50 protein-coding genes and 3 pseudogenes (2 of these 53 only partly in view) are annotated in these 56,308 nt (G+C 62.0%); 25 read left to right on the top strand and 28 right to left on the bottom strand.

Annotation, left to right across the window (positions count from 1 at the left end; translation table 11 throughout):
* The 5 genes and pseudogenes from M5G17_RS17095 to M5G17_RS17075 form a co-directional block, all read left to right on the top strand.
* Positions 1–1,044: the 3' portion of an ATP-binding protein gene (locus M5G17_RS17095; RefSeq protein WP_273894094.1), read on the top strand. 714 nt of this gene lie to the left of the window's left edge; 1,044 of the gene's 1,758 nt are visible here — the last part of the coding sequence; its start codon lies off the left edge, out of view; the stop codon is at positions 1,042–1,044.
* Positions 1,038–2,372, top strand: coding sequence for a sigma-54-dependent transcriptional regulator (locus tag M5G17_RS17090; RefSeq protein WP_273894093.1), 1,335 nt, complete (start codon positions 1,038–1,040; stop codon positions 2,370–2,372). Before M5G17_RS17095 ends, M5G17_RS17090 begins: the two co-directional genes overlap by 7 nt.
* 185 nt (positions 2,373–2,557) lie before the next feature.
* Entirely contained in the window at positions 2,558–3,877 is a 1,320-nt protein-coding gene (locus M5G17_RS17085) for an MFS transporter (protein WP_273894092.1), read from the top strand.
* 305 nt (positions 3,878–4,182) lie between these two features.
* Positions 4,183–4,428, top strand: a pseudogene (locus M5G17_RS17080) (hypothetical protein); the annotation flags it as partial.
* Positions 4,429–4,545: 117 nt separating this feature from the next.
* Positions 4,546–5,157: a flavin reductase family protein gene (locus tag M5G17_RS17075; protein ID WP_273894091.1), complete on the top strand. Its 612-nt coding sequence runs from the start codon at positions 4,546–4,548 to the stop codon at positions 5,155–5,157.
* Between the two features lies 1 nt (position 5,158).
* Here the strand turns inward: M5G17_RS17075 and M5G17_RS17070 are convergent, their stop codons facing one another.
* Both M5G17_RS17070 and M5G17_RS17065 read right to left on the bottom strand, forming a co-directional pair.
* A complete protein-coding gene (locus M5G17_RS17070; protein WP_273894090.1) occupies positions 5,159–5,389 on the bottom strand; it encodes a hypothetical protein in 231 nt (76 codons plus the stop codon).
* Between the two features lie 39 nt (positions 5,390–5,428).
* Positions 5,429–5,737: an antibiotic biosynthesis monooxygenase family protein gene (locus tag M5G17_RS17065; protein ID WP_273894089.1), complete on the bottom strand. Its 309-nt coding sequence runs from the start codon at positions 5,735–5,737 to the stop codon at positions 5,429–5,431.
* A 202-nt stretch (positions 5,738–5,939) separates the two neighbouring features.
* Between M5G17_RS17065 and M5G17_RS17060 the strand changes: the two genes are divergently transcribed.
* The gene (locus tag M5G17_RS17060; protein WP_273894088.1) at positions 5,940–6,869 is read left to right on the top strand and encodes an AraC family transcriptional regulator; all 930 of its coding nucleotides are present in this window, start codon (positions 5,940–5,942) and stop codon (positions 6,867–6,869) included.
* Here M5G17_RS17060 and M5G17_RS17055 read toward each other — a convergent pair.
* Positions 6,866–8,299, bottom strand: a complete 1,434-nt coding sequence (locus M5G17_RS17055) for an aldehyde dehydrogenase family protein (RefSeq protein ID WP_273894087.1) — start codon at positions 8,297–8,299, stop codon at positions 6,866–6,868. The genes M5G17_RS17060 and M5G17_RS17055 overlap by 4 nt on opposite strands.
* Entirely contained in the window at positions 8,296–9,933 is a 1,638-nt protein-coding gene (locus M5G17_RS17050; RefSeq protein WP_273894086.1) for a 5-guanidino-2-oxopentanoate decarboxylase, read from the bottom strand. Before M5G17_RS17050 ends, M5G17_RS17055 begins: the two co-directional genes overlap by 4 nt.
* Positions 9,934–10,046: 113 nt before the next feature.
* Between M5G17_RS17050 and M5G17_RS17045 the strand changes: the two genes are divergently transcribed.
* Positions 10,047–10,928: a LysR substrate-binding domain-containing protein gene (locus tag M5G17_RS17045; protein ID WP_273894085.1), complete on the top strand. Its 882-nt coding sequence runs from the start codon at positions 10,047–10,049 to the stop codon at positions 10,926–10,928.
* Here the strand turns inward: M5G17_RS17045 and M5G17_RS17040 are convergent.
* Both M5G17_RS17040 and M5G17_RS17035 read right to left on the bottom strand, forming a co-directional pair.
* Positions 10,922–11,536, bottom strand: coding sequence for an NAD(P)-dependent oxidoreductase (locus tag M5G17_RS17040; protein ID WP_273894084.1), 615 nt, complete (start codon positions 11,534–11,536; stop codon positions 10,922–10,924). The two genes, M5G17_RS17045 and M5G17_RS17040, sit on opposite strands and share 7 nt — an antisense overlap.
* A gap of 30 nt (positions 11,537–11,566) precedes the next feature.
* Entirely contained in the window at positions 11,567–12,448 is an 882-nt protein-coding gene (locus M5G17_RS17035; protein ID WP_273894083.1) for an MBL fold metallo-hydrolase, read from the bottom strand.
* Positions 12,449–12,552: 104 nt separating this feature from the next.
* Between M5G17_RS17035 and M5G17_RS17030 the strand changes: the two genes are divergently transcribed.
* Together M5G17_RS17030 and M5G17_RS17025 are read left to right on the top strand one after the other, a co-directional pair.
* Positions 12,553–13,461, top strand: coding sequence for a LysR family transcriptional regulator (locus M5G17_RS17030; RefSeq protein ID WP_273894082.1), 909 nt, complete (start codon positions 12,553–12,555; stop codon positions 13,459–13,461).
* Positions 13,462–13,533: 72 nt separating this feature from the next.
* Positions 13,534–13,707 carry a hypothetical protein gene (locus M5G17_RS17025; RefSeq protein WP_273894081.1) on the top strand — a complete coding sequence of 58 codons (174 nt, stop codon included), beginning with the start codon at positions 13,534–13,536 and terminating at the stop codon, positions 13,705–13,707.
* Here M5G17_RS17025 and M5G17_RS17020 read toward each other — a convergent pair.
* On the bottom strand, positions 13,700–14,578 hold the full coding sequence (locus M5G17_RS17020; protein ID WP_273894080.1) for a helix-turn-helix domain-containing protein: 879 nt from the start codon (positions 14,576–14,578) through the stop codon (positions 13,700–13,702). The genes M5G17_RS17025 and M5G17_RS17020 overlap by 8 nt on opposite strands.
* A 168-nt stretch (positions 14,579–14,746) precedes the next feature.
* Between M5G17_RS17020 and pobA the strand changes: the two genes are divergently transcribed.
* Positions 14,747–15,931 (top strand): 4-hydroxybenzoate 3-monooxygenase, encoded by a 1,185-nt coding sequence (pobA, locus tag M5G17_RS17015; protein WP_273894079.1) that lies wholly within the window; start codon positions 14,747–14,749, stop codon positions 15,929–15,931.
* Positions 15,932–16,025: 94 nt separating this feature from the next.
* Here pobA and M5G17_RS17010 read toward each other — a convergent pair whose 3' ends face one another.
* The gene (locus tag M5G17_RS17010; protein ID WP_273894078.1) at positions 16,026–16,658 is read right to left on the bottom strand and encodes a TetR family transcriptional regulator; all 633 of its coding nucleotides are present in this window, start codon (positions 16,656–16,658) and stop codon (positions 16,026–16,028) included.
* Positions 16,659–16,917: 259 nt separating this feature from the next.
* On the opposite strand from M5G17_RS17010, the gene M5G17_RS17005 reads away from it, so the two are divergent.
* From M5G17_RS17005 to M5G17_RS16990, 4 genes are all read left to right on the top strand, one after another.
* Entirely contained in the window at positions 16,918–18,069 is a 1,152-nt protein-coding gene (locus tag M5G17_RS17005; RefSeq protein WP_273894077.1) for an efflux RND transporter periplasmic adaptor subunit, read from the top strand.
* A 3-nt stretch (positions 18,070–18,072) separates the two neighbouring features.
* Positions 18,073–21,225: an efflux RND transporter permease subunit gene (locus M5G17_RS17000; RefSeq protein ID WP_273894076.1), complete on the top strand. Its 3,153-nt coding sequence runs from the start codon at positions 18,073–18,075 to the stop codon at positions 21,223–21,225.
* Positions 21,222–22,676 carry an AdeC/AdeK/OprM family multidrug efflux complex outer membrane factor gene (locus M5G17_RS16995; protein ID WP_273894075.1) on the top strand — a complete coding sequence of 485 codons (1,455 nt, stop codon included), beginning with the start codon at positions 21,222–21,224 and terminating at the stop codon, positions 22,674–22,676. The genes M5G17_RS17000 and M5G17_RS16995 overlap by 4 nt, the downstream gene beginning before the upstream one ends.
* Before the next feature lie 293 nt (positions 22,677–22,969).
* A complete protein-coding gene (locus M5G17_RS16990) occupies positions 22,970–24,175 on the top strand; it encodes an OprD family porin (RefSeq protein WP_420793383.1) in 1,206 nt (401 codons plus the stop codon).
* Positions 24,176–24,241: 66 nt separating this feature from the next.
* Here M5G17_RS16990 and M5G17_RS16985 read toward each other — a convergent pair whose 3' ends face one another.
* The gene (locus M5G17_RS16985) at positions 24,242–25,147 is read right to left on the bottom strand and encodes a TauD/TfdA dioxygenase family protein (protein ID WP_273894073.1); all 906 of its coding nucleotides are present in this window, start codon (positions 25,145–25,147) and stop codon (positions 24,242–24,244) included.
* Between the two features lie 181 nt (positions 25,148–25,328).
* Between M5G17_RS16985 and M5G17_RS16980 the strand changes: the two genes are divergently transcribed.
* On the top strand, positions 25,329–26,255 hold the full coding sequence (locus M5G17_RS16980; RefSeq protein WP_273894072.1) for a LysR family transcriptional regulator: 927 nt from the start codon (positions 25,329–25,331) through the stop codon (positions 26,253–26,255).
* Here M5G17_RS16980 and M5G17_RS16975 read toward each other — a convergent pair.
* Positions 26,212–27,258, bottom strand: a complete 1,047-nt coding sequence (locus tag M5G17_RS16975; RefSeq protein ID WP_273894071.1) for an ABC transporter substrate-binding protein — start codon at positions 27,256–27,258, stop codon at positions 26,212–26,214. The two genes, M5G17_RS16980 and M5G17_RS16975, sit on opposite strands and share 44 nt — an antisense overlap.
* A 278-nt stretch (positions 27,259–27,536) precedes the next feature.
* Here M5G17_RS16975 and M5G17_RS16970 point away from each other — a divergent pair, with 278 nt between their 5' ends.
* The 3 genes and pseudogenes from M5G17_RS16970 to M5G17_RS16960 all read left to right on the top strand — a co-directional run bounded on the left by M5G17_RS16970 (position 27,537) and on the right by M5G17_RS16960 (position 31,563).
* Positions 27,537–29,132, top strand: coding sequence for an ABC transporter permease (locus M5G17_RS16970; protein WP_273894070.1), 1,596 nt, complete (start codon positions 27,537–27,539; stop codon positions 29,130–29,132).
* Complete coding sequence (locus M5G17_RS16965; RefSeq protein ID WP_273894069.1) at positions 29,129–29,953, top strand: ABC transporter ATP-binding protein; 825 nt, start codon at positions 29,129–29,131, stop codon at positions 29,951–29,953. Before M5G17_RS16970 ends, M5G17_RS16965 begins: the two co-directional genes overlap by 4 nt.
* 9 nt (positions 29,954–29,962) lie before the next feature.
* A pseudogene (locus M5G17_RS16960) lies at positions 29,963–31,563 on the top strand (arylsulfatase).
* On the opposite strand, the gene M5G17_RS16955 reads toward M5G17_RS16960, so the two are convergent.
* Positions 31,535–32,224, bottom strand: a complete 690-nt coding sequence (locus M5G17_RS16955; RefSeq protein WP_273894068.1) for a Crp/Fnr family transcriptional regulator — start codon at positions 32,222–32,224, stop codon at positions 31,535–31,537. The pseudogene M5G17_RS16960 and the gene M5G17_RS16955 overlap by 29 nt on opposite strands.
* A gap of 88 nt (positions 32,225–32,312) precedes the next feature.
* Between M5G17_RS16955 and M5G17_RS16950 the strand changes: the two genes are divergently transcribed.
* On the top strand, positions 32,313–32,837 hold the full coding sequence (locus M5G17_RS16950) for an Mpo1 family 2-hydroxy fatty acid dioxygenase (protein WP_273894067.1): 525 nt from the start codon (positions 32,313–32,315) through the stop codon (positions 32,835–32,837).
* A gap of 82 nt (positions 32,838–32,919) precedes the next feature.
* On the opposite strand, the gene pcaC is transcribed toward M5G17_RS16950, so the two are convergent.
* The 9 genes from pcaC to pcaR all read right to left on the bottom strand — a co-directional run bounded on the left by pcaC (position 32,920) and on the right by pcaR (position 42,481).
* Positions 32,920–33,312 carry a 4-carboxymuconolactone decarboxylase gene (gene pcaC / locus M5G17_RS16945; RefSeq protein ID WP_273894066.1) on the bottom strand — a complete coding sequence of 131 codons (393 nt, stop codon included), beginning with the start codon at positions 33,310–33,312 and terminating at the stop codon, positions 32,920–32,922.
* Between the two features lie 3 nt (positions 33,313–33,315).
* Positions 33,316–34,113, bottom strand: a complete 798-nt coding sequence (gene pcaD / locus M5G17_RS16940) for a 3-oxoadipate enol-lactonase (RefSeq protein ID WP_273894065.1) — start codon at positions 34,111–34,113, stop codon at positions 33,316–33,318.
* An 11-nt stretch (positions 34,114–34,124) separates the two neighbouring features.
* Positions 34,125–35,489, bottom strand: coding sequence for a 3-carboxy-cis,cis-muconate cycloisomerase (locus M5G17_RS16935; RefSeq protein WP_273894064.1), 1,365 nt, complete (start codon positions 35,487–35,489; stop codon positions 34,125–34,127).
* Positions 35,490–35,508: 19 nt separating this feature from the next.
* The gene (locus M5G17_RS16930; protein WP_273894063.1) at positions 35,509–36,798 is read right to left on the bottom strand and encodes an MFS family transporter; all 1,290 of its coding nucleotides are present in this window, start codon (positions 36,796–36,798) and stop codon (positions 35,509–35,511) included.
* A 120-nt stretch (positions 36,799–36,918) separates the two neighbouring features.
* Entirely contained in the window at positions 36,919–38,124 is a 1,206-nt protein-coding gene (gene pcaF, locus M5G17_RS16925) for a 3-oxoadipyl-CoA thiolase (protein WP_273894132.1), read from the bottom strand.
* Positions 38,121–38,900, bottom strand: coding sequence for a CoA-transferase subunit beta (locus tag M5G17_RS16920; protein WP_273894062.1), 780 nt, complete (start codon positions 38,898–38,900; stop codon positions 38,121–38,123). Before M5G17_RS16920 ends, pcaF begins: the two co-directional genes overlap by 4 nt.
* Entirely contained in the window at positions 38,897–39,757 is an 861-nt protein-coding gene (locus M5G17_RS16915; protein WP_273894061.1) for a CoA transferase subunit A, read from the bottom strand. The genes M5G17_RS16920 and M5G17_RS16915 overlap by 4 nt, the downstream gene beginning before the upstream one ends.
* Positions 39,758–39,981: 224 nt before the next feature.
* Complete coding sequence (gene pcaK / locus M5G17_RS16910) at positions 39,982–41,328, bottom strand: 4-hydroxybenzoate transporter PcaK (protein WP_273894060.1); 1,347 nt, start codon at positions 41,326–41,328, stop codon at positions 39,982–39,984.
* 277 nt (positions 41,329–41,605) lie between these two features.
* A complete protein-coding gene (gene pcaR / locus M5G17_RS16905; RefSeq protein WP_273894059.1) occupies positions 41,606–42,481 on the bottom strand; it encodes a pca regulon transcriptional regulator PcaR in 876 nt (291 codons plus the stop codon).
* A gap of 608 nt (positions 42,482–43,089) precedes the next feature.
* On the opposite strand from pcaR, the gene M5G17_RS16900 reads away from it, so the two are divergent.
* Together M5G17_RS16900 and M5G17_RS16895 are read left to right on the top strand one after the other, a co-directional pair.
* Entirely contained in the window at positions 43,090–43,290 is a 201-nt protein-coding gene (locus M5G17_RS16900) for a hypothetical protein (RefSeq protein ID WP_273894058.1), read from the top strand.
* A 304-nt stretch (positions 43,291–43,594) separates the two neighbouring features.
* Entirely contained in the window at positions 43,595–45,067 is a 1,473-nt protein-coding gene (locus M5G17_RS16895; protein WP_273894057.1) for an inorganic phosphate transporter, read from the top strand.
* A gap of 52 nt (positions 45,068–45,119) precedes the next feature.
* Here the strand turns inward: M5G17_RS16895 and M5G17_RS16890 are convergent, their stop codons facing one another.
* A complete protein-coding gene (locus M5G17_RS16890; RefSeq protein WP_273894056.1) occupies positions 45,120–46,598 on the bottom strand; it encodes a helicase HerA-like domain-containing protein in 1,479 nt (492 codons plus the stop codon).
* A gap of 169 nt (positions 46,599–46,767) precedes the next feature.
* On the opposite strand from M5G17_RS16890, the pseudogene M5G17_RS27680 reads away from it, so the two are divergent.
* A pseudogene (locus M5G17_RS27680) lies at positions 46,768–47,790 on the top strand (HAMP domain-containing protein); the annotation flags it as partial.
* A gap of 93 nt (positions 47,791–47,883) precedes the next feature.
* Positions 47,884–48,648 carry a methyl-accepting chemotaxis protein gene (locus M5G17_RS27675; protein ID WP_420793382.1) on the top strand — a complete coding sequence of 255 codons (765 nt, stop codon included), beginning with the start codon at positions 47,884–47,886 and terminating at the stop codon, positions 48,646–48,648.
* Between the two features lie 122 nt (positions 48,649–48,770).
* Here the strand turns inward: M5G17_RS27675 and M5G17_RS16880 are convergent, their stop codons facing one another.
* Positions 48,771–48,944: a hypothetical protein gene (locus M5G17_RS16880; RefSeq protein ID WP_273894054.1), complete on the bottom strand. Its 174-nt coding sequence runs from the start codon at positions 48,942–48,944 to the stop codon at positions 48,771–48,773.
* A 23-nt stretch (positions 48,945–48,967) separates the two neighbouring features.
* Complete coding sequence (purU, locus tag M5G17_RS16875; RefSeq protein WP_130266103.1) at positions 48,968–49,819, bottom strand: formyltetrahydrofolate deformylase; 852 nt, start codon at positions 49,817–49,819, stop codon at positions 48,968–48,970.
* 316 nt (positions 49,820–50,135) lie between these two features.
* On the opposite strand from purU, the gene mvaT reads away from it, so the two are divergent.
* Positions 50,136–50,513, top strand: coding sequence for a histone-like nucleoid-structuring protein MvaT (gene mvaT, locus M5G17_RS16870; protein ID WP_273894053.1), 378 nt, complete (start codon positions 50,136–50,138; stop codon positions 50,511–50,513).
* 77 nt (positions 50,514–50,590) lie between these two features.
* On the opposite strand, the gene sbcB is transcribed toward mvaT, so the two are convergent.
* The 3 genes from sbcB to M5G17_RS16855 all read right to left on the bottom strand — a co-directional run bounded on the left by sbcB (position 50,591) and on the right by M5G17_RS16855 (position 52,954).
* Complete coding sequence (gene sbcB / locus M5G17_RS16865) at positions 50,591–52,021, bottom strand: exodeoxyribonuclease I (protein WP_273894052.1); 1,431 nt, start codon at positions 52,019–52,021, stop codon at positions 50,591–50,593.
* 61 nt (positions 52,022–52,082) lie between these two features.
* Entirely contained in the window at positions 52,083–52,442 is a 360-nt protein-coding gene (locus tag M5G17_RS16860; protein ID WP_273894051.1) for a PilZ domain-containing protein, read from the bottom strand.
* A 125-nt stretch (positions 52,443–52,567) separates the two neighbouring features.
* Complete coding sequence (locus tag M5G17_RS16855) at positions 52,568–52,954, bottom strand: tetratricopeptide repeat protein (RefSeq protein WP_273894050.1); 387 nt, start codon at positions 52,952–52,954, stop codon at positions 52,568–52,570.
* A 216-nt stretch (positions 52,955–53,170) separates the two neighbouring features.
* Between M5G17_RS16855 and pyk the strand changes: the two genes are divergently transcribed.
* Complete coding sequence (pyk, locus tag M5G17_RS16850) at positions 53,171–54,622, top strand: pyruvate kinase (protein ID WP_273894049.1); 1,452 nt, start codon at positions 53,171–53,173, stop codon at positions 54,620–54,622.
* A gap of 66 nt (positions 54,623–54,688) precedes the next feature.
* Here the strand turns inward: pyk and M5G17_RS16845 are convergent, their stop codons facing one another.
* Positions 54,689–55,627: an iron-sulfur-binding ferredoxin reductase gene (locus M5G17_RS16845; protein ID WP_273894048.1), complete on the bottom strand. Its 939-nt coding sequence runs from the start codon at positions 55,625–55,627 to the stop codon at positions 54,689–54,691.
* Positions 55,620–56,308, bottom strand: the 3' portion of a protein-coding gene (locus tag M5G17_RS16840; protein WP_273894047.1) for a GGDEF domain-containing protein. It continues 424 nt past the right edge of the window; 689 of the gene's 1,113 nt are visible here — the last part of the coding sequence; its start codon lies off the right edge, out of view; it ends in the stop codon at positions 55,620–55,622. The genes M5G17_RS16845 and M5G17_RS16840 overlap by 8 nt, the downstream gene beginning before the upstream one ends.

Raw genomic sequence — 56,308 nt, 5'->3', positions numbered from 1 at the left:
GACAAGCAACCGCTGGTGCCGCTGCAGCACCATGTGCTCAGCAGCTTCGACAGCAACAGCCATCTGACGCGCGTGCAGGGCCCGGAAGGCTCCACCGACTACCTGTGGGAGAGCCTGCCGCTGGAAGCCGAAGGCTGGACCCTGCACCTGCTGCGCAAGCCGCAGGTCAGCGAAGACGGACGCAACGCTGCGCTGGCCGCCGCCGCGGTATGGCTAAGCGTGGTTTTCGCCCTGCTGTTCATCAGCCAGCGCCTGCGCCTGGCGCGCTTGCGCCAGCGCAGCCGCGAAGAGCTCGAACGCCTGGTCCAGGCCCGCACCCGCGACCTGCGCACCGCCCAGGAAGGCCTGGTGCAATCGGCCAAGCTGGCGGCGCTGGGGCAGATGTCGGCGGCCCTGGCCCACGAAATCAACCAGCCGCTGACCACCCAGCGCATGCAACTGGCAACCCTGCGCCTGTTGCTCGACAACCAGCGCCTGGACGAAGCACGCCAGGCCCTGGAACCGCTGGAACAGATGCTTACGCGCATGGCGGCGCTCACCGGGCACCTGAAGACCTTCGCCCGCAACAGCCCCAGCGGCCTGCGCGAACGCCTGGACCTGGCCACCGTGGTCGACCAGGCGCTGCAGTTGCTCGATGCGCGCATCCGCGCCGAGGACGTCAGCGTCGCCCTGTACCTGGCCCGTCCGGCCTGGGTGCGCGGCGATGCGATCCGCCTTGAGCAAGTGCTGATCAACCTGCTGCGCAATGCCCTGGATGCCATGGCGCAAAAGAGCTACAAACGCCTGGAGGTACGCATCGATGCCGAACAGGACCACTGGCGCCTGAGCGTGCTCGACAGCGGCGGCGGTATTGCTGCCGAACATCTTGCCTGCGTCTTCGATCCATTCTTCACTACCAAGCCGGTGGGCGAAGGTTTGGGCCTGGGCCTGGCGATTTCCTATGGCATCATTCACGAGGCCGGTGGTCGCCTGCAGGTCGACAACCAACCCGGCGGCGCCCGTTTCAGCCTGACCTTGCCTATGGACCCGGAACCCGCATGTTGAACAGCGTGATGGTCGTCGACGATGAAATCAGCATCCGCACTGCCGTGGAGCAGTGGCTGAGCCTGTCCGGCTTCCAGGTGCAGTTGTTCAGCCGCGCCGAAGACTGCCTCCAGCAACTGCCCGGGCACTTTCCCGGGGTGATTCTCAGCGACGTGCGCATGCCCGGCATGGACGGCCTGCAATTGCTCGAACAACTGCAGGCCAGCGATGCCGACCTGCCGGTGATCCTGCTGACCGGCCATGGCGACGTGCCGATGGCGGTCGAGGCCATGCGTAATGGTGCCTACGATTTTCTCGAAAAACCCTTCAGCCCCGAGGCCCTGCTCGGCAGCCTGCGCCGTGCCCTGGAAAAACGCCAGCTGGTACTGGAGAACCGCCGCCTGTACGAACAGGCCGACTTGAAGGTACGCCTTGAGGCCAGTTTGCTGGGCATGTCCCAGGGCATGCAGCAACTGCGCAAGCAGGTGCTGGACCTGGCCAACCTGCCAGTCAATGTGCTGATTCGTGGCGAAACCGGCAGCGGCAAGGAGCAGGTCGCGCGCTGCCTGCATGACTTCGGCCCGCGCGCCGGCAAGCCGTTCGTCGCGCTCAACTGCGCGGCGATCCCCGAGCAACTGTTCGAAGCCGAGTTGTTCGGCCATGAAAGCGGCGCCTTCACCGGCGCTCAGGGCAAGCGCATCGGCAAACTTGAATACGCCAATGGCGGTACGGTGTTTCTCGACGAAATCGAAAGCATGCCACTGGCCCAGCAGGCCAAACTGCTGCGGGTGGTGCAGGAGCAGAAACTCGAACGCCTGGGCGCCAACCAGAGCATCAGCGTCGACTTGCGGATCATTGCCGCAACCAAGCCCGACCTGCTCGAGGAAGCCCGGGCCGGGCGCTTTCGCGAAGATCTGGCCTATCGCCTGAACGTCGCTGAATTGCGCCTGGCACCGTTGCGCGAGCGGCGCGAAGACATCCCACTGCTGTTCAACCATTTTGCCCGCCTGGCCGCCGAGCGCGTCGGCCGTACTGCACCGATGCTCAATGGTACGCAACTGGGCAGGCTGCTCGGCCATGACTGGCCGGGCAATGTTCGCGAACTGGCCAACGCCGCAGAACGTCATGCCCTGGGGCTAGGCGAGCCGGAACCGGCGCAAATCGAAACAGGGCAATCGCTGGCAGCCCAGCAGGAGGCCTTCGAGGCCCAATGCCTGCGCGCCGCCTTGAGCCGGCACAAGGGTGAGATCAAGGCGGTAATGGAAGAGCTGCAACTACCGCGGCGCACCCTCAACGAGAAGATGCAGCGCCACGGCCTACTACGCGAGGATTTTCTCGGGCCCGCTTGATCGAAGCAGTTGACCACCATAAGCGGACTTTCGCCTACCCACCCATATGGATAGGCGGTTTTCCGCTCACCCTATCCATTCGACCCTTCTAGACCGGGCCTCCAGCACCTGGCACAGCTTCTGCTATAGCCCTGGCAGGCTGCGTTTCGGCGCGCTCCACAAAAACAACTATGAAGGTCCCTTCGATGGATAACTCCACCACCCTGCCAGCCGGGGCGGCCGTTGCGCCCGCCGCGGACAAAACCACCCGAAGCCGCCTGAAGTCGATTTTCAGCGGTTCGATCGGCAATATGGTCGAATGGTACGACTGGTACGTCTACGCCGCATTCTCGCTGTACTTCGCCAAAGCCTTCTTCCCCGCTGGCGACACCACTGCCCAACTGCTCAATACCGCCGCGATCTTCGCCGTGGGCTTTTTGATGCGCCCGATCGGCGGCTGGCTGATGGGCATCTACGCCGACCGCAAGGGCCGCAAGGCCGCACTGATGGCCTCGGTCCTGCTAATGTGCGCAGGCTCGCTGGTCATCGCCCTGACCCCGGGCTATGAAACCATCGGCGTTGCAGCACCGGTGCTGTTGGTCATCGCCCGGCTGATGCAAGGCCTGTCGGTGGGTGGCGAATACGGCACCTCGGCCACCTACCTGAGCGAGATGGCCACCAAGGAACGTCGTGGCTTCTTCTCCAGCTTCCAGTATGTGACGCTGATTTCCGGCCAGCTCATCGCCCTGGCGGTGCTGATCATCCTGCAGCAGACCCTGACCACCGAGCAGCTGTATGCCTGGGGCTGGCGCGTACCCTTCGTGATCGGCGCGCTGTGCGCAGTGGTTGCCCTGTACCTGCGTCGCGGCATGGAAGAAACCGCCTCCTTCACCAAGAAGGAAAAGTCCAAGGAAAGCCTGATGCGCACCCTGATGCGCCATCCCAAAGAGCTGGCCACCGTGGTCGGCTTGACCATGGGCGGCACCCTGGCCTTCTACACCTACACCACCTACATGCAGAAGTACCTGGTAAACACGGTAGGCATGAGCATCAGTGACTCGACCACCATCTCGGCGGCGACCCTGTTCCTGTTCATGTGCCTGCAGCCGGTCATCGGCAGCCTCTCCGACAAGATCGGCCGGCGTCCGATCCTGATCGCCTTCGGCGTGCTCGGCACCCTGTGCACAGTACCGATCCTCACCACCCTGCACACCATCCAGACCTGGTGGGGCGCGTTCTTCCTGATCATGGCGGCGCTGATCATCGTCAGCGGCTATACCTCGATCAACGCAGTGGTCAAAGCCGAGCTGTTCCCCACCGAAATCCGTGCCTTGGGCGTTGGCCTGCCGTACGCCCTGACCGTGTCGATCTTCGGCGGTACTGCGGAGTACGTTGCGCTGTGGTTCAAGAGCATCGGCATGGAAACAGGCTATTACTGGTACGTGACTGCCTGTATCGCCTGCTCGCTGCTGGTGTATGTGTTCATGAAGGACACCCGCAAACATTCGCGGATTACCACGGACTGACGTCTAGCCACAGGCAATAAGAAGGGGGCATCCGCCAGCGGATTGCCCCCTTTTTTGTTTATGGCGCTTTAACGCGCAATTAATTTTTGCTCTTCATTGTTCAACTATCCAATCGCGGGGCAAGCCCGCTCCCACAGAAGTCTGTGTAGGAGCGGGCTTGCCCCGGGATAGAGGCTAAACTGTTGCCATACATATCGATATATTTGATTTTTAAGTGCGAATTTTTGCGCTTTTTAATCAAATTAATCGGAGTAGCATTCAATCCATAGAAACAAACACCCCCTCACCACCTCGGAGCAACAACCATGAAAAGCAAACTGATCCTGACCCTGGCCTTCTCGGTACTGGCTGCCAACGCTTTCGCCGAAGACGGCTTCGACCGCACCAACAGCCACAACTTCAGCGCCGTGCAAACCCAGTCGGCCACTTATGCAGAAGACGGTTTTGATCGTACCGGTGGTGCCAAATTTGCCGAAGATGGCTTCGATCGCACTGGTGGCGCGAAATTCGCCGAAGACGGTTTCGATCGCACCCAGGCCCATCGCATCAGCTAAGCCCTGATGCAACGCAGTCAGCCCGGCTTCGGCCGGGCTTAGTTGTTTTCAGCACGGCAAAGCCTTGGCACACTAGAGGCTTACTCACGAAGGACGGCTTTCGGGCCAGCGCAGATGTATTACTACGAACCGGCAAAAGGCCACGGCCTACCCCATGATCCGTTCAATGCCATCGTCGGCCCACGCCCGATAGGCTGGATTTCCTCCCAGGACGCCGAAGGTCGCTTGAACCTTGCGCCCTACAGCTTCTTCAACGCCTTCAACTACATTCCGCCGATCATCGGTTTCTCAAGCGTCGGGCGCAAAGACAGCCTGAACAACATCGAGCAGACCGGTGAGTTCGCCTGGAACCTGGCCACCCGGCCACTCGCCGAAGCCATGAACCAGAGCTGCGCCGCCGTCGCTCCACAGGTCGACGAGTTTGCCCTGAGCGGGCTGACTCCGGTGGCATCAAAGGTAATTGCCGTGCCGCGGGTACAAGAGAGCCCGGTGTCGTTCGAGTGCAAGGTGACGCAGATTATCCAGCTGCAACGCGCCGACCAGGCCCTGGTGCCCAGTTGGTTAATTATGGGTGAAGTGGTGGCCGTGCATATCGCCGAGCATCTGCTCAAGGATGGCATTTACGATACCGCCGCCGGCCAGCCGATCCTGCGTGGCGGCGGCCCGGCGGACTACTTTGAACTGGGTAACCTGTTCAAGATGGCCCGCCCGCAGGTCAACGGCTGAGTTACCAGACCAGCTCGGCGTCGTCATCGACGCCCTGCAGGCGCTCAAGCTCGACACAGGCCGCTTCATCAGCAGCCAGGGCAGTGTTGAAGGTCTGCCCTGCAAGAACCTTGTGAAAGCGCGGTGCCCCGGAGGCGCCCAGGCCTTTGACGGCGATGGCGGCGTGATAACCGTCCTCGCCGCGTACCGCCGCCGATACTGCTTCGAACTGGGAAAATTCTTTACGTGCCATGTGCTTTGAAATCCACATCAATTGCCTGAAGCCGCCATTCTAACCTGCGCAAGGCTCGCCGAAGGTATGCAGGTCGAGGCTGTCGACCACTCGCGCCTGCACCAGCTCGCCGAATAGCTCAAGGGTCGGTGAAGCGAAGTAACCACTCATCGCTTGCTGATCGCGCCAAAAACCACTGAGTAGCCACAGGTCGGCGTCGGCCTGGGAGCGCTGGAGGCTGAAATTCAGACAACCAGGCGCTTGGCGCGACGGTTCCAGCAGGTGACGCAAGCGCTCGCCCAACTCCTCTGAACGACCGCTGCTGGCCCGGATAAATGCAAGGTGGGTGACCGAATGTGCCGAGGTCATGTGCGTTCTCCATGTGCAGCCAGATGAAAATGCCAGGTTGCACAGGTTAGGCCACGTACCCGTGCGACGGTTAGGCGATTCCTGCCGAGCGCTTGCCTGATCCTGCGTTCGCTGCAGGATCAGGCAAGCGCTCGGCAGCTTTCGACTAGCGCCCTGACTTGCACAAACCTATCCTGCAGGCGTTCTCTGAGGAATTATTCCGATGCCTGCAATCGACCCCGACCGCCTGATCCTCGACCCGGCCCTGGAGCACCAGCGCCAGGAGCTGGCCGAACTTATCCATCGTCATGCGCCACGCCAGGCGGGTGACGAGTCGGTGGTCGAGGACCTGTTTCTGGCGCGCTACGAAGAAAGCGTACGCTCGCTGCCGGCCCTGGCCAAACCTGCGCTGTGCATCCTGGCCCATGGCAGCAAGGAAGTGAGCCTGGGCGATGAGCGTTACATGTATGACCCGTTGCATTACATGGTGGTCTCGGTGGCATTGCCGATCAGCGGCGTGCTGCTGGAAGCCAGCCCGGCAAACCCCAGCCTGGGCCTGCGCCTGAACATTGACCCGGCGCAGATCAACAACCTGCTGGCCGATGCCGGCCCTCTGGGCGTACCGGCGCTGCCGTCGGGCCGCGGCCTGTATGTGGAGCGTACCGACCCGCTGCTGCTCGATGCGCTGTTGCGGTTGATTCGCCTGCTGGATTCGCCCAAGGACATCCCGATCCTTGCACCGCTGATCCAGCGCGAGATCCTCTACCGGCTGCTGCGTGGGCCACAGGGTTATCGGCTCTATGAAATTGCCATGGCCAACAGCCAGACCCACCGGGTGTGCCAGGCCATCGAATGGCTCAATCAACATTTCCATCGACCGCTGCGCATCGATGAACTGGCGCGGGAGGTCAACCTGAGCACCTCGACCTTGCATCACCGCTTCAAGGCACTGACCTCCATGAGCCCGTTGCAGTACCAGAAGCAGCTGCGCCTGCAGGAAGCGCGACGGCTGATGCTCAATGACGGGCTGGAAGCGGCGGTGGCCGGTTATCGGGTGGGCTATGAAAGCCCCTCGCAGTTCAGCCGGGAATACAGCCGGTTGTATGGGGCTCCTCCGGTAAGGGACTTGGCCAAATTGCGCAATGCGCTTTAGATTGCCCTGACCACGTGTTTGATCTCCTGAAACGCACTCAACCCCCAAGGTCCCAGCTCCCGCCCCAGGCTGCTTTGCTTGTATCCACCCCAAGCGGTCTGCGGGAAGATCACCTGCGGCGCGTTGATCCATACCAGCCCCGCCTGCAGCCCATTGGCGACCCGCTCAGCCGCCTGCAAGTCACGGCTGAGCACACTGGCCACCAGGCCGAATTCGGTGTCGTTGGCCAGCGCCAGCGCCTCGGCTTCAGTGGCAAACGAACGCACGCACAACACCGGGCCAAAGATCTCCTCGCGCCACAAGGCGCTGTCCAGCGGCACCTCGGTGAACACTGTAGGGCTGACGAAATAACCACAAGGCAGATCCGCCGGCCGTGAACCACCACAAAGCAACTGCGCCCCCGCTTGCACACCCGCGGTGATGTGCGCCTGGACCCGCTGGTACTGGGCCTGATTGACCAGTGGGCCCATTTCGCTTGCACCACTGAACGGCTCACCGACACGAATCGCCTCAGTGCGAGCCTTCAGCGCATCGATAAAGGCCGGGTACAGGGTTTCGGCTACCAGCACCCGGCTGGTGGCCGAGCACATTTGCCCGGCATTGAAAAAACCACCCAGGCAGGCCAGCTCCACCGCAAGCGCCAGGTCGGCTTCTTCGAGCACCAACAAGGACGACTTGCCGCCCAGTTCCAGGCTCACGCCCTTGATCGTCTCCGCCGCCCGCTGCATGACCTGCACCCCCACCGCATTGCTGCCGGTGAAGGAAATCTTGGCGATACGCGGATCACCCGCCAACGGTGCACCCACTGCTAGCCCAGTACCACAAACCAGGTTGAACACCCCTTCCGGCAGCCCTGTTTCGGCGATGATCGCTGCCAGTTCCAGCTCGGCCAGCGGCGTGACTTCCGAAGGTTTGAGCACCACACAGCAACCTGCCGCCAAGGCTGGCGCCAGCTTCCAGGCGGTGGTGACCATGGGGAAGTTCCACGGCACGATCAGACCGACCACGCCGCACGCTTCACGACGCACCCGGGCGACAAAGTCTTCGCTGGGCAGCGCCACCGAGCGGTCGCGTCCAAGGTTGTCCGCAAGCTCCGCGTAATAGCCGAAAGTGGCGACAACATCATCGACATCGATATGGGCTTCAGCCAGCGGCTTGCCGTTGTTGCTGGCTTGCAACTGCACCAGGCGCTCGCGGCGTGCTTCAACGCCCTCGGCAATGGCCCGCAGAAGGGCCGCACGGGTCGGCCCGCTGGACGCGGACCACTCAATAAACGCCGCCTGGGCCGCCAGCGTTGCCCGCTCGACCGCCGCGGCATCGCCACCGGCCACTTCGGCCAGCACCTGCTCATTGCTCGGGTTGATCACTGTCAGTGTCTGGGAGCCATGCTGCCAGACGCCTTCGATGTAGAGACCAGGCAGCTTGATCATGCTGGCACCGCCTGCATCCAGGTGGCCTGGTCGATTTCGATCAGGCTCGGGCCCTTGCGATCGCAGGCCTGGCGCAAGGCTTCGCGCAGTTGGGCGACGTCACCCACTGACTCGGCACTGCAGCCCAGGGCCTTGGCGACACCGATAAAATCAGGGGTGTAGATATCGACGCCGACCGGTTCGATGGCGCGGTTGACCATGTAGCGCTTGATCTCTTCATAACCCTGGTTATTCCACAGCAGCACGATCAGCGGTACCTGCGCCTCACGGGCACTGGCCAGCTCCGGCAGGGTGAACTGCAGGCCGCCATCGCCGATCAGGCACACCACCGGTGCGCGCTCGGCCGCCGCCTGCGCGCTGCCCAACCAGGCGCCCATGGCCGCTGGCAGTGCGTACCCCAGGGTGCCATAGCCGGTCGAGGCGTTGAACCAGCGCCGCGGTTGGTCCATGTCCAGGGTCAGGTTGCCGGTGTACACCGGTTGCGTCGAATCCCCGACCAGCACTGCGCCGGGCAGGGTTTCGAGAATAGTGTTGAGCATGCGCGTCTGGCTGCGCATCGGCAGGTCGCGCTCGCTTTCCAGCACTTCACGCAGGCGTGCGGCACGCGCCGCGCCCCACTCGCTGCTGCGCACAGGTGCCGGTTGTTCGGCCAGGGCGACCAGCAAGGCCTGGGTAGCAAGGGTCGAATCAGCGACCAGGGCGACCTTCGGCGGGTAGTTGCGTACGGTCTGGTCGGGGTCGATATCGATGCGCAGCAGCTCGCCCGGGATCTCGAAGCCGCCCTTGAAGGTCACGTCGTAGTCGGTCTCGGCAAGCTCGGTGCCTATCGCCAGCACCACATCGGCCTCGGCGACCAGGGCGCGAGTGGCCAGCAACGATTGGGTCGAGCCGATCTGCAACGGGTGGCTGGCCGGCAATACGCCCTTGGCGTTGATGGTCAGCGCTACCGGTGCCTGCAGGTACTCAGCCAGGCGGGTCAGCGCGGCGCTGGCATCGATGGCACCGCCACCGGCCAAAATCAGTGGGCGACGCGCTGCCGCCAGCATCCCGGCCATTTGCGCAACGGGCGCAGGCGCAGCGCCGGCGCGAGCGATACGCACCGGCGCACTGGCCAGCAGGTGGTCAGCCTCTTGCACCAGTACATCCAGCGGAATCTCGATATGCACCGGGCGCGGACGGGCGCCATCAAACACTGCAAAAGCACGGGCCAGTACCGACGGCAGGTCATCAGCGCTCATCAAGGTGTGGGAGAACGCCGCCACCCCAGCCACCAGATTGCCTTGCGCTGGCAGCTCATGCAGCTTGCCGCGCCCGCCGCCAAGCTGGTCGCGTGACTGCACGCTGGAAATCACCAGCATCGGAATCGAATCGGCGTAGGCCTGGCCCATGGCGGTGGTGATATTGGTCATGCCTGGGCCGGTGATGATGAAGCACACGCCCGGCTTGCCACGGGTACGCGCATAGCCGTCAGCCATGAAGCCTGCGCCTTGCTCGTGGCGCGGGGTGATGTGGCGGATGCTTGAACGCGCCAGGCCGCGATAGAGCTCCACGGTATGCACGCCGGGAATCCCGAAGACATGGTCAACACCATAGTCTTCAAGGAGTTTTACCAGTACTTCGCCGCAAGTTACCATGATCATATGCCTGTAGTTGTTCGGGAAACGGCCTTTATTGGACCGCCCGACGGCTACCTGCACAATGCAAAAAAGCTCATACTAGCCATGTCCTCAGATCATGGCTAAAGCCGATGAAACGCCTGCCTCCCCTGCCTGCCCTGCACACCTTTCTGATCACGGCCCAGTGCTGCAACTTCACCCGCGCTGCGCAACAGTTGCATATCACCCAAGGGGCAGTAAGCCGGCAGATCGCCGGGCTGGAAGAACACCTGGGCTACCCGCTGTTCCTGCGCCAGGCTCGAGGCCTGAGCCTGACCCGCGAAGGCCAGGACTGGCTGCCACGAGTGCAGCAGGTATTCGCCTTGCTCGAAGAAGGGGTGCGCCAGGTCGGCGCACGCAGTACCACATTGCAGCTCAAGGCGCCGACCTGCGTGATGCGCTGGCTGCTGCCGCGCCTGATGGAGTGGCAAGCGCTGCGCCCGGACGCGCCGGTGGAGCTGACCACCACGGTGCAGCATGGGGTGGATTTTCGTCACGAAGTATTCGATGCCGCGGTGGTCTATGGCGCTCGGCCCAACCATGGCCTGCCGACCCTGAAACTGTTCGATGAACAACTGACGCCGGTGTGTGCGCCGCAACTGCTCAGCGGCGCCCTGCCCTTGCAGCAGGTCGCCGACCTTGACCAGCACATGCTCCTGCATCCGACCCGCGACCAACGCGACTGGAACGCCTGGCTCAGCGCCGCCGGGGCGAGCCTGCCCCGCCAGGGCAAGGGCCAGCATTTCGAAACCCTGGACATGGCCATGTCGATGGCCTCCCAGGGAACCGGGGTAGCCATCGGCGACCGGGCGCTGATCGGCGATGACCTCAAGTGCGGTCGGTTGGTCACCCCGTTTGCACTCAAGGTCAGCACCGGCCAGGCCTATTACCTGGTGCGACCCCAAGGGGCGGCTTCAGCGGCTATGACGGAACTGCTCGCCTGGTTGTGCGAGCAGGCCCAGGCCCCTCAATAACCCACAGTGAAGCGCTGGCGCGAGTGCGCCGGCTTTTCCACTTCATCGAGCATGGCAATGGCGTAGTCGGCAAAGCTGATCCAGCTCTTGCCGTCGGCGCCGATCAACAGGTGGTCCTTGCCCAGCGTGTAAGCGCCGCTGCGGGCACCTTCGACAAATTCTGCCGAGGGTGACAGGAAGGTCCAATCCAGGTCCTGTTCCTGACGCAAGGTATCAAGGTAGTGACCACCGGCGGTTGCCTCGGCCTTGTAGGCCTCGGGGAAATCTGGGCTGTCGATGACCTTATGCCCCGACGGCAGCAGCAAGCTACCGGCGCCACCGACAACCAGCAGGCGCTTGACCCCGGCCTTCTTCACCGGCTCGATGATGGCCTGTGGCTTGATGCTGGAAAAATGCGCAGCACTCAGCACCACGTCATGCCCAGCGACGGCCTGTTGCAGGGCAGCGCTGTCGCTGACATCCAGCGCCACGGTGTTGACCCCTTCACGCCCCTGCAGCTTCGAAGGATCACGGGCAATGGCGGTAACGCTATGGCCACGGCGCAGGGCCTCTTCCAGCAACTGGCTACCGGCACGGCCGGTAGCACCAATGATTGCGATCTTGCTCATGGGAACTCTCCAGTCAGAATGAATTGACGCTTACCACTTCATCTCGCCCTTGGCGACCTTGGCACCGAGCTCCAGCGAACTCTCTTCGCCCAGCTCCGGGTAACGCTTTTTCATCGCCGCGATCAGTTCCGCGGCATTGCCAGCCTTGGCGGTTTCTTCGTCAAAGGCGCGGATATAGTCCGCAGTGAACTGCACCGACTTGAGCGAGCGGCTGCTCTGGCCCAGGTAGTGACCCGGGATCACGGTGTCAGGCTTGAGCTGTTCGATGCGCTTGAGGGTCGCCAGCCAGTCCTTGTGCGATTGCGCCGACTGGGTATCAGCCATCCACACGTGCAGATTCTCGGCGACCACCACGCCACCGACTACCGCTTTGATCGATGGAATCCACACAAAGCTGCGGTCCGGCTGCGGGCCGTCAAGGCCAATCACTTCCAGGCGCTGGCCTTCAAGTTTCAGTTCATTGCCTTGCAACACCTGCGGAACGATCAATTTTTCCGGTTTGTCGGCGCCCATCTGCGGGCCCCAGTAGGCGAGCTTGCCGTCCATGGTCTGCTTGATATGGGCAACGGTCGCCGCCGACGCCACGACCTTGGCCTTGGGGTAGGCATGGGTCAGGGTCTGCAGGCCGAAGTAATAGTCCGGGTCGCCGTGGCTGATATAAATAGTGGTCAGATTTTTGCCGCTCGCTTGCAGCTTGGCCAGTACCTGCTCCGCCTGGCCCTTGCCGAACTGGGCATCGACCAGAATGGCATCATGCTTGCCGCTGACGATCACCGAACTGACCGGAAACAGGGCGTTGGTATCGGGGTTGTAGACATCCAGGCTCAGCGGCTCGGCGGCTGAAGCCTGGGCCATGGCCCCCAGCGTTGCGAAGGCCAGCAGCAGGCGGCGTAGGGAAAACGAACGAGGCATCGGGCAATTCCTGTGAGGTGGGCGATGAACAACAGCTTAGTTGCACGATCCGTCACAAAAAATGCGATGCTTAGGATTAGTTTGTTTCTAAAAGCGGGCAAATCATGGATCGTCTGACAGCAATGCGGGTCTTCGTCAGCGTGGTCGACCTGGGCAGCCAATCGGCCGCCGCCGACCATCTGGAGCTTTCCCGGCCGGTGGTTTCCAGGTACCTGGCCGAGCTTGAGGACTGGGTCGGCGCACGCCTGATGCAGCGCACTACGAGGCGCCTGAGCCTGACTGCGGCCGGCCAGGAAACCCTGCCGCGCTGCCGGCAGATGCTCGATCTTGCCGGTGACCTGCAGGCAGCCGTCAGCACCCCGAACGATGCTCCGCGCGGCGAGTTGCGCATCAGTGTCAGCACCTCGTTCGGCCAGGCGCAGTTGATGGACGCCGTGGCCGATTACGTCAAACGCTACCCTGGGGTGAAAATCGACCTGCAGATGCTCGACCGCACGGTGAACCTGGTGGATGAGCGCATCGATCTTGCGATCCGCACCAGCAACGATCTGGACCCCAACCTCATTGCCCGCCGCCTGAGCGTTTGCCGCTCGGTGATTTGCGCCTCCCCCGCCTACCTGCAGCAGCACCCGGCGCCTGAGCAGGTCCAGGACCTCAGCCAGCATAACTGCCTGACCCACTCCTACTTCGGCCGTAGCCTTTGGCACTTTCACCTGGACGGTGAGGTGGTCTCGGTGCCGGTGCAGGGCAATATCAGCGCCAATGAGGCCATGACCCTGCAACGGGCGGCACTGGCCGGCGCGGGCGTGGCGATGCTGCCGACTTACCAGGCCGCCGACGCCCTGCGCAGCGGTCAGCTGATTCGCCTGTTGCCCCAGGCCAAACCGCGGGAACTGAACCTCAACGCCGTGTACACCTCACGCAAGCACATGCCGGCGACCCTGCGCAGCATGCTCGACTTCCTTGCCGAGCGCTTTACCGCCGAGCCGATCTGGGACCGCGACCTGCTCTAGATCGGGCGTACCTGGACAAGCTGACCTATGCTTTGAATAGCACCTGTACGTGGTTGGCAGGAGGTGAGCATCATGGGCGTCAAATCCAGAAAATGCGCCGTTGTCTGTGCCATGGCCGCTGCCGTCGGGCTGTATGCCGCCGCAGCCTACCGGGTCGAACAGATTCGCAATCAACCTTACTCCGCCGCCAGTTGCAGCCTGGCTCACTGCGTGCCGCACACCGCGACACTGAGCGCACTCAAGTAGCGTGACGTGCAGCCTGCTGACGAAAGTCACTGGGGGCCTTACCGGTCAGGCGGCGGAAGAACCGCGAAAAGTACGCAGGGTCGGTAAAGCCCAGGCTTTCGGCCAGTTGCTTGATGCTCAGGCTGGTGTAGATCAGCTCGCGCTTGGCCTCGAGCAGCAAGCGTTGATGGATGATCTGCAACGCCGACTGCCCGGCCAGTTCACGGCAGATGCTGTTCAGATGGGCCACCGAAATCCCCACTTGATGGGCCAGCGCCTCGACGCTCGGCTGCTGGCGAAACTGCTGCTCGACCTGGGAGTTGAAACGCTCCAGGTACTCCCGCCCGCGCGCCACTGCCAGCCCTTGGCCATGGCGCTGCAAGCATTGGCGGCTAATCCACACCACCAGCAGATTGATCAGCGAGCGCAACTGCAAATCGCGCCCGGGTTGCTCCTGCTGATACTCCTGCTGCAAGGCGCTGAACAGACTGTACAAATGGGTGCGGTCAGCGCCTGCCAGGTAAGTGCCCGCCTGGGCCAGGGCCGCTGGCGCGCCTGCCAGTTGTGTGTGCAGCACGTTCACCAGGGGCGCCGCCAGGGTGACCACGTAGCCGTCGACATCGCTGGAAAACCGGAATCCATGCACGCACAACGCCGGTACCACCTGGATGGCGGCCTGATCCAGGCGCTGGACCCGGCCTTCCACTTCGATCTCAGCCTGCCCTGTGTAGAGGAACAGCAACTGGCACAGGTCGGCATGTCGATGGGGTTCTATCTCCCAATCGTGCACACGGCTGCGCACCGGGATCGACTCGCAGTGCAGCAAGTCCGGGGTCGGCCACTGCAACTGCTCGCCATACAGTTTGAATACCGGAATCGACGCCTTGCTCATGGTTCAACGCTCTCCAGGACGGTGCCCGATAATCGCACCGATTGGTGAAAAGTCCTGCTTCACACCACTTTTATCCCTTCTTTGCTCGTCTTTCCAAGCGAAAAATGCAAGCACAACAATCATAAGCTGCTTGCAGCCCTGTGCTGAAGCCTGCCTGGGATAACAACAATGAAGACTCAAGTCGCAATTATCGGTGCCGGCCCTGCTGGCCTGCTGCTCGGCCAGTTACTGCACAAGGCCGGGATCGCCAACGTCATCGTCGAGCGCCAAAGCGCCGACTACGTGCTCGGGCGCATCCGTGCCGGGGTGCTGGAACAGGGCATGGTCGAATTGTTGCGCGAAGCCGGGGTTGGCGCGCGCATGGACGCCGAAGGCCTGCCCCACAGTGGCTTTGAACTGGCTTTCGATGGGCGACGCGAACATATTGACCTCAAGGGCCTGACCGGCGGCAAAGGCGTCATGATCTATGGCCAGACCGAAGTCACCCGCGACCTGATGCAAGCGCGTCAAGCCTGCGGCGCAGTCACCGTTTATCAAGCCAACAATGTACGCCCCCACGACCTCAAGTCTGACCACCCTTACCTGACCTTCGAAAAAGACGGTGAAGTGCAGCGTCTGGACTGTGATTACATTGCCGGCTGCGACGGTTATCACGGTATCGCCCGGCAATCGATTCCTGCGCAAGCGCTGAAGATATTCGAACGGGTCTACCCATTCGGCTGGCTCGGGGTGCTGGCCGACACCCCGCCGGTTAGCGACGAACTCGTCTATGCCCGCCACGAGCGCGGCTTTGCCCTGTGCAGCATGCGCTCACCGACCCGCACCCGATACTACGTTCAGGTTCCAGCTGAGGAGAAGGTCGAGGACTGGTCCGATGAGCGCTTCTGGAGCGAACTCAAATCACGCCTGCCGACTGATCTGGCCGAGCGCCTGGTCACAGGTCCCGCCATTGAAAAGAGCATCGCGCCGCTGCGCAGTTTTGTGGTTGAACCGATGCAGTACGGCAAACTGTTCCTGCTCGGTGACGCCGCGCACATCGTGCCGCCTACCGGGGCCAAGGGTCTGAACCTTGCGGCCAGTGATGTCAGCACCTTGTACAACATTCTGCGCAAGGTCTACGGCCAAGGGCGCACTGACCTGCTGGAACGCTACTCGCAGATCTGCCTGCGGCGAATCTGGAAGGCCGAACGCTTTTCCTGGTGGATGACCTCGATCCTGCACCGTTTTCCCGACAGCGATGCCTTCAGCCAACGTATCCAGCAAAGTGAGCTTGAGTACTACGTCAGCTCCGAGGCTGGTCGTACAACATTGGCAGAAAATTATGTCGGCCTGCCCTACGAGCCTATCGAGTAGACTGCACCGGCCTTGCCTGACAGGCTATTGCGCGGCAACCAGGAGGGCATTTCAACAACCGTAGCAACAAATGATCACAAAGCTTCACAAAGTGTCATTTGCGCAAGGCGGGGCTCAAGCGCAGCATATCCAGCCCGGTATCGATCCACAGCTCGGCCTGATTGAGCAGGTCGAAGCTGTCTGGCAGCAGTAGCCAGCGACGGATCAATCCGTCTATATAGGCATAAATAGCCAATGCCGCGCGATCCGGGTCCACGTCGGCGGGCAGTTGCCCGCGCTTGACTGCATTGCCCAGCGACAACGCGATATGGGCATGACAATCGACCGTCGAGGCCTGCCGTTGCTGGCGGATCTCGCACATATCATCGGTGAACTCGCATTTGTGATGCAGAATTTCATTGATTCGCCGGGTTTTCGGATCAAGCACCATCTGGTGCATCAGACGCACCAGCAGCTTGCGCATGCAGCCGAGCGGGTCGACTTCATCCTCGCTTTCACTGGCGCGCGCCAGGGCGTCCAGCGGCTCGTGCAGGCTGTCGAGCATGGCCTGAACCAGTTCGGCCTTGTCGTTGAAGTGCCAGTAGATGGCGCCACGGGTCACCCCCGCTTCCTTGGCGATATCAGCCAGGGTGGTACGCGCTACCCCGCGTTTATAGAAGGCCTTTTCCGCAGCTTCAAGAATCTGGGCACGGGTTTCCTGGGCTTCTTCTTTAGTTCGACGGACCATGGCAGTACAACCTCATCAGGCCCGGGCACGCACGCTGGGTGCCTGGGAGTAGGCCCGGGTCAGCCTCTGAAGACTGTTACCGGATGTATTAATTTGGGGGCTCGCTAGGACTGAATGCGTCGCCTGCGAGGTATTTACAAACAACCATGAATGTAAGTATATTCCTTAGCAAGCTATTTATCCACTCGACAGCATTTTTTATAGCGCACCCTTTCCATTATTCTTGAGCGTCTTCAGCTCTTGCGACCCGAGGATCTTCATGCAATTCAAGCCAGCTGTTACCGCTCTGGTTTCCGCCGTCGCCCTGGCAACCCTGCTCAGCGGCTGTAAAAAGGAAGAGGCGGCGCCTGCGGCGCAAGCTCCTCAGGTCGGCGTCGTAACCTTGCAAACCCAAGCCTATACCCTGACGTCCGACCTCCCAGGCCGTACCACCGCGTACCGCATTGCCGAGGTCCGCCCCCAGGTCAACGGCATCATTCTCAAGCGCCTGTTCAAGGAAGGCAGCGAAGTCAAGGAAGGTCAGCAGCTGTACCAGATCGACCCGTCGGTGTACGAGGCGACCCTGACCAGCGCCCAGGCCAACCTGCAATCGACCCGCTCGCTGGCCGAGCGTTACAAGCAACTGGTCGCCGAACAGGCTGTCAGCCGCCAGGAATACGACGACGCCAATGCCAAACGTTTGCAGGCTGAAGCCTCGCTGCGCAGCGCCCAGATCGACCTGCGCTACACCAAGGTCCTGGCGCCGCTGAGCGGTCGTATCGGCCGCTCTTCGGTGACCGAAGGCGCCCTGGTCAACAATGGCCAGGTCGATGCCATGGCGGTGATCCAGCAGCTCGACCCGATCTACGTTGACGTCACCCAGTCCTCGGCCGAGCTGCTCAAGCTGCGCCGCGAACTGGAAAGCGGCCAGTTGCAGAAGGTCGGCGACAACGCTGCCAAGGTCACTCTGACCCTGGAAGACGGCAGCACCTACGGCAAGGACGGTCGCCTGGAATTCTCCGAAGTCTCGGTAGACCAGACCACCGGCTCGGTGACCCTGCGTGCAGTGTTCCCCAACCCTGAACACAACCTGCTGCCAGGCATGTTCGTCCACGCGCGCCTGGCCGCCGGGGTCAACAGCGCTGCCATCCTCGCCCCGCAACAAGGCGTGACCCGCGACCTTAAAGGCCAGCCGACCGCCTTGATCGTCAACCAAGACAACAAGGTCGAACTGCGCCAGCTCAAGGCCAGCCGGACCGTGGGTAGCGACTGGCTGATCCAGGAAGGCCTGAACCCGGGCGATCGCCTGATCACCGAAGGCCTGCAGTTCGTCAAACCGGGCGTCGAGGTCAAGGTCAGCGACGCCACCAACGTCAAGCCTGCCCAGCCAACCCAGGCCAATGCATCGACTGCAGAGGCCAAAGGGGAGTAAACCATGTCGAGATTCTTTATCGATCGCCCGATCTTCGCCTGGGTGATCGCCTTGGTGATCATGCTGGTCGGCGCCTTGTCGATCCTCAAGTTGCCTATCAACCAGTACCCGAGCATCGCACCGCCGGCCATCGCCATCGCCGTGACCTACCCGGGCGCCTCGGCGCAAACCGTGCAGGACACCGTGGTTCAAGTGATCGAGCAACAGCTCAACGGTATCGACAACCTGCGCTATGTTTCCTCGGAAAGTAACTCCGACGGCAGCATGACCATTACCGCGACCTTCGAGCAGGGCACCAACCCCGACACCGCGCAGGTCCAGGTACAGAACAAGCTGAACCTGGCCACCCCGCTGTTGCCGCAAGAAGTGCAACAGCAGGGTATCCGCGTGACCAAGGCGGTGAAAAACTTCCTGCTGGTCATTGGCCTGGTGTCTGAAGACGGCAGCATGACCAAGGACGACCTGGCCAACTATATCGTCTCCAACATGCAGGACCCGATCTCGCGGACGGCCGGTGTCGGTGACTTCCAGGTGTTCGGTGCCCAGTACGCCATGCGTATCTGGCTCGACCCGGCCAAGCTGAACAAATATCAGCTGACCCCGGTCGACGTGCGCACCGCCGTGGCCGCGCAGAACGTCCAGGTGTCGTCCGGCCAGCTCGGCGGCCTGCCTGCCCTGCCCGGCACCCAGCTCAATGCCACGATCATCGGCAAGACCCGCCTGCAGACCGCTGAGCAGTTCGAAAAGATCCTGCTCAAGGTCAACCGTGACGGCTCCCAGGTACGCCTGAGCGATGTCGCCAAGGTCAGCCTCGGCGGTGAGAACTACGCGATCAGCGCACAGTTCAACGGCAAACCGGCCTCCGGCCTTGCAGTCAAACTGGCGACCGGCGCCAACGCCCTGGATACCGCCAAGGCCCTGCGCCAGACCATCAACGACCTGGAGCCGTTCTTCCCGGAAGGCATGAAGGCGGTGTTCCCGTATGACACCACGCCGGTGGTGACCGAGTCGATCAGCGGGGTAATCCACACCCTGATCGAAGCGATCGTGCTGGTGTTCCTGGTGATGTACCTGTTCCTGCAGAACTTCCGCGCCACCATCATCACCACCATGACCGTACCGGTTGTATTGCTGGGTACCTTCGGCATCCTTGCCGCCGCTGGCTTCAGTATCAACACCCTGACCATGTTCGGCATGGTGCTGGCCATCGGCTTGCTGGTGGACGATGCCATCGTCGTGGTGGAGAACGTCGAGCGGGTGATGGCCGAAGAGGGCCTGTCACCCAAGGAAGCGACCAAGAAATCCATGGGCCAGATCCAGGGTGCCCTGGTCGGTATTGCCCTTGTACTGTCGGCGGTACTGCTGCCGATGGCCTTCTTCGGCGGCTCCACCGGGGTGATCTACAAGCAGTTCTCCATCACCATCGTCTCGGCCATGGCCCTGTCGGTACTGGTGGCACTGATCTTCACCCCGGCGCTGTGCGCAACCATGCTCAAGCCGATTGCCAAGGGCGAGCACCACGTTGCCAAGCGCGGCTTCTTCGGCTGGTTCAACCGCAACTTCGACCGCAGCGTGCGTAGCTACGAAAGCGGCGTCGGCAACATGCTGCGGCACAAGGCTCCGTACCTGCTGGCCTACCTGTTGATCGTAGTCGGCATGATCTGGCTGTTCACCCGCATCCCCACGGCGTTCCTGCCTGAAGAAGACCAGGGTGTACTGTTCGCCCAGGTGCAGACTCCGGCCGGTTCCAGTGCCGAGCGCACCCAGGTGGTGATCGACGAGATGCGCAGCTACCTGCTCGACAAGGAAGCCGATACCGTTGCCTCGGTGTTCACCGTCAACGGCTTCAACTTCGCCGGTCGTGGCCAGAGCTCGGGCATGGCCTTCATCATGCTCAAGCCGTGGGGCGAGCGTTCTGCCGAGAACAACGTATTCAACCTGGCCAACCGTGCCCAGCAGCACTTCTTCAGCTTCCGCGACGCGATGGTGTTCGCCTTCGCCCCGCCTGCGGTACTGGAGCTGGGTAACGCCACCGGTTTCGACGTGTTCCTCCAGGACCGTGCCGGCGTCGGTCACGACAAGCTGATGGAAGCGCGTAACCAGTTCCTCGGCATGGCCGCGCAAAGCAAGATCCTCTCGGCAGTGCGTCCGAACGGCCTGAACGATGAACCGCAGTACCAACTGACCGTCGACGACGAGCGCGCCAGTGCCCTGGGCGTGACCATCGCCGACATCAACAACACCCTGTCGATTGCCCTGGGTGCAAGCTACGTCAACGACTTCATCGACCGCGGTCGGGTCAAGAAGGTCTACATCCAGGGTGAAGCCGGTGCGCGGATGAGCCCCGAAGACCTGCAGAAATGGTACGTGCGCAACGCCGCTGGCGAGATGGTGCCGTTCTCCTCCTTCGCCAAGGGCGAGTGGATCTACGGTGCACCGAAGCTGTCGCGTTACAACGGCGTCGAAGCCATGGAGATTCTCGGTGCACCCGCCCCAGGCTACAGTACCGGTGAAGCGATGCTTGAGGTCGAGCGCCTGGCCGCACAGCTGCCAGCGGGTATCGGTTACTCCTGGACGGGCCTGTCGTATGAGGAGCGCCTGTCCGGTTCCCAGGCGCCAGCGCTGTACGCCCTGTCGCTGCTGATGGTGTTCCTGTGCCTGGCGGCGCTGTATGAAAGCTGGTCGATCCCGATTGCGGTCATGCTCGTGGTACCGCTGGGGATCATCGGTGCGCTGCTGGCCACCAGCCTGCGCGGGCTGTCCAACGACGTGTACTTCCAGGTGGGTCTGTTGACCACCATTGGTCTTGCGGCGAAGAACGCGATCCTGATCGTCGAGTTCGCCAAGGAACTGCACGAGCAGGGCCGCAGCCTGGTCGATGCGGCCATCGAGGCCTGCCGGATGCGTCTGCGGCCTATCATCATGACCTCGCTGGCGTTCATCCTCGGCGTGGTACCGTTGGCCATCTCCACCGGTGCAGGCTCCGGTAGCCAGCACGCCATCGGTACCGGGGTGATCGGCGGGATGCTGACTGCCACCGTATTGGCTATCTTCTGGGTGCCATTGTTCTTCGTTAGTGTGTCGTCGCTGTTCGGTAGCAAGAAGCCCGAAGAGGACGCCACCCCTGAAACCCCACGCTATGAGGCCGGGCAATGAGTAAGTCCCTGTTGTCCCTGGCGGTCACCGCTTTCATTCTTGGCGGCTGCTCGCTGATCCCTGACTACCAGACCCCGGAATCGCCGGTGGCCGCGCAGTGGCCGCAAGGCCCTGCCTACTCGCCGACCGAGTCGGCCGAGGTGGCCGCCGCCGAACAGGGCTGGCGTCAATTCTTCCATGACCCGGCGTTGCAGCAACTGATCCAGAGCGCGCTGGTAAATAACCGCGACCTCAAGGTCGCGGCGCTGAACATCGATGCCTACCGTGCGCAGTACCGTATCCAGCGCGCCGACCTGTTCCCGGCGGTCTCGGCCAATGGCAGCGGCAGCCGTCAGCGGATGCCCGCGAACATGTCGCAAGGCAATGACTCGAGCATCACCAGCCAGTACTCGGCAACTCTCGGGGTCAGTGCCTACGAGCTCGACCTGTTCGGCCGGGTGCGCAGCCTGACCGAGCAACAGCTGGAGATCTACCTGTCCAGCGAAGAAGCGCGACGCTCGACGCAGATCAGCCTGGTGGCCAGTGTGGCCAACGCCTACTTTACCTGGCAGGCCGACCAGGCGCTGCTCAAGCTGACCGAGGACACCCTCAAGACCTACGAGGAAAGCTACCAGCTGACCTTGCGCAGCAATGAAGTGGGTGTGGCGTCGGCCCTGGACCTGAGCCAGGCACGCACCTCGGTCGAAGGCGCTCGGGTCAAGCTGGCGCAGTTCCAGCGCCAGGTGGCTCAGGACCTCAACAGCCTGACCGTGCTGCTCGGCACCGGTGTGCCGGCCAGCCTGCCAAGCGCCCAGCCGCTCGACAGCGACCTGCTGGCCGAAGTACCGGCGGGCCTGCCGTCCGACCTGCTGCAACGCCGGCCAGACATCCAGGAAGCCGAACACCTGCTCAAGTCCGCCAATGCCAACATTGGCGCCGCTCGTGCAGCGTTCTTCCCGAGCATCAGCCTGACCGCCAATGCCGGGACCCTGAGCCCGGACATGGGTGGCCTGTTCAAGGGCGGGTCGGGTACCTGGCTGTTCCAGCCGCAGATCAACCTGCCGATCTTCAACGCCGGGTCCCTGCGTGCCAGCCTCGACTACTCGAAGATCCAGAAGGACATCAACGTCGCCAAGTACGAGAAAACCATCCAGACCGCCTTCCAGGAAGTCTCCGATGGCCTCGCCGCGCGCCAGACCTTCAATCAGCAGTTGCAGGCCCAGCGTGACCTGGTTGCCGCCAACCAGGACTACTACCGTCTGGCCGAACGTCGCTACCGCATCGGTATCGACAGCAACCTGACCTTCCTCGACGCCCAGCGTCAGCTGTTCAACACCCAGCAGTCGTTGATCAGCGATCGCCTGTCGCAGCTGGTCAGCGAGGTCAACCTGTACAAGGCCCTCGGTGGCGGCTGGTACGAGCAGACCGGTCAGGCGCAGCAGCAGGCTGCAGCCCAGACGCCGAAAGGCTGAGTGACTGCGTTGTAGAAGAGCCCACCCTTGCGGTGGGCTTTTTTTTGTCCCACGACAATGAATTAACCCACCCGTTACCGTTCGATTACCGCCCAATTCCGCCTGTCACGAATTGATTCATCCCCCCCTGCCCCGCACCATCGCTTCGCAACATTTACAAAGCCTGTCCCCAAAGATCGTCGCCCGGCCTGTGACCTCCAATCGTCGCAGCGGATGGCTTCGGCTTACATAAAAACAAGAGACAACACACCATGACCTCACCCGCACGACACCTGTTTCCCGGCTTCCTGGCCATGACTTGCACGCTCCCCGCCCTGGCTGCCGAAGGTGGATTTGTCGAGGACGCCAAGGCCAGCCTCAACTTGCGCAACTTCTACATCAACCGCAACTTCGTCGACCCGGCCAACCCCCAGGGCAAGGCCGAGGAATGGACCCAGAGCTTCATCCTCGATGCCCGCTCCGGGTTTACCCAGGGCCTGGTCGGCTTCGGTATCGATGTGCTGGGCCTGTACTCGGTCAAACTCGATGGTGGCAAGGGCACGGCGGGCACCCACCTGTTGCCGGTGCACGATGACGGTCGCCCGGCCGACGATTTCGGCCGCCTGGGCGTGGCGCTGAAAGCGAAGATCTCCAACACCGAACTGAAGGTTGGCGAGTGGATGCCAGTGCTGCCGATCTTGCGCTCCGACGACGGCCGCTCGCTGCCGCAAACCTTCCGAGGGGGGCAGGTCACTTCCCAGGAGATCACCGGCCTGACCTTGTATGCCGGGCAGTTCCGCGGCAACAGCCCACGCAATGACGCGAGCATGCAAGACATGTCGATGAACGGCCGCGCAGCCTTCACCTCCGACCGTTTCAACTTTGCCGGCGGCGAATACAGCTTCAATGACAAGCGCACGATGATTGGCCTGTGGAATGCCGAACTCAAGGACATCTACAACCAGCAGTACTTCAACCTGGTGCACAGCCAGCCTGTGGGCGACTGGACCCTTGGCGCCAACCTTGGCTACTTCATCGGCAAGGAAGACGGTGCCGAACGCGCCGGCAAACTGGACAACCGCACCACCTCGGCGCTGCTGTCGGCCAAGTACGGTGCCAGCACCTTCTACCTTGGCCTGCAGAAAGTCAGCGGCGACGATGCCTGGATGCGGGTCAACGGCACCAGTGGCGGCACCCTGGCCAACGACAGCTACAACTCAAGCTTCGACAACGCCCAGGAACGCTCCTGGCAACTGCGTCACGACTACAACTTTGCCGGCCTCGGCGTGCCCGGGCTGACCCTGATGAACCGCTACATCAGCGGCGACAACGTGCACACCGGCGCCATTACCGATGGCAAGGAATGGGCGCGGGAGTCAGAGCTGGCCTATGTGATCCAGTCCGGGACCCTGAAGAGCCTGTCGGCCAAATGGCGCAACTCGACCATGCGCCGGGACTACAGCACTAACGCCTTTGACGAGAACCGGCTGATCATCAGCTATCCGATCAGTATTCTCTGATTAATCGCGGGGCAAGCCCGCTCCTACAGGAAGAAACTGTGGGATCGGGCTTGCCCCGCGATAATTTCAGGCCCCGCGAACCGTCCGGCTCCGCTGCCCGGCCACCCCCACCGGCACATCGCCCTGCAAGGTCACCCGGCGCACCACCCGGCCTTGGGTGCCGTAGTCGTCCACCGCGTAATGCTGGGTTGCACGGTTATCCCAGATCGCCACATCACCCGCCTGCCAGCGCCAGCGCACGGTGTTCTCCAGGCGCGTGACATGGCTTTGCAACAGGTTGAACAGGTGCGCCGAATCACTCTGCGAGTAGCCCTTGATGCGTTTGACGAAGTGCCCGAGCAAGAGGTTTTTCTCGCCGCTGACAGGGTGCACCCGCACCACCGGATGCTCGGTTTCGTACACCGTCGAGGTAAAGATCTTGCGGTAGTTTTCCAGTTGCTCAAGGCTCACGTTGGGCTTGGCTGCGGCGTAGTCGTACTCGTTGCTGTGCACGGCCCAGAGCTGGTCAGCCAGCGCCTGCAACTCCACTGAAAGGTCCTGGTAAGCCGTGGCGGTATTGGCCCACACGGTATCGCCACCAGATTCGGGCGCCAGCACCGAACGCAGGATCGAAGCCTTGGGGTAGGCATCGACAAAGGTCACGTCGGTGTGCCAGGAGTTGGCCCGGCGCCCTTCACCACCATCGAGTTCAAGCAGGTAGCGCGTGCCTTCACGCACCGGCACGGTGGGGTGAGCGATCGGCTCGCCGAGCAAGTGGGCGAAGGCTTCCTGGCCCTGGTCATCGAGGTGAGTCTGGGCGCGGAAGAACACCACCTTGTACTGCACCAGTGCGGCCTGGATGGCTTCGATCACGGCGGGCTCAAGGTCGGCGCTCAACTGCACCCCGCGAATTTCGGCGCCGATACGCCCGGCTACCGGGTGGATGTCCAACACGTGGGTAACAGTTGCGACGGCGCGTGCGGCATTGCTCATGGTTTGACCCTCATCTGGCTGGTTGTGCGAAACGGTGTTGAAACCTCTGCTCTATTTATATGCAAATAAGCTCTAACAAATAAACAGATACTTCATTGACGGAATAAGAGCTTGCATTTAAAACCTGAGCCTGCGCGGCGGCAAATACCTTCGCCGTATTTTTGGAATGCCGGGAAAGCATATGGATCTTCGCCAACTGCGTTACTTCATCGCCCTCACCGAACACCGCAGTTTTGTCCGCGCCGCCGATGCCATGGGCATCACCCAGCCAGCCTTCAGCCGCAGCATCCAGGGCCTGGAACAGGAGTTCGGCTGTGTACTGATCGATCGCGGCAACAAGGACCTGCGCCCCACGCCAGAAGGTCAGGTGGTGCTGCAACACGCGCTGCGCCTGGTGCAAGGCGCGGCGCAGCTCAACAGTGAAGTGCAACAAATGACCAAGCTCGATGCCGGCGAGTTGCGCTTCGGTTGCGGCCCGGCGCCAGCGGTGCACCTGGTACCGCAGGCGGTTGCACACTTTCTCGGCGCACACCCCAGGGTGCGCACCTGCTTCGACGTAGATAACTGGGAAAAACTCAGCCGTGCGCTGAGCCGTGAAGAGATCGAATTCTTCGTTGCCGACATCCGTCACTTCGAGGCCGACCCGAACTTCCAGACCCAGCCGCTGAGCCCGCGCCGCGGCCTGTTCTTCTGCCGCCCGGGGCACCCGTTGTTGGCCAAGGACAGTCTGTCGACCAACGACATGTTCGACTACCCGCTGGCCACTACCCTGATACCGCCGGGAGTACGCAAGCTGCTGGCCAACCTCAGCGGCAAGACCGACTTCGCCCCGCAGGTGCAGACTGAGCACCTTCCTACGCTGGTAAAGATCGTGCTCGGCACTGATGCAATTGGCATCGGCACCGAAGAAGCCTTTGCCGAGGACATCGACCAAGGCCGCCTGGTGCGCCTGCACTGGCGCAACCTGCCGGCCAACCTCGACAGCCTCAACGCCCGCTGCGGCATTGTCAGCCGCAGCGGTTATCGCCTGTCTCCGGCTGCCCGGGCGATGATCGAAACCCTGATCAGCCTCGATCGGCAGCCAGAGGCGCAGGTGCTGGCCGGGTAGCCTGGGGCGCCAACCACTGCTCGACCTTGAACGGCTTGCGGATCAGCCGCTGCTGCGCGGCGAGGTCCACCGAAGCCTGCAGTTTGGCCAGGAAGTCGGCATCCAGGGTGGAAGGAAATATCTTGCTCAGTTGTTCGTTCTGCAGGTCTTGCTCAAGGATCGCCGGCGGGTAGCTGGCCAGCCCCGAGACCAGCTGGATATAGGCCTGCTTGTTGTCGTCCTGGGTCAGCCAGTGCACGGCCTGCTCCTGGGCGGCGAGCAGCTTCTCCACCAGTTCCGGGTGCTCGTCGACAAAGCGACCTGAACCAACCAGCACCGCCTGGACATTCCCAGCGCCACCCAAGTCACGGGTATTCAGCGGCAACTCAGCCAGGCCACGTTGCTTGAGCGCGCTGACACCGGTCGAGCCCCAGGTGGCGTCGATCTGTTTGGCGGCCAGAGCGGCAATCGCCGCATTGAAATCCAGATTGATGACTTTCAGGTCCTTCTCGCTCAAGCCCTGGCTGGCCAGGGCGGCATCGAACGACAGTTGGGTGGCGGTGCCGCGGAACACCGCCACGCGCTTGCCCTTGAGGTCTTGCAAAGTCTTGATGTTGCTGCCCGGTGCGACTCCCAGGTAGTGCTTGATGCCACGCCCGGTGGCGGCCAGCAGGCGGGTGTCAAGGCCATTGGCCTTGCCGATGATCGCCGCCAGATCGCCAAGGTAGGCGAAGTCGACCTGGCCATTGGCGAATGCCTCGTTGATCACCGGACCCGCGCCCTTGAAGTAGTTCCACTGGATATGGATGCCATCGGCGGCGAAGGCTTTTTCCAGCAGTTGCTGGTCACGCAGCACGTCGGTCACTCCGCCGCCGGAATGCTGGCTGCCGGCGCTCAGGTCCGGTACGGCGATACGGATCTCCTTGACCTCGGCTGCCTGAGCCAGCGGTGGCAGCCAACCGACCACCGCGGCCAGGGCGGGAACGGCAAACAGATTGAACACACGGTTGATCGACAGGTTCATGGCACGCGACTCCTTGTAATGGTGCGACCACGCTACCGACAACACTAACGATCAAATAAATACTAATAAATTACATTTTAATAACTATAAATTATAAAAGCTGTACCACGGGCCTTGCAGCACGCCATGCATCAGACACAAGAAAAATATGCTTCGAATGCATTGGCTGCGCGTTGTGGCAGCAGCTTTAAATGCAGGTTCTTATCACCTAAACGAATTGATATTTATCTATTAATTCAATTTAAGAATAAGTAAATAGCCAACGTGCGGAGGTTTCCATGGCCCGAGCTTCACTCTCCAGCTTGCCACTGGCCAGCTCGCAAGGCCTGACCCGCCGGTTCGACGGTCTGCCCCTGCGCCACCTGCAGGCCTGGTACCTGCCACTTTTACTGGCAACCCTGTGGTGGCTGGCCACCCGCAACCAGTGGATGAGCGAACAGATACTGCCAGCGCCGAGCCTGGTCTGGCAGAGCGGCCTGGAGCTTGCCCAGGGCGAGCTGTGGACGCACCTGGCGATCAGCCTGCAACGCCTGGCCCTGGGCCTGCTGGTGGGTATCACCAGTGGTGCCTTGCTCGGTGCCTGGCTGGGCTTCAGCCGCCGCGCCGAGCGTCTGGTACTGCCGACTTTCAATGCCCTGGCGCAGATCCCGACCCTGGCCTGGGTGCCACTGTTCATGGTGCTGTTCGGTATCGGCGAGGTACTCAAGCTGGTGGTGCTGGTCAAGGCGATCATCGTCCCGGTCACCCTGCATACCCTGGTCGGCGTGCGCGATGCCCAGCCACGGCTGCGCGAGGCGGCCACGGTATTGCGCCTGCCGCCGCACCTGCTGATCAGCAAACTGATTTTCCCCGCAGCCCTGCCGGCTTTTCTTGCCGGCGTACGCCTGGCCCTGGCCACCGGCTGGACATCGTTGCTGGCGGTTGAGCTGCTGGCCTCCAGTGAAGGCCTCGGTTACCTGATGGTCTGGGCTCGACAGTTGTTCATGCTCGATATCGTCTTCGTCTGCATCCTGGTCATCGGCCTGCTGGGATTTGTCATGGACCGTGGCCTGGGCTGGCTCGACCGGCGCCTGGTGCACTGGCCGCACCCGCCCAGCGCCGAGCTGCGGGGGTCGCGCTTGCAAGGAGGTCAGCGCCTGCAGGCCTTGTTCCTGCCCTTGGTGCTGCTGGCGCTGTGGCAACTGGCCAATCAACTGGACTGGGTCGACACGCAGATTCTGGTCGCCCCGCTGCAGGTCTTGCAGACCACCGGCAATGGCCTGCTCGACGGCTCGCTCAGCGGCGCCCTGGCGATCAGTGTCGGCCGGGCCCTGGGTGGCTTGCTGCTCGGTGGCAGCCTGGGCTTTGCCCTGGGCCTGTGGCTTGGGCTGTCGGCGCCCGCCGAACGTCTGCTCGGGCCAAGCCTGGCCGGCGTACGGCAGATCGCGATCTTCGCCTGGGTGCCGCTGCTGACCGCCTGGTTCGGCCTCGGTGAACTGGCCAAGTGGGTATTCGTCGGCCTGGCGGCGTTCTTCCCGCTGTTCATTGCCACCCAGCGGGCGGTGGCCAACCGTTCGCCACAGCTGGAAGAAGCCGCCCGCGTGCTGCACCTCACCCTGCCCCAGCGCCTGCGCCGGTTGGTGCTGCCGGGCGCTGCGCCGGGGATTTTCGCCGGCCTGCGCATCGGCCTGATCTACGCCTGGCTGGGCACCATCGGCGCCGAATACTTCATGCCCTCGGGCGGCGGCATCGGCAGCCTGATGATCGGCGCCCAGCAGTTGCTGCGCATGGACATCATCATGGCCGGGATGCTCCTGGTCGGCCTCACCGGCGCGCTGTTGGGCGCCCTCGGACAACACCTGGAATTGCGCGCCACGCGCTGGAGACGAGCATGAACGCTATCGCCCACCCTCTGGTCAGTTTCAATCAGGTCGGCAAGCACTTCGCCGTAGCCGGCGGTGAGCTGGAAGCCATCCGCGACTTCAACCTGCAGATCGCCGACGGTGAGTTCGTCGCCATTGTCGGCGCCAGCGGTTGCGGTAAATCCACCCTGCTGCGCCTGCTGATCGGCCTGGACAACGACTACCAGGGGCAGATCCTGATCGACGGCCAGCCGCTCAATGGCATCGGCAGCGAACGCGGCATTGTCTTCCAGGAGCACCGTCTGTTCCCCTGGCTGAGCGTGGCGCAGAACATCGGCCTGGGCCTGGTCAACGAACCGTTGACCCCCTCGCAGCGCCAGCAACGCATCGACCAGTACATTGCCCTGGTGGGCCTTGAGGACTTCAGCCAGGCCTACCCGCATCAGCTCTCCGGCGGCATGGCCCAGCGCGTGGCGATTGCTCGCGGCCTGGTGGCCAGCCCGCGCATCCTGCTGCTCGACGAACCCTTCGGCGCCCTCGACGCACTGACCCGCCAGCAGATGCAGGACGAACTGCTGGCGATTCGCACGCGGGCAAAGATCACCACCCTGCTGGTGACCCACGATGTCGAAGAAGCACTGTTTCTCGCCGACCGCGTGGTGGTGCTGGAGCCACGCCCGGGGCGGATCAGGCGCATCGTCGAGATCAACCTTGCGTACCCGCGCCAACGCGCCAGCTACGCCTTCCACCGCCTGCGCGAAGACCTGCTGCACGAACTGACCGCCGACGCGCGCTATCTACCGCCGGTGCCGGAACAGATCCGTGACCTGCCCTTGACCTACCTTGCCTACTGAGACGCGACCATGAGCCAACGCCCCAACTTCTTGATCATCGTTGCCGACGACCTGGGGTTCTCCGACCTCGGCGCCTTTGGTGGCGAAATCGCCACGCCGAACCTCGACGCACTGGCCACTGCCGGCCTGCGCCTGACCGATTTTCATACCGCGCCGACCTGCTCACCGACCCGCTCGATGCTGCTCACCGGCACCGACCACCATATCGCCGGCATCGGCACCATGGCCGAGGCGTTGACCCCGGAGCTGATCGGCAAGCCGGGCTACGAAGGCTATCTCAACGACCGCGTTGTAGCCCTGCCGGAGCTGTTGCGCGATGCCGGTTACCAGACCCTGATGAGCGGCAAATGGCACCTGGGCCTGACCGCCGAACTTGCGCCCCAGGCCCGCGGCTTCGAGCGCTCTTTCGCCCTGCTGCCGGGCGCCGCCAACCACTATGGCTTTGAACCGACCTACGACGAACACACCCCCGGCCTGCTCAAGTCGACGCCGGCGCTGTACATCGAAGACCAGACCTTCATCGACGAGTTGCCCAAGGACTTCTACTCTTCCGACGCCTTCGGCGACAAGTTGCTGCAGTACCTGAAAGAGCGCGACCAGAGCCGGCCGTTCTTCGCCTACCTGCCCTTCTCGGCGCCGCATTGGCCGTTGCAGGCGCCGGCCGAGGTAGTGTCGCACTACAAGGGTCGCTATGACGCCGGCCCCGAGGTGCTGCGCCAGGAGCGCTGGAAAAACTGCGCCAGCTTGGCCTGATCGCCGCCGATACCCAGGCCCACCCCGTCGACAACCACTGGTACAGCCTCAGCGCTGAGCAACGCCAGCGTTCGGCGCGGGCCATGGAGGTGTACGCGGCGATGGTCGAGCGCATGGACTGGAACATCGGTCGGGTGCTGGACTACCTGCGCAACCAGGGCCTGCTCGACAATACCCTGGTGCTGTTCATGTCTGACAATGGCGCCGAGGGCGCGCTGCTTGAAGCCTTCCCCAAGTTCGGCCCACAACTGGCCAGCTACCTCGACCAGCACTATGACAACAGCCTGGAAAACATCGGCCGGGCCAACTCCTACGTCTGGTACGGCCCGCACTGGGCCCAGGCGGCCACCGCGCCGTCACGGCTGTACAAAGCCTTCACCAGCGAAGGCGGGATTCGCGTGCCGGCGCTGGTGCATTACCCGGCTTTGGCGCGCCAGGGCCAGATCAGCCATCAGTTCAGCACGGTAATGGACATCACCCCGACCCTGCTTGATCTTGCCGGCGTGCGTCACCCCGGCACGCGCTGGCGCGGCCGCGATGTGGCACCGCTGCGGGGCAAATCCTGGCTGGGTTACTTGTCGGGCGAGACCGAACAGGTACACGACGAAAACACCGTCACCGGCTGGGAGCTGTTCGGTCGCCGGGCGATTCGCCAGGGTCACTGGAAAGCGGTCTATATCCCCGGCCCGGTCGGTCCGGCTACCTGGCAGCTGTACGACCTGGCCAGCGATCCAGGCGAGATCTATGACCTGGCCACGGTACAGCCGGCAAAACTGCAGGCACTGCTGGGTGAGTGGCAGAAGTATGTCGAGGAAACCGGGGTGATCCTCAGTCAGTCGCCGTTCCAGCCGGACTAGCCAGTGCCTGCAAGCGTACGGGGTCGAGAATCTCGATCTCGCCATAGCCCAGGCGCACGACCCCCTCCTGCTGCAGCGACTTGAGGATCTGGTTGGTGGTCTGGCGCGACAGCGAGAGCATCAGCGCCAGCTGCTCCTGGGACAACTGCAGTACCCGGCGGCTATCGAGCAATTCGCCATAGCCGGCGGCGATCTGCAACAACCTGTGCGCCACCCTTGGTGCGGCGGCCAGCAGGCTCTGCTGCTCCAGGGCGACAAACACCACACGCAACTTATGGCTCATCAACAGTGCAATGTCACGCCAATGCCGGGGCTGCTGATCTAGCAGCTTAAGCAGCGGCGCCTGGGGTACCCACAGCAGCCGGGGCGGCCCTTGCGCCTGGGCGTCGTGAGTGCGCGGCTGGCGGTCGAACAGGCTGATCTCGCCGAACCAGTGCGGCGCTTCAATCAGGGTCAACAGCGCCTCCTTGCCATCGGTCGCAACTGCGCCCACACGCATCGCTCCGTCAAGCACCGCATATAGCCCGCATGGCGCATCACCGCGCTGGAACAGGTATTCCCCGGCCGCCAACTCGCGCACCCTGGCCAACTTCAGCAGGCTATTCTGAAGGATGAGGGGCAACGCTCGGAACCAGTGACCTTGCTGCAGGGTTTCGCGCATAGCGCCTCGCAGGTGAACTCTGTCGGCTAGCCGACAGACAGGCAGTCATCTGTAGGACATGCTAACGCCACCTACAGGAGGAACAACAATGAAAAACCTGGTCGACCACCTGAGTCAATACGCCGCCTATCACCGTGATCCACGCAATATCTTCACCCACTTTATCGGCATTCCGCTGATCGTCGTGGCGGTGACCGTTTTGCTATCGCGGCCAGGTACCGAGCTGGGTGGCGTCTGGGTGTCGCCGGCGCTGCTGGTGGCGCTGGTCACCGGCTGGTTCTACCTGCGCCTGGATCAACGCCTGGGCCTGCTGATGGCACTGCTACTGGGCCTGTGCCTGTGGGCCGGGCAGGCGTTGGCGGTGCAAAGCACCCTGGTGTGGCTGAGTGCGGGGCTTACGCTGTTCGTGATCGGCTGGGTCATCCAGTTTGTCGGCCACCACTATGAAGGGCGCAAGCCTGCGTTTGTCGATGATCTGATGGGTTTGATCATCGGGCCGTTGTTTGTGGTGGCGGAGTTGGCGTTCTTGCTGGGGATGCGGCCAGAGCTGAAAAAAGCGATCGAGGACAATGTCGGACCGGTGGCGGTGCGGCAGAAGAAGGCGGCGGTCTGATTGGGGCTGCCTTGCAGCCCATCGCTGGCAAGCCAGCTCCCACATGTGGGAGCTGGCTTGCCAGCGATGGGGCACTTGAAGGTCAGCCCCGGGACTCAACCCCCAACTCATCCCACACCGACTCGGCCAGGTGAAAGGTGGCATTGGCCGCGGGGATCCCGCAGTAGATCGCGCTGTGCATCAGCACTTCCTTGATTTCTTCACGGGTGACGCCATTGTTGGCCGCCGCACGCAGGTGCAGTTTCAGTTCCTCGCTGCGGTTCATGCCGATCAGCATGGCAATGGTGATCAGGCTACGAGTGTGTCGGGGCAGCCCCGGGCGAGTCCAGATGTCACCCCAGGCATGGCGGGTGATCATTTCCTGAAACTCGCTGTTGAACTCGCTGAGGTTGTTCAGGCTACGGTCGACATGGGCATCGCCAAGCACCGCGCGGCGCACCTGCATGCCGGCGTCATAACGTTGTTTCTCGTCCACGAATCAACCCTCTCGGCCCAGCAGAAAATCAATCACCCGGCGGCTGAACGGCGCACCGACTTCAACGTTGGACAGGTGCGCCGCATGGAATTCGGCGTATTGCGCGCCTGCCACGCGCTCCTGGATGAACAGCCCGCCCGACGGCGGCGTCACCGCGTCATGGCTGCCGGAGATCACCAGCAGCGGCACCTTGATCGCACCCAACTGATCCCGGAAATCGGCATCGCGCACCGCCCCGCAGTTGGCCGCATAACCCTCGGGCGAAGTGGCGGCAAGCATGTCGGTGATGCGCTTGGCCTGCTCGGAGTTGCCCGCAGCATAAGCCGGGGTAAACCAGCGCTCGATCGAGGCATCACGCAAACCGACCATCGCCGCTTGCCGGTCACGCAGGACCATCTCGATGCGCGGGTTCCAAGTATCCGGCGCGCCGATCTTGGCCGCGGTGTTGCACAGGATCAGGCGCTTGAGCCGATGACTGGCATTGATCCCCAGCCACTGGCCAATCAGTCCGCCCATGGACAGGCCACAGAAATGCACCTGGTCGATGTGCAGGGCATCGAGCAGGGCCAGCACATCTTGCCCCAGTTGTTCGATTCTGTAGGGCCCTGCGGTGACCAGCGAGCCGCCATGGCCGCGGGTGTCATAGCGCAGCACGCGAAAGTGCACGGTCAGGGCCGGGACCTGGGTGTCCCACATGTGCAGGTCAGTGCCCAGGGAGTTGGACAGCACCAGCACCGGCAGGTGTTCCGGGCCTTCAAGTTGATAGTTGAGTACGCCATCGGCGAGTTGTACCTGTGCCACTGCAGCCTCCTTCAAGCATTGATGCGGTGATGTTCAGCCAGCGCCCGCTCAACCCAGGCACGGGCCTGGCCGAGGTAGTGGGCAGGGTCGAGCAGACGATCGAGCTCGTCTGGCGAAAGTTCGGCGCTGACCTGTGGCTCATCGCCCAGCACAGCGCGCAGGTGGCGCTGTTCAGCCACTGCACGCTGGCAGCAGGTTTCCAGCAAATGGTGAGCGCGGTCGCGGCCCAGGCGTTGGGCCAGGACGATACTCACCGCTTCAGCCAGCACCAGGCCCTGGGTCAGGTCAAGGTTGCGCCGCATGCGTTCGGCGTCCACCTCCAGGCCGTCGGCGATGACCTGCGCCTGCTGCAGCGCACCGGACACCAGGCAGCAGATCTCCGGCAGGGTTTCCCATTCGGCATGCCACAAACCGAGGCTGCGCTCGTGCTCCTGGGGCATGGCGGCAAACAGCGTGGCCAGCAGGCCCGGCACGCGGGTGGCAGCACCGATCAGCACCGCAGCGCCCACCGGGTTGCGTTTGTGCGGCATGGTTGAGGAGCCACCTTTGCCAGGCGCCGAAGGCTCGAACACCTCGCCCGCTTCGGTCTGCATCAGCAAGCTGATGTCACGGCCGAGCTTGCCGAGGCTGCCAGCGATCATGCCAAGTACAGAAGCAAACTCCACCAGGCGGTCGCGCTGGGTGTGCCAGGGCTGCTCAGGCAACGTCAGTTCCAACTCGGCGGCCAAGGCAACGGCCACGGGCAGCGCCTTGTCGCCCAGCGCCGCCAGGGTGCCGGATGCACCGCCAAACTGCAGGGTCAGCAGGCGCGGCTTGAGCTCGCGCAAGCGCTCGCGGTGGCGGTTCAACGCACCCAGCCAGCCGGCGATCTTCATGCCCAGGGTGACGGGCGTGGCATGTTGCAGCCAGGTGCGGCCAGCCAAGGGGGTCTGGGCGTGGGCCCGGGCCTGGCGGGCCAGCGTATTGGCCAACTGCGCCAGGTCCTGTTCGATCAAGTCCAGCGCCGCCCGCAGTTGCAAGACCAGGCCGGTGTCCATGGCATCCTGGCTGGTAGCCCCCAGGTGCACATAACGCTCGGCCTCAGGCACACCACTGGCAATCACCTTGCCCAGCGCCTTGACCAACGGAATGGCCGAGTTGCCAGCCAGCGCGATGGCTTGGGCCAGTGCGGCAAAGTCATAGCGCTCGGCATGGCAGGCGGTTTCGATCGCTGCCACGACCACCTGGGGGATAACCCCGGTGGCCGCTTCGGCGCGCGCCAGGGCCGCTTCGAAATCAAGCATGCCCTGCACTCGGCCACGGTCGCAGAAAATCTCGCGCATCCCCTGCGCGGTGAAATAGGCATCGAACAGCTGATTGCCCGGACGCGGGTTCATTGGCAGGTCCTTGAACAGGTCAATGGTCGTGGTGCAGGTACGCCGCCTGCTTGGGCAGGCGCAGGCTGAACAGGAAGGCAATTGCCATCATCGCCGTAACGTACCAGTAAAAGGTGTTTTCCATGCCCATGGATTTCAGCCCCAGAGCCACGTACTCGGCCGAGCCACCGAATATCGCATTGGCCACCGCATAGGCCAGGCCGACACCCAGGGCGCGCACCTGCGGCGGGAACATCTCGGCTTTGACCAGGCCACTGATTGACGTGTAGAAGCTGACGATGCACAGCGCCAGGGTGATCAGTACGAAGGCAAGGAACGGGCTGGTGACGGTTTTCAGCGCCAGCAGGATCGGCACGGTGAACAGCGTGCCCAGGGCGCCGAACAGTAGCATCGAGTTACGCCGGCCAATGCGGTCGGAAAGCATGCCGAACAACGGCTGCATGCACATGTACAGGAACAGCGCACCGGTCATGATGAAGCTTGCGGTCTTGGCGCTCATGCCGGCGGTATTGACCAGGTACTTCTGCATGTAGGTGGTGAAGGTGTAGAAAATCAGCGAGCCACCGGCGGTGTAGCCGAGCACGGTTATAAAGGCTGCAGTGTGATGGCGAAACAACCCGGCGATGCTGCCGGCTTCCTTGTCGTTACGGGTTTCGGCGCTGCTGGTTTCTTCCAGCGAGCGGCGCAGGAACAGCGAAATCACTGCGGCAATGGCGCCGACCACAAACGGAACGCGCCAGCCCCAGGCGCGCAGTTCGTCCTCGCTGAGCAATTGCTGCAGGATCACCACCACCAGCACCGCCAGCAACTGGCCGCCGATCAGGGTCACATACTGGAACGAGGCAAAGAAACCGCGCTGGCCGCGCAGGGCCACTTCACTCATGTAGGTTGCGGTGGTGCCGTACTCGCCGCCCACCGACAGGCCCTGGAACAACCGCGCCAGCAACAGCAGCGCCGGTGCCCAGGCACCAATCGAGGCATAGGTCGGCAAGCAGGCGATGACCAGGGAACCGGCGCACATCATCAGCACCGAGATCATCATCGAGTTCTTGCGGCCATGACGATCGGCGACGCGGCCAAACAGCCAGCCGCCAATCGGCCGCATCAGAAAGCCGGCGGCGAACACCCCGGCGGTGTTGAGCAACTGCACCGTCGGATCATCAGAGGGAAAGAACGCCGGGGCGAAATAGATGGCGCAGAAGGCATAGACATAGAAGTCGAACCATTCGACCAGGTTGCCCGAAGACGCACCGACAATGGCAAAGATGCGCTTACTGCGCTCCTCACCGGTGTAATAGGCTGAAGTCATGGCTGCTTACTCTGGGTGGGTTCTGAGAGTCTAGACACACTCAGTAACACTCACGTTCCACAGAACAATCACCCCGGCCACGCCGCCTTGCGTGGAGGCAGCGCGACCGGGGCCATTGGTTTACACCCGCTCGATGGCCAGGGCCAGGCCTTGGCCGACGCCGACACACATGGTCGCCAGGCCTTTGCGCCCGCCAGTTTTTTCCAACTGGTGCAGGGCGGTGAGGATCAACCGCGCGCCGCTCATGCCCAGCGGATGGCCAAGGGCAATGGCGCCACCGTTGGGGTTGACCTGCGGCGCATCGTCGGCCAGGCCGAGTTCGCGCAGCACAGCCAGACCCTGGCTGGCAAAGGCTTCGTTGAGTTCGATGACATCGAAATCGGCCACCGCCACCCCCAGGCGCTCAATCAGTTTACGCACCGCAGGTACCGGGCCGATACCCATGACTCGTGGCGCAACGCCGGCACTGGCCATGCCCAATACCCGCGCCCGCGGGGTCAGGCCGTGCTTTTTCACGGCCTCTGCCGAGGCCAGGATTAGCGCAGCGGCACCGTCGTTGACGCCCGAAGCGTTGCCAGCGGTAACGGTTTTGTCCGGGCCGTTGACCGGTTTGAGCCGGGCCAGGGCTTCGAGGGTGGTGTCGGCGCGCGGGTGCTCGTCGTGTTCGACCAGGGTCTCGCCCTTCTTATGGGCGATGCGCACCGGCACGATCTCTTCGGCAAAGAAGCCCGCCGCCTGGCCTGCGGCCGTACGCTGCTGGCTGCGCAGGGCAAAAGCGTCCTGATCGGCGCGTGAGATTCGGTAATCGTCAGCAACGTTGTCGGCGGTCTGTGGCATGGCATCGACGCCGTACTGGGCCTTCATCAACGGGTTGATAAAGCGCCAACCGATGGTGGTGTCTTCCAGCTTCATGTTGCGCGAAAAAGCGTTGTCAGCCTTGCCCATGACGAAGGGTGCACGGGACATCGACTCGACGCCACCGGCAATTGCCAGCTCCATTTCACCGCTGGCGATCGCACGAAAAGCCGTACCCACTGCATCCATGCCCGAGGCACAGAGGCGGTTGAGAGTCACCCCCGGCACGCTGTCCGGCAGGCCGGCCAGCAACAGGGCCATTCGCGCGACGTTGCGGTTGTCTTCACCGGCCTGGTTGGCGCAGCCGAGGAACACTTCGTCGAGTTGCGCCCACTGCACCTGCGGGTTGCGCTCGATCAGCGCCTTGAGCGGCACCGCCGCCAGGTCGTCGGCGCGAACGCCGGCTAAGGCGCCGCCAAAGCGGCCGATCGGGGTGCGAATGGCATCGCAGATAAATACATCACGCATCAGGCTTCTCCTGGCGCTTGGCCGTGGGCGGCAGCGGTACGTGCTTCCAGGTCACGCAAGGCATTGAGCTCGACGTCACTCGGCGCGACGGTGGTTTGCAGGTCATCGGCAAAACGGATGGCCCAGCCCGTGGCGGCAATGATCTGCTCGTGGGTCACGCCCGGATGGATCGAGGTCACGATGAACTCATGGGTGCCGGCTTCCGGCTCCATGATGCACAGGTCGGTGATGATCCCCACCGGCCCCTCGCCGGGCAGGCCCAGGCGCTTGCGCGAATCGCCGCCTTCGCCGTGACCGACCGAGGTGATGAAGTCGAGCTTGTCGACAAAGGCGCGATTGGACTGCTTGAGGATAATCAGCACCTGTTTGGCGGAGCCGGCGATTTCCGGCGCGCCACCGGCACCGGGCAGGCGCACTTTGGGCTGGTGATAATCACCGACCACGGTGGTATTGATGTTGCCGAAGCGGTCGACCTGCGCGGCACCGAGAAAACCTACGTCGATACGCCCGCCTTGCAGCCAGTAGCGAAAAATCTCGCCGGTCGGCACCACGGTGTCGGCGGTTTCAGCCAGTTCACCGTCACCGATCGACAGCGGCAGCACGCTCGGCTTGGCCCCGATCGGGCCGGACTCGTAGATCAGCACCACGTCAGGCGACGAGGTCAGGCGTGCCAGGTTGGCCGCCTTGGACGGCAGACCGATGCCGACGAAACAGACCGCGCCATTGCGCAGGCGGCGGGCGGCGGCAACGGTCATCATTTCATTGGTGGAGTAGCTCATTGTGCAACCTCCGCAGCGCTGGCCAGTTTTGCCTTGAATTCGGTGAAGTCGGCGGTGCCGCGAATGTACTGATCGATCCAGGCCGTAAAGCTCTCACGGCTGCGAGCAATCGGGTCCCAGGCCTGGTAGAAGCGGTTGTCACGCTCGTAGTAACCATGGGCGTAGGACGGATGCGCGCCACCCGGTACCAGACACACCGCCGACAGTGCCCAGGTCGGCAAGACGCAGGCGTTCATCGTTGCATTGAGGTCGTCGACGATTTCTTCGACCGTCACGATGCAGCGCTTGGCCGCCAGGGCCGCTTCCTTCTGCACGCCCAAAATGCCCCAGAGCAGCACATTGCCCTTGCGATCGGCCTTTTGCGCATGGATCACGGTGACGTCCGGGCGCACCGAAGGCACGGCGGCGAGTACTTCCCCAGTGAAGGGGCAGGTCACGCTCTTGATCAGCGGGTTGACCTTGGGCAGGTCGGAACCTGCGTAGGCGCGCAGCACCGCGAACGGCAGGCCCGAGGCACCGGCGACGTAGGCATTGGCCAGGTCCGCGTGGCTGTGTTCTTCGATTTCGATAGGTTGCGGCCAGTGTTTTTCAACGGCGTCGCGCAGGCGATGGAGGGAACCGACACCCGGGTTGCCGCCCCAGGAGAAGATCAGCTTGCGGGCGCAACCGGCGCCGATCATCTGGTCGTAGATCAGGTCAGGCGTCATGCGTACCAGGGTCAGATCTTTCTTGCCCTGACGAATGATTTCATGCCCGGCGGCAGTCGGAATCAAGTGCGTGAAGCCTTCGAGGGCAACGCAGTCACCGTCGTTGACGAACTGCTTCACAGCGTCGTGGAGCGAGAGGATTTCAGCCATTGCAGACTCCTGGATATGCTTGAGTCGGGTCGGTTTCAAGGCGCCTTGGACAGCGCCGCGTATGGGTTCAGATTAAGGTGGGCTTGGGAGTGGTTCAATCCGATAATCGACTAACTGTTCGATTATCGAACCGATTGTTATCTTGCTAATTAAGTGTCAGCCATCGCGGGGCAAGCCCGCTCCTACAATCCTGTAGGAGCGGGCTTGCCCCGCGATGAGGCTACTCAGGTCGCATCCGCGTGGCTGACCATGCCCTTGATAATCACCGCCGTAGCGGCCAATGCCGCCGGGATCACCAACGCGGTCAGCACCTGCTCGAAATTCCAGCCCAGGCCAAGCAGGGTCGCGCCCATCCACGCCCCGAGAATCGCACCAAAGCGACCGATACCGAGCATCCACGACACCCCGGTGGCACGCCCCTGAGTCGGGTAGAAACGCGCCGCCAGCGAGGGCATCGCCGATTGCGCACCGTTAACGCACATGCCGGCAATCAGCACCAGGGTCGCCAGTATTGTGATGTTGCCCAGGCTCTGCCCTACCGCGTAAGCAAACACCCCGGCCAGCAGGTAAAAGACACCAATGACCTTGTGCGGGTTGTAGCGGTCCATGGCCCATCCCACTGCCACAGCACTAAGCACACCACCAAACTGGAACAGCGCACCGATGAAGGCGGCCTGCTCCATGCTCGCGCCACTGTCGCGCATCAGGGTGGGTAGCCAGCTGGTCAGCAGGTAGACGATCACCAGGCCCATGAAATAGGTCAGCCATAGCAACAGGGTGCCGACGCTGTAGCGACCGGAGAAGATCAGCGCAAAAACGTTGCGGGCCTTTACCGACTGTTGCTCCGGCACGCTGAAACTCGACGCCTGGCCGACCATGGCTGGCTCGATCGGCGCAAGGGTCTTACGCACCTTATCGGTACCACGGTTGCGCACCACCAAGTAGCGCGCCGACTCCGGCAACCAGAACACCAGCACCACCGCCAGCAGCAGCGGCAGCACGCCACCGATCAGCAACAGGCTGTGCCAACCAAACGCCGGGATCAGCTTGGCGGAAATGAAACCGCCACCGGCCATGCCGAGGTTGAAACCGCAAAACATGCTGGTGACCAGCAATGACTTGTGCCGCTCCGGGGTGTATTCGGACAGCAGCGTGGTGGCATTGGGCATGCCGGCGCCCAGGCCCAACCCGGTGAGAAAGCGAAGTACCAGCAACTGGTCGACATTGGTGCTGTACGCCGAAGCCAGGCTGAAGGCGCCGAACAGCACCACTGCCCCGACCAGTACCACCTTGCGCCCGAAACGGTCGGCCAGCGGCCCGGACCCCAGCGCACCAAAGACCATACCGATCAACGCGGCGCTCATCACCGGCCCCAGGCTGGCCCGGTCAATGCCCCAGTCCTGGGACAGGGCCGGGGCGATAAAGCCCATGGCCGCCGTATCCAGGCCGTCGAGAAAGACAATCAAAAAACACAGAATTACCACTCGCCATTGATAGCGCGACAGCGGTTGACTATTGATAAAGGACTGCACATCCAGGCAGTTTCCGACAGCAGCTTGAGGACTATTCATTATTTTTATCCAGAAGTAGCGCGCGAGTGTGCGGGTGCGCGCATGAACGGCACAGGCGAACAGAAGCAGGTTCGGAAAACTGGATCAGCTGCCGCGCAGTCCAGCGTAGGACAGGTGCAAGCCGTGCGGTGACAGGAAGTGGGTCATGGGGCGTTTGCCTCTCGCTCATTATTATGGGCGGTCAGAGCAGGCTGACCGCTGCGAGGGACATTAATAAGCAGGCGGGTTCGGCGCAATTCGATAAACGCATCTCTGTGCGTTTATCGAACAGGAACGTTCAGGCGAACAGTTGCGTGCTGAGGTCGCGGCTGGCGGCGAGCATGATCGGCAGGAAGCGCTGCTCAAGTTCGGTGCGGCTGACCCGGCCGGCATGGGTGCTGACATTGAGCGCGGCCAGCACCTGGCCAGAGGCGTCATAGACCGGCACCGCAATCGAGCGCAGGCCCTGCTCGAGCTCCTGATCGACAACACACCAGCCCTGCTGGCGAACCAGTTGCAGGCATTCGAGCAACGCCACCGGGTCGTGGAGGGTTCGGCTGGTCTTAGCCTGCAGATCGGCATGATCCAGGTACTCGTGCAAGGTGGCATCGTCCAGCGCCGCCAGCAGGATGCGGCCCATGGAAGTGCAATAGGCCGGCAAGCGCCCGCCAACCGACAAGTCCACCGAGATCAGGCGCTGCACGGTGGCTGAACGGGCGATGTAAAGAATGTCATCGCCTTCCAGCGTGGCCATGTTGCAGGCCTCATGCAACTGATCGCTCATCCGGTCCAGGTACGGCTGGGCCGAGACCGCCAAGGGCGTCGACGACAGATAGGCATGGCCCAGGGTCAGCACCTTGGGCAGCAGTGAATAGGTGCGCCCGTCGGAGGTGGCGTAACCCAGCTTGATCAGGGTGTGCAGGCAACGGCGAACCGCCGCCCGGGGGATTTCCGTGCGGTGGCTGATCTGGGCGATGGTCAGGTGGCGCTTGCGCTCCTGGAAGGCCTGCACCACTGCCAGCCCCCGGGCGAGCGAGGTCATGAAGTCGGGGTCACCGGTAAAAGCCTGAATGCGCTTGGCCGGCGAGGCGACGATGGGCGGTGCCAGGGATGCAAACGAGCTACGCACGTCGTCATTGAGTCCTGGCCCTTTGGGCGTTGTTTCTTCTGTCATGGCTAGCCTCGGCAACAGGGTCACTTGGGCGATTATCGAACCATCGACCGATAATCGCAATTGACCGCTACCCTCAATTGCTTATACCTTTCCACCGCCACCATGTGGCTTCTTGGAGAGACTGGTCAGGTACCCACCGTAGAAGTCCCAGGCACGGCCTTGCCCACGAAGCGAGGCCGTTTTTCTTCCTTTGGTGCAATGCAGGTGCGTTTACCTGGAGAACTTGCTCAATTGCACAGGTTCGACATTTCAAACTCCGCTGCTGGTCAGCATTCACAACTTGGTAACACAACTGGCGCTGTGCATGTCTTGGCAACAATAAGACAATGCTACTCTCAGCCAATCAGCTTGCTATAATCAAAGTTCGTTCCCCTGCCCCGGGCAAGGTTATTGCGGATCCAATTCGCAGCAGCCCCCGGCCGAGTACAGCGGATCGCTGCAAGTGCCATTCAGCTGAACACTTCGTTGTTCATGTTCGCTTGCACAACCGAACCTACTGTTGCTGCGACAGTTATGCCGCTCTGGCAGCGTAGCCGCGTGCTTGATGTGCTTCGCGCACTACTTGCCTGCGTTAACGCCAGGGTTATTTCCACACTACAGGTAATACTGTGACCAAAGATGAACTGCGCGCAGAACTGGAGCGCCAGGAACAACGCTACAAGGACGTTTACGGCGGTGAAGTGACCACTTACGCCGCACAACCTGACCCTGAACGCAAACCGTGGCGCAAGCGCGCCAGCCTGCGGGACCAGGCCTTCGCCCAGGAACTGGAAAAAATCGAGAAAGAACTCAAGGACCAGGCGCCTTAGGTGCTCTGGGGGGCTTTTCCCTCGACCCAATACAATGGATTTTTGCGCGCTTCCAGGCAGCCCGTAACGGAATTTCACAAATTTCATACGCCCGTTTGACTTTTTTCTGAAAGACAAAAACTTGCGCAAATATTTAATTTTTCTCGATTTTTTCGCATTTTAGGCGACGTTCAGCCACGCTTCGTCAACTCAATGGGTTGCAACGCAGGGTAGAAAAGTCGTCGAGCGGTCGGCAGCGGGGGGATCGATTACCGGGGATTTCTGGCATAATCGCGCCCCCTTATGACCGGGTCAGAATTCCTTCATGATCGATTTATTCAGCGGACTTGATGCCTGGGTACTGGTGAGCTTGCTGCTCGCTTTGACCTTCGTACTCGCCTTCGAGTTCATCAATGGCTTTCATGACACCGCTAACGCGGTAGCTACAGTCATCTATACCAAAGCCATGCCGCCGCACCTGGCCGTATTCTTCTCCGGCGTGTTCAATTTCCTCGGCGTTCTGCTCGGCGGTGTGGGTGTGGCTTATGCCATCGTGCACCTGCTGCCGGTTGAACTGCTGATCAATGTGAACACCGGCCACGGCCTGGCGATGGTCTTCTCGCTATTGGCAGCCGCCATCGCCTGGAACCTGGGTACCTGGTACTTCGGCATTCCGGCGTCCAGTTCCCACACCCTGATCGGCTCGATCCTCGGCGTCGGCCTGGCCAACGCCCTGATCAACGACATCCCCCTGGGTGACGGCGTCAACTGGCAGAAAGCAATCGACATCGGCATGTCGCTGGTACTGTCGCCCATGGCCGGCTTTGCCGTAGCGGCCCTGGTGTTGATCGGCCTCAAGTGGTGGCGCCCGCTGTCGAAGATGCACAAGACGCCAGAACAGCGTCGCAAGCTCGACGACAAGAAGCACCCGCCCTTCTGGAACCGCCTGGTCCTGGTGATTTCGGCCATGGCCGTAAGCTTCGTGCACGGCTCCAACGACGGTCAGAAAGGTATCGGCCTGATCATGTTGGTTCTGATCGGTATCGTCCCGGCCCAGTTCGTCCTCGACCTGAACAGCACCACCTACCAGATCGAACGCACGCGCGACGCCACCCTGCACCTGAGCCAGTTCTACCAGCGCAACCAAGCGACCCTGGGCGAGTTCCTGGCCCTGGGCAAAGCGCAAAATGGCGACCTGCCTGAGCAGTTCAGCTGCAACCCGCAGCAGACCGAACCGACCATAAACGCTTTGCTCGACTCGCTCAAAGGTGTAACCGAGTACCGCTCGCTGACGCCGGAGAAACGCGTTGAAGTACGTCGTTACCTGCTGTGCCTGGACGACACCGCGAAGAAGGTTGGCAAACTGCCAGGCCTGCAAGGCCGTGAAAAGGCTGATCTGGACAAACTGCGCAAAGACCTGACGGCCACCACCGAATATGCCCCGTTCTGGGTAATCCTGGCGGTCGCCCTGGCCCTGGGCCTGGGCACCATGGTCGGCTGGAAGCGTGTGGTACTGACCATCGGCGAGAAGATCGGCAAGCAGGGCATGACCTATGCCCAGGGCATGTCGGCGCAGATCACTGCAGCCTGTGCCATCGGCATGGCCAACATCTTCAGCCTGCCGGTCTCGACCACCCACGTGCTGTCTTCGGGGGTAGCCGGGACCATGGTGGCGAACAAGAGCGGCCTGCAAGGCGGCACCGTCAAGACCATCCTGCTGGCCTGGATCCTGACCCTGCCTGCAACCGTAGGCCTGTCGGCAGCCTTGTTCTGGTTGGCGACCAAGTTCATCGTCTGAACTGTTCCGCATTGAAAAAGGCGCCTTCGGGCGCCTTTTTCATGTCTACGAACTAACGCCGCTTGTTGCCTCCGAGCAACGACCCCATCAAACCGCGCACCAACTGACGACCGAACTGGTTGGCCGCCTGGCGTACCGCCGACTTGATCGCCTGCCCCGCCGCGCTTTGCAGGAACTCGCCGGCCTTGTCGGCAAAACTTTCTTCCGTCGCCGCTGGCGCTTGTTCCGCTTGCCCCGCATCGCCCTTGCGGGCGCTGAGCATTTCATAGGCCGATTCACGATCTACCGGCTTGTCATAACGCCCGACCAAAGGTGATGCGGCAATCAACGCTGCCCGTTCAGCGGCGCTCAGCGGCCCGATTCGCGACTGCGGTGGCGCGATCAACACACGCTGGACCATGCCCGGCGTACCTTTTTCCTGCAGAGTGCCGACCAGCGCCTCACCAATGCCCAACTCGGTCAGCACGCTAAGAGTGTCGAACTGCGGGTTGGGGCGGAAGCCATCGGCCACGGCCTTGAGTGATTTCTGCTCCTTGGCAGTAAAGGCCCGCAGGCCGTGCTGGACGCGCAAGCCCAGTTGCGCCAGGACATCGTCCGGCAGATCGCCCGGCGACTGGGTAACGAAGTACACCCCCACCCCTTTGGAGCGAATCAGCCGCACCACTTGCTCCAGGCGATCCTGCAGGGCCTTGGGCGTGCCATTGAACAGCAGGTGCGCCTCATCGAAGAACAGCGCCAGCAACGGTTTGTCGGCATCACCGCGCTCAGGCAGTTGCTCGAACAGCTCGGCCAGCAGCCACAACAGGAAAGTCGCGTAGACCTTCGGCGCCTCATGCACCAAGCGGCTGGCGTCGAGCAGGTGAATACGCCCGCGACCATCGGCGTCCGGTTGCAGGATGTCTTCCAGTTGCAAGGCTGGCTCGCCAAACAGGGCCTCAGCGCCCTGCTGCTCCAGGGTCGCCAGGCGCCGCAACAGCGCCTGGCTGGAACCTGTGGTCATCAACGCGCTGTCTTCACCGAGCAGCTGCGGGTTGTCCTTGAGGTGCGCCAGCAGCGCCTTGAGGTCTTTTATATCAAGCAACAACAAGCCTTCGCGGTCGGCAACCTTGAACGCCGCGTAGAGCGCCGCCTGCTGGCTGTCGGTCAGCTCCAACAGGTTACCCAGCAGCAGCGGGCCCATTTCACTGAGGGTCGTGCGCAAAGGATGACCGGACTGACCGTGAATATCCCACAGGCTGACCGGATAAGCCTGTGGTCGGTGGTTAAGCCAAGGCATCCCGGCAATACGCTCGGCCACCTTGCCCTGGGGATTGCCCACTGCGCCCAAGCCACACAGGTCACCTTTGACGTCGGCGGCAAACACCGCAACCCCAGCATCGCTGAAGGCTTCAGCCATGTGCTGCAGGGTCACGGTCTTGCCGGTACCTGTCGCCCCGGCCACCAGCCCGTGACGGTTAGCCAAGCGCATGGCCTGGGCCACCGGCTGACCGGCGAGGTCGGCACCGAGAACGAATTGCGAAGAGTCAGGCATGTTTTTTCACCCTCTGTTTAAAGCTTTGGCTTGAAACGGCCGATATTAAATAGTGATAGACCACCAGAAAGACAGGAATTGCCCGACAAGGACTTGGGACCTGCACTGCTTTCACGCTGTTCTTTGTGCGAACGACCCGGACAACAAGACCTTAGCGGATAGACACGTTATGAACAAAAGCCTCCGATTCAGCCACAAGATTCTATTGGCCGCCTCGCTGATCGTCATGATCGCCTTCACCCTGTTTACCTTGTACAACGATTTCTTGCAGCGTAATGCCATTCGCGAGGATCTGGAAAACTATCTTGAAGAAATGGGCGAGACCACTTCGACCAATATCAAGAACCTGTTTGACGGTCGTATTCTGCTGGTGCAAAACGTTGCACAAAACATTGCCGCGTTTCCCGAAGCCGACAAAGTTGGCACGCTGCTTGGCCAACAAGCCTTGGTCTCAAGTTTTCTGACGATTTACCTGGGTGACGTCAACGGCGGTTTCACCATTCGTCCGCAGACCAAGATGCCGGACGGTTATGACCCGCGTGCACGCCCCTGGTACAAGGATGGTCTGGCCGCCAACGGGCCGATCCTCACCGAACCCTATATCGATGTCAGCACTGGCAAGATGGTCATCTCAGTGGTGGCGACTGCTGCGCGCAACGTCGGCGTGGTAGGCGGCGACCTGGCGCTGGACGGCCTCACCGAGATCATCAACTCACTGAATTTCGGCGGCATGGGTTATGCCTTCCTGGTCAACGATCAAGGCAAGATTCTCGTGCACCCGGACAAGAACCTGGTGATGAAATCGCTGTCGGACCTGTTCCCGCAAAACACTCCGCGCATCAGCAAGGAACCGAGCGAAGTCGAGCTTGATGGCAAGACCCGCATCCTCAGCTTCGCCCCGGTCAAAGGCCTGCCCTCGGCCAACTGGTACATCGGCCTGTCGGTAGACAAGGACGAGGCCTACTCGATGCTGAGCAAGTTCCGTACGTCCGCAGTGATTGCCACCCTGGTAGCCGTGGTCATCATCATTGCCCTGCTCGGCTTGTTGATCCGCGTGCTGATGCAACCCCTGCACACCATGAGCCGGGCCATGGCCGACATCGCTGAAGGTGAAGGCGACCTGACCAAGCGCCTGGCCATTCACAATCATGACGAATTTGGCATCCTCGGCACTGCCTTCAACCGTTTCGTCGAGCGTATTCATGGCTCGATCCGCGAAGTGTCTTCAGCCACCGAGCAAGTCAATGAAGTCGCCCTGCGGGTGGTCAGCGCCTCCAACTCGTCGATGGTCAACTCCGACGAGCAGTCCAACCGCACCAACAGCGTTGCCGCGGCGATCAACCAGTTGGGAGCTGCGGCCCAGGAAATCGCTCACAACGCCGCCCAAGCCTCGCAACAGGCAAGCTCGGCCCGGCACCTGGCCGAAGAAGGCCAGCAGGTGGTTGACCGCAGCATCCAAGCGATGAACCGTCTGTCGGACCTGATCTGCACCTCCAGTTCGCATATCGAAACCCTCAACAGCAAGACGGTGAACATCGGGCAGATCCTTGAGGTGATCACCAGTATCTCTCAGCAAACCAACCTGCTCGCCCTCAACGCCGCCATCGAGGCAGCACGGGCCGGTGAAGCGGGTCGTGGGTTTGCCGTGGTGGCCGACGAGGTGCGCAACCTTGCACATCGCACCCAGGAGTCGGCGCAGCAGGTGCAGAAAATGATCGAAGAGCTGCAGGTCGGCGCCCGTGAGTCGGTCGACACCATGGGCCAGAGCCAGCGCCATAGCCAGGACAGCGTCGAGATCGCCAACCAGGCGGGTGAGCGCCTGGGCAGCGTGACCCTGCGTATTGGCGAGATCGACGGCATGAACCAGTCGGTGGCCACTGCTACCGAGGAACAGACTGCCGTGGTCGATTCGATCAACATGGACATCAACGAAATCAACATGCTCAATCAGGAAGGCGTGGAGAACCTGCAGTCGACCCTGCGCGCCTGCGCGGACCTGGAGCAACAGGCCAGCCGCCTGAAACAACTGGTGGGCAGCTTCCGCATCTAAAAAGCAGCTGCAAGCCTCAAGCTGCAAGAAAAAGCAGGCCGCGTACGGATCCGCTCTTTCTTGCAGCTTGAAACTCCCGCCTCCCAAGCGCACAAACTATCCTTCATAGAGAGCGCTGCGCCTCAGTCAGGCGTGGGCTCGCCGCTAGTCGACCTGAGCAGCGCCCAGAGCTCGGCGGCACCAGGGAAGTCGGTGCCGTCGTCGCCACCCAAGGCATCCGGGTCGTAACGGCTCAAGCAACCCTCGCCGAGGGTCGGTGGAGCCTTGGAGGTTGCCTTGTCGAGGGGATCGGCCATGCTGCAACCTCCTGCGCAACGCCTTAGTTGAACACCACGGTCTTGTTGCCATGCACCAGCACGCGGTCTTCCAGGTGGTAGCGCAAGCCGCGGGCCAACACCATCTTCTCGACATCACGACCGAAGCGCACCATGTCATCGATGCTGTCGCTATGGCTGACACGCACCACGTCCTGCTCGATGATCGGGCCCGCGTCGAGTTCTTCGGTAACGTAGTGGCAGGTAGCCCCAATCAGCTTGACCCCGCGCAGCGAGGCCTGGTGGTAAGGCTTGGCACCGACAAACGAGGGCAGGAAGCTGTGATGGATGTTGATCACCTGCTGGGCGTATTCCTGGCACAGCTGAGGCGGCAGGATTTGCATGTAGCGGGCCAGCACCACCACATCGGCACCGTGTTCCTTGACCAGGCGTGACACCTCGGCAAACGCCGGCTGCTTGTTCTGCGGGTCGACCGGCACGTGGAAGAACGGAATGCCATGCCACTCGACCATGCTGCGCAAGTCGTTGTGGTTGGAGATTACGCAAGGGATGTCGCAATCGAGCTCTTTGGCGTGCCAGCGGTGCAGCAGGTCAGCCAGGCAGTGGGATTCGCGGCTGGCCATCAGCACCACGCGCTTCTTCTGGTCGGTGTCGGTAATACGCCAGACCATCGAGAACTCTTCGGCGATTGGCGCAAACGCCTCACGGAACGCTTCAATACCAAACGGCAGCGTCTCGGCGCGGATTTCGTGGCGCATGAAGAACCAACCGCTCTGCTCATCGGAGTGATGGCTCGCTTCGTTGATCCAGCCATTATAGGACGCCAGGAAGTTACTGACTTTGGCGACGATGCCAACGCGGTCGGGGCAAGCGATCACCAGTCGGTAGGTGCGCATGAGGGGGTCTCCATAAACCTTTGCAAAGGGGCTCATTCTAGCGAGTGCCTGGCAAAACTGCAGTACTGATTGCTCGCGGCCTGTCACCTGCTGCGCCAGCGCAGACATGGGCCCGGCCGGAAGACCATGCTGGCACCAGGTTTAAGTTAATTATTGGCAACGGAGTTAGTTTGTAAAATTTTCTTAACCTGATCACACGGGGTGTTTAACAATTGATTTGGGCTAATTGCCCGCAATATTGTTTACTTGGCAGGAGCGTCTGATTACTATTGCCACACTGTCCCTGTAAACACCCTTCATTTCCAAGGAACGCCTCATGTCCCTGATCAACGAATATCGCGCTACCGAAGAAGCCATCAAAGAACTGCAGGCCCGTTTGCAGAACCTGTCGCAAGACGACAAGCTGAAAACCGAGCTCGAGTTCGAAGGCAAACTGCGTGCACTGATGGGCGAATATTCGAAGTCCCTGCGTGACATCATTGCGCTGCTGGATCCAGAAGCCAAACTGAGCAAAGCACCTCGCGGCGCGGTAAAAGCCACCGGCACCAAGCGTGCGCGCAAGGTCAAGCAATACAAAAACCCGCACAACGGTGAAGTGATCGAAACCAAGGGCGGCAACCACAAAACCCTGAAAGAATGGAAAGCCAAATGGGGTGGCGATGTGGTTGAAGGCTGGGCAACCCTGCTGGGTTAATAAGCCCGCTGGTAACCTTGTGTTACTCGCTAAAACAAACGCCAGCTTAGCTGGCGTTTTTTATTTTCAACGATTGCTTACATTGCCAATCGTAACTTCAAGCTCTGCACATGTTCCCGCCACTGGCCGAGCACCGCCTGTTGACCGGCATCTGCCTCTGCCCAGCAGCCCTCAAGGGCCCGCTCGAAGTCGCCGATGGTATTGGGCGCGCCCATCAACGGGTCGCTCAGGCGTTGCCGGCAGAAGCGTTGCCAGCGCTGGTGCTCCTCGACAGTCAAGGTCTCGGTAAAATTACGCGCACGGTAACGAAACAACAGTTCCGCCAGCCGTTCATCATCGAACATCCACTGGCCCTGGCCCAACTGCCGTGGATCGACAGTGCGCACTTGTTCGCACAAGCGACGATCACGATCGCCAAGAAAACCGTCATACAACTGCTGTTCCGGATCTTCGCAGGGGGCAAATTCCTCGGCACTATAAATGACCGGCAGTTTGTCTTGCCATTGCCCTGCCGCAGTAATCAGGCTGGCCGCTCGCTGTTGATAGACAGCCATATCCAGCTCCAACCGCTGTTGATCTTCGGGCCGCAATACTCCCAGCGGTGCGACCACCGGGCAGCGATTGATATGAATTAATTTCAGCGGCACCGGCAATTGTCCGTCAGGCATTTCCTCACGGCGGGTGTATAAACGCTGACGCAGTGAATCAGCATCCTCGTCGATCAACGGCCGAGTATCGAGATGCAAATCACAGACAATCAAGGCGTTGCGATTACGCGGGTGCCAGGCCAAAGGCAATACCACACCCAAGTAATTGCGCGCTGCTGAAAAACGCCCGGAAATATGCACCATCGGTTGTAATAATCGAATCTGGTCGAGGACTTTCTGCTTGCTGCGCAGTTGAAACAACCAGTCATAAAGCTTCGGCTGTTTCTGTCGGATCAATCGTGCAAGCGCAATAGTTGCCCGCACATCCGACAAGGCTTCGTGGGCCTGGCCATGGTCGATGCCATTTGCAGCGCTCAGCAACTCCAGGCGCAGGCTGGTCCTGCCCTCCTGTTGCGGCCAGACAATACCTTCAGGGCGCAGCGCATAAGCGCTGCGAACGATATCGATCAAGTCCCATCGACTGTTGCCGCCCTGCCACTCGCGGGCATAGGGGTCGAAGAAGTTGCGATACAGACTGTAGCGGGTGACTTCATCGTCGAAACGCAAACTGTTATAGCCCGCGCCACACGTGCCCGGACGCGCCAGCTCAGCATGCACGCGGGTCATGAACTCGGCTTCGCTCAGCCCCCGGCTGGCCAACTGCGCCGGCGTGATGCCGGTGACCAGGCATGCCTTGGGGTGCGGCAGGATATCGTCGCTGGGCTGGCAATAGAAGTTGATCGGCGCCTCGATCTCGTTGAGATCCAGGTCAGTACGCACACCGGCGACCTGCAGGGGCCGATCGTTGCGCGGATTGATGCCGGTGGTTTCGTAGTCGTGCCAGAAAATGCTGAAGCTCACGGGGTCGTCCTGAACAAAAGATCGACCAGAGTCTAGGGCCCGCAGCCCACCACGGCCAGTGTCAGGCCGAGGCGTTCAACGGATGGAAGCTGAAATAGTTGCGCAAGGCACGCACCAACTGCTCGAATTCGCGCGGAGCTTGCAGCAGCATGAAGCCCGAATCGTAATGGCCGGGGGTCTGGTCTTCATGGCTCCAGAGGCAACTGGCGGTCAGGTTGATCAGGTGCAGCGCACCCTCCTGGCCCGGTACTTTGAGCTGCAACTCGAAATCCGGGCCGACCAGCATCGGTAGCTGGCTGATCAGCATCAGGCCATCTTCAGACACATTTCCCAGATAGCCAATGGGCTGGTCGGTGAAGCGGTTGAAGACTTTAAGGAAATAAGGGAGCTGGTGACGCTCGATGCGGCGCTCGTCAAACATGGTCGGGATCGCTGTCAAAGACCCTTTTAGCAGGGCCGCGCTAGGGCTGCTGTTTTCATTCATCTCAGCAACAAGATTAGCTCACCCTGCCCCCTGCGTCACAATCAGACTGGGCCACTTTAGTATTAACGCCAAGGCGTGGTCGTTGCTGGCCGGGCGATAGCCGTCTCGCCAGTGCGCAAGTGCCCCAGTTGCTCGAGCGTCTGCAGGCGCGCGCGGGCGCGGTAGGCGTATTCGCTCTGCGGGTAACGCTGGGAGATGAACTGGTAGGTCTGTGCTGCATCGACGAACAACTTCTGGCGTTCCAGGCACTGGCCACGCAGCAGCGACACTTCCGGCTGGATGAACGGCCGTGCACGGCTGGTACGGTCGACCTGGGACAGCTCGAGCATTACCCGTTCGCAATTGCCCCGGTCATAGGCGCGGTAGGCATTGTTCAGATGATGGTCCATCGACCAGCGGGTGCAGCCGACGACACTGGTCGCCAGGGCTAAAACGATCAAGGCTCGCATGGGGGTTCTCCTGTATTGAGCAGTGTATCGGCTTTGTTTGAGAAATCTGTAGAGCGTGCAGGTTGTAGAGGCCTCATCGCGGGGCAAGCCCGCTCCTGGACCCGAAGCAGCCGTTCAAACGCCACCCCCGCTCAGCGGCAGGTAGTGCAAAGGAACAATGACTACAGCGATTTTCCGGAGTAGCCTTTCGCTGCGCTTCACTATAGGAGTCTGTGCATGACCATCCGCCGTACCAAAATCGTCGCCACCCTTGGCCCCGCCAGCAACTCGCCGGAAGTGATCGAGCAACTGATCCTCGCAGGCCTGGATGTCGCTCGCCTGAACTTCTCCCACGGCACGCCTGACGAGCACAAGGCTCGCGCGCGCCTGATTCGCGACATCGCTGCCCGCCTCGGCCGCCACGTGGCGCTGCTCGGTGACCTGCAAGGGCCGAAGATCCGCATCGCCAAATTCAGCAACAAGCGTATCGAACTCAAGGTCGGTGACCGCTTCACCTTCTCCACCGCCCACCCGCTGACCGAAGGTTCCCAGGATATCGTCGGCATCGACTACCCGGACCTGGTCAAGGACTGCGGTGTCGGTGACGAACTGCTGCTCGACGACGGCCGCGTGGTCATGCGCGTAGAAAGCGCCACCGCCGACGCCCTGCACTGCGAAGTACTGATCGGCGGCCCGCTGTCCGATCACAAAGGCATCAACCGTCGCGGTGGCGGCCTGACCGCTCCGGCCCTGACTGAAAAAGACAAGGCTGACATCAAGCTGGCCGCCGAGATGGACCTGGACTACCTGGCCGTTTCCTTCCCACGCGATGCCTCCGACATGGAATACGCCCGTCGCCTGCGCGACGAAGCGGGCGGCAGCGCCTGGCTGGTGGCCAAGATCGAACGCGCCGAAGCGGTCGCCGACGACGAGACCCTCGACGGTCTGATCGCCGCCAGTGACGCAGTCATGGTTGCCCGTGGCGACCTGGGCGTGGAAATCGGCGATGCCGAACTGATCGCGATCCAGAAGAAGATCATCCAGCACGCCCGTCGCAACAACAAAGCAGTGATCGTGGCGACCCAGATGATGGAGTCGATGATCCAGAATCCGATGCCAACCCGTGCCGAAGTGTCCGATGTGGCCAACGCCGTATTGGATAACACCGATGCGGTGATGCTCTCGGCTGAAAGCGCCGCCGGTGCTTACCCGATCGAAGCAGTACAGGCCATGGCGCGTATCTGCCTGGGCGCGGAAAAACACCCGACCAGCCAGAAGTCCAGCCACCGCCTGCACACCCGCTTCGAGCGCTGCGACGAAAGCATCGCCCTGGCGGCGATGTACACCGCCAACCACTTCCCTGGCGTCAAGGCGATCATTGCCCTCACCGAAAGTGGTTACACCCCGCTGATCATGTCGCGCCTGCGTTCGTCGGTACCGATCTACGCCTTCTCGCCGCACCGCGCCACCCTGGCCCGCGCCGCGATGTTCCGTGGTGTCTACCCGGTAGCGTTCGACCCGGCAGCCCTGCCAGCCGACAAAGTCAGCCAGGCGGCGGTCGATGAGCTGCTGCAGCGCGGCGCGGTCGAGCCAGGTGACTGGGCGATCCTGACCAAAGGCGACAGCTACCACACCATCGGTGGCACCAATGGCATGAAGATCCTGCACGTTGGTGATTCGCTGGTCTGATCCGCAGACCCTGCTGAGCAAAGCCCCGCAGCCTGTGTTGCGGGGCTTTTTTGTGCCCGCCCGCAATCAAGCGTGAGCAACAAAAGTATCGGCAAACAACTGATTGCGCGGCAGGCCGGCGAGGAACATGCGCCGGGAAAACTGCTCGACACTGGCCGCCGAGCCGCAGGCCAGGGCCACGGTCTGGCGTGACGGCAAGTGCAACGCTGCCAATGCCTGGGGCAACTCAGCCGGGGTCAGCAGCTCGACCTGCAATTGCCGGTGACGGCTGGCCAGTTCGGTCAATGCCTGCGCCAGGTAATGCTCCTGAATGTCATGGGCCAGGTGCAGCAGGCGAATTGGGCCGTGATGCTCCTGGCGCAGCGCCTCGCGCAGAATCCCCCACAATGGTGCAAGGCCGGTACCCGCAGCCAGCAGCAACAGCGGCCGCTGTTGCCAGTCCGGGTCGTAGTGCAAAGCACCACCACGTAGCTCACCCAGGCGCAGGGTCGAAGCATTGGACAATTGCCGCGCGAAGTCGCAGAAGGCCCCGGGTAGCCGGCAATCGAGATGAAACTCGAGAAAGTCCTCCTCCCCCGGCAGACTGGCCAGTGAATATGGCCGGGCAACACCATTCGAGCTCCACAGCACCAGGTGTTGGCCAGCCTGGTAACGCAGCGGCTTTTGTGGCGCAAGGCGCAAGCGCAATACCATGGGGCTCAGCCAGTCCAGGCCGGCAACCTGCGCCGGCAAGCCGTCCTCAAGCGGGTCGAACAACGCCACCTGCAAGTCTTCATCGACACTGCACTGGCACGCCAGGCGCCAGCCTTGCTGACGCTTGTCTGCTGCCAGCGCATCGGGCCTGGCATCCCCCGGCCGGCCTTGCAGGCAACGCACCAGGCAGGCATGGCAACTGCCGGCGCGGCAACTGTACGGGACTGCCAGGCCAGCATCATTCAAGGCGTCGAGCAGGTTACTGCCTGGCGCCACCGGCCATTGCCGCTGCCCCACTCGCAATTCAGGCATCGACAGCCTCCCATGCGGCCAGGCAGCGATTGCGCCCGCAGCGCTTGGCCCGGTACAACGCCTGATCCGCGCGTTGCAGGGCCTCGTCGAGGTCATCGCCGGCGCCCAGCAAGGTCATTCCGGCCGACAGGCTCAACGGCTCGACACGCAAGCCGACCGCTGAAGGTTGGGCTAAAGCAAAGGCCTTGCGCAGCCGCTCGCAACAGTCGGCGAGTTGCGCCTCGGTGCAATTGGGCAGCAACAGCACAAACTCTTCACCACCGTAGCGGGCCAACACGGCCGGCTCCTCCAAGCATTCGCTGGCGATCGAGGCAAAGGCCTGCAACACCTGATCGCCAGCGGCATGGCCATACAGGTCATTGATACGTTTGAAATGATCAAGGTCGATCAGGGCCAGGCCATGGCAATGATCGGCGCGCATCCGCTCCAGCTCGCCAGTGGCTAGGCCCAGGAAATGCCGACGGTTGAACAGGCCGGTCAGCTCGTCCGTGGCCACCAGGCCTTCGAGCTGGCGCATCATGCCGCGCAGGGTGTCCTGATGGGCCTGCAAGGCATGGCGCCGCTGACGCATACGCTGCCGGGCGGCCTGCACATAGCGGGCATACAGGCACAGCCAGCACAGCACCACCAGCAACGCGCCGCTCTGCAGCAGCCACAGCGATGGATCGAGCTGCGGGACCT

The organism is Pseudomonas rubra, from assembly GCF_028656935.1.
Classification (GTDB): Bacteria; Pseudomonadota; Gammaproteobacteria; order Pseudomonadales; family Pseudomonadaceae; genus Aquipseudomonas; species Aquipseudomonas rubra.
This window is presented reverse-complemented; position numbering and strand designations above follow the sequence as displayed.

Bases quoted from the DNA above. Each gene is read 5' to 3' on its own strand.
- M5G17_RS17090 (WP_273894093.1), top strand. From the start codon at position 1,038: ATGTTGAACAGCGTGATGGTCGTCGACGATGAAATCAGCATCCGCACT.
- M5G17_RS17085 (WP_273894092.1), top strand. From the start codon at position 2,558: ATGGATAACTCCACCACCCTGCCAGCCGGGGCGGCCGTTGCGCCCGCC.
- M5G17_RS17075 (WP_273894091.1), top strand. From the start codon at position 4,546: ATGTATTACTACGAACCGGCAAAAGGCCACGGCCTACCCCATGATCCG.
- M5G17_RS17070 (WP_273894090.1), bottom strand. From the start codon at position 5,389: ATGGCACGTAAAGAATTTTCCCAGTTCGAAGCAGTATCGGCGGCGGTA.
- M5G17_RS17065 (WP_273894089.1), bottom strand. From the start codon at position 5,737: ATGACCTCGGCACATTCGGTCACCCACCTTGCATTTATCCGGGCCAGC.
- M5G17_RS17060 (WP_273894088.1), top strand. From the start codon at position 5,940: ATGCCTGCAATCGACCCCGACCGCCTGATCCTCGACCCGGCCCTGGAG.
- M5G17_RS17055 (WP_273894087.1), bottom strand. From the start codon at position 8,299: ATGATCAAGCTGCCTGGTCTCTACATCGAAGGCGTCTGGCAGCATGGC.
- M5G17_RS17050 (WP_273894086.1), bottom strand. From the start codon at position 9,933: ATGGTAACTTGCGGCGAAGTACTGGTAAAACTCCTTGAAGACTATGGT.
- M5G17_RS17045 (WP_273894085.1), top strand. From the start codon at position 10,047: ATGAAACGCCTGCCTCCCCTGCCTGCCCTGCACACCTTTCTGATCACG.
- M5G17_RS17040 (WP_273894084.1), bottom strand. From the start codon at position 11,536: ATGAGCAAGATCGCAATCATTGGTGCTACCGGCCGTGCCGGTAGCCAG.
- M5G17_RS17035 (WP_273894083.1), bottom strand. From the start codon at position 12,448: ATGCCTCGTTCGTTTTCCCTACGCCGCCTGCTGCTGGCCTTCGCAACG.
- M5G17_RS17030 (WP_273894082.1), top strand. From the start codon at position 12,553: ATGGATCGTCTGACAGCAATGCGGGTCTTCGTCAGCGTGGTCGACCTG.
- M5G17_RS17025 (WP_273894081.1), top strand. From the start codon at position 13,534: ATGGGCGTCAAATCCAGAAAATGCGCCGTTGTCTGTGCCATGGCCGCT.
- M5G17_RS17020 (WP_273894080.1), bottom strand. From the start codon at position 14,578: ATGAGCAAGGCGTCGATTCCGGTATTCAAACTGTATGGCGAGCAGTTG.
- pobA (WP_273894079.1), top strand. From the start codon at position 14,747: ATGAAGACTCAAGTCGCAATTATCGGTGCCGGCCCTGCTGGCCTGCTG.
- M5G17_RS17010 (WP_273894078.1), bottom strand. From the start codon at position 16,658: ATGGTCCGTCGAACTAAAGAAGAAGCCCAGGAAACCCGTGCCCAGATT.
- M5G17_RS17005 (WP_273894077.1), top strand. From the start codon at position 16,918: ATGCAATTCAAGCCAGCTGTTACCGCTCTGGTTTCCGCCGTCGCCCTG.
- M5G17_RS17000 (WP_273894076.1), top strand. From the start codon at position 18,073: ATGTCGAGATTCTTTATCGATCGCCCGATCTTCGCCTGGGTGATCGCC.
- M5G17_RS16995 (WP_273894075.1), top strand. From the start codon at position 21,222: ATGAGTAAGTCCCTGTTGTCCCTGGCGGTCACCGCTTTCATTCTTGGC.
- M5G17_RS16990 (WP_420793383.1), top strand. From the start codon at position 22,970: ATGACTTGCACGCTCCCCGCCCTGGCTGCCGAAGGTGGATTTGTCGAG.
- M5G17_RS16985 (WP_273894073.1), bottom strand. From the start codon at position 25,147: ATGAGCAATGCCGCACGCGCCGTCGCAACTGTTACCCACGTGTTGGAC.
- M5G17_RS16980 (WP_273894072.1), top strand. From the start codon at position 25,329: ATGGATCTTCGCCAACTGCGTTACTTCATCGCCCTCACCGAACACCGC.
- M5G17_RS16975 (WP_273894071.1), bottom strand. From the start codon at position 27,258: ATGAACCTGTCGATCAACCGTGTGTTCAATCTGTTTGCCGTTCCCGCC.
- M5G17_RS16970 (WP_273894070.1), top strand. From the start codon at position 27,537: ATGGCCCGAGCTTCACTCTCCAGCTTGCCACTGGCCAGCTCGCAAGGC.
- M5G17_RS16965 (WP_273894069.1), top strand. From the start codon at position 29,129: ATGAACGCTATCGCCCACCCTCTGGTCAGTTTCAATCAGGTCGGCAAG.
- M5G17_RS16955 (WP_273894068.1), bottom strand. From the start codon at position 32,224: ATGCGCGAAACCCTGCAGCAAGGTCACTGGTTCCGAGCGTTGCCCCTC.
- M5G17_RS16950 (WP_273894067.1), top strand. From the start codon at position 32,313: ATGAAAAACCTGGTCGACCACCTGAGTCAATACGCCGCCTATCACCGT.
- M5G17_RS16935 (WP_273894064.1), bottom strand. From the start codon at position 35,489: ATGAACCCGCGTCCGGGCAATCAGCTGTTCGATGCCTATTTCACCGCG.
- M5G17_RS16930 (WP_273894063.1), bottom strand. From the start codon at position 36,798: ATGACTTCAGCCTATTACACCGGTGAGGAGCGCAGTAAGCGCATCTTT.
- M5G17_RS16920 (WP_273894062.1), bottom strand. From the start codon at position 38,900: ATGAGCTACTCCACCAATGAAATGATGACCGTTGCCGCCGCCCGCCGC.
- M5G17_RS16915 (WP_273894061.1), bottom strand. From the start codon at position 39,757: ATGGCTGAAATCCTCTCGCTCCACGACGCTGTGAAGCAGTTCGTCAAC.
- pcaK (WP_273894060.1), bottom strand. From the start codon at position 41,328: ATGAATAGTCCTCAAGCTGCTGTCGGAAACTGCCTGGATGTGCAGTCC.
- pcaR (WP_273894059.1), bottom strand. From the start codon at position 42,481: ATGACAGAAGAAACAACGCCCAAAGGGCCAGGACTCAATGACGACGTG.
- M5G17_RS16895 (WP_273894057.1), top strand. From the start codon at position 43,595: ATGATCGATTTATTCAGCGGACTTGATGCCTGGGTACTGGTGAGCTTG.
- M5G17_RS16890 (WP_273894056.1), bottom strand. From the start codon at position 46,598: ATGCCTGACTCTTCGCAATTCGTTCTCGGTGCCGACCTCGCCGGTCAG.
- M5G17_RS27675 (WP_420793382.1), top strand. From the start codon at position 47,884: ATGGTCAACTCCGACGAGCAGTCCAACCGCACCAACAGCGTTGCCGCG.
- M5G17_RS16880 (WP_273894054.1), bottom strand. From the start codon at position 48,944: ATGGCCGATCCCCTCGACAAGGCAACCTCCAAGGCTCCACCGACCCTC.
- purU (WP_130266103.1), bottom strand. From the start codon at position 49,819: ATGCGCACCTACCGACTGGTGATCGCTTGCCCCGACCGCGTTGGCATC.
- mvaT (WP_273894053.1), top strand. From the start codon at position 50,136: ATGTCCCTGATCAACGAATATCGCGCTACCGAAGAAGCCATCAAAGAA.
- M5G17_RS16860 (WP_273894051.1), bottom strand. From the start codon at position 52,442: ATGTTTGACGAGCGCCGCATCGAGCGTCACCAGCTCCCTTATTTCCTT.
- M5G17_RS16855 (WP_273894050.1), bottom strand. From the start codon at position 52,954: ATGCGAGCCTTGATCGTTTTAGCCCTGGCGACCAGTGTCGTCGGCTGC.
- pyk (WP_273894049.1), top strand. From the start codon at position 53,171: ATGACCATCCGCCGTACCAAAATCGTCGCCACCCTTGGCCCCGCCAGC.
- M5G17_RS16845 (WP_273894048.1), bottom strand. From the start codon at position 55,627: ATGCCTGAATTGCGAGTGGGGCAGCGGCAATGGCCGGTGGCGCCAGGC.